The organism is Mesorhizobium sp. Primo-A (assembly GCF_003997175.1).
GTDB lineage: Bacteria > Pseudomonadota > Alphaproteobacteria > Rhizobiales > Rhizobiaceae > Mesorhizobium > Mesorhizobium ciceri.
The window spans coordinates 169350-223785 of record NZ_RZTG01000005.1; the positions used below are offsets into that span (position 1 = coordinate 169350).

Below are 54436 nucleotides of genomic sequence, written 5' to 3' on the forward strand. Positions count from 1 at the left end.
GCAAGGGTCACGTCCTGTCGCAGCTCCTGGTGCTCGGCGCGACACAGATCTCGATCAGCCTCAGCGTCAATGCCGTCATCGCGGTAACGGCCGGTTCAATCGCCACCTTTCTCGCCGGACGGCCCTTGTGGCTGGTCATCCAGCGCTGGATGATGGGAACCGTGCTGGCGGCTCTTGCGCTGAAGATGGCGACAGACGCGCAGCGCTGAGAGTGCAAACCGGCGGTCGCCGCTGTCAGCCGCCGAAGACTTCTTTCAGGAATGCATGAGAGGCAAGGATGGATTGCTCGGCAGCATTGTACTGACCATAGGCCTCGATGCCGGTCTTCAATCCTGCGGAGTCAAATCCGTGACGAGCACCCGGGTAGACGTCAAGCTGCACAGAGCTTCCCTTGCCGCTGCGCTGCGTCATCATCTCCTGGCAATTTTTGGCGGGGGTCCGATCGTCCAGCTCGCCGATCAGGATCAAGGTCGGGACCGCCATGTCGCCATTCGTTGCCGAACAATCCGGATAGTAGGCGATCGCAGCCTTGAATTTGCGCTCCATAAGCCGCTCGTCTCCACCAGACTGCAAGGCCTCGAGCGTTGCGTTCCCGCCAGCGGAGAACCCCATCAACGCAATGCGCCGCGGGTCGACAAAACTGTATTTTGATAGGTATTCCAGAGCGCCGTAGGCGTCATATACGCGATCAACAGGGTGGAGGCCATCACAGGTCTCCTTAATGCCGCGGGTGCTGAAGCTGTCGACGACGAGGACGACGTAACCCCAGGAAGACAGTCGCTCGGACCAGGTTTTCCTTACACTTCGGGGCAAACCTGAACATCCGTGCAGAACCACGACAGCCGGGAACGGCCCCTCACCCGGCGGACGCGTTAAATACCCCTGCAGCGGCGTGCCGGGAACGGCCCTCGGGACGTTGCCGCCCGCTTGCGCAATGCGCTTCTGAAATGGCGTTGGCTCCGAAGCCGCGCTTTCAAACTGCACCGGCTGGTCAGCGCGCGCTGGCGCGGCATGCAGATAGCTACCGATACAAAGGCAGGTCAGACAGACGACCTTGTTGGGCAGTCTCGGCAGGGTGAAGGCCATGGGTGCCTGCTTCGTTACATCGGCCGTCTTATCTGCTGTGCCCGCTCCGGCTCGACCACCTTGCGGTAGAGATGCCAGGTGGCATGGCCGAGCACCGGCATGACGACGGCGAGCCCGGCAAACAGCGGGATCGAACCGATCACCAGAAGCACGGCGACCAGCAAGCCCCACAGCGCCATTTGCAGCGGGTTGGCCATCACCGCCCGGGCCGAGGTCTCGATGGCTGAGACGGCGCCGACGTCGCGGTCGAGCAGCAGCGGGAAGGCAACCACAGTGGTGGCCAGCACGATTACGGCAAAGACAAAGCCCGCGGCATTACCGGCAAGGATCAGCGTCCAGCCCTTACTGGTGGTCAGCACGTCGCGGATGAAGCCGCCGATCGAGGCCGGCGGCTGGTCTCCGAACAGGCCAGTGTAGATCGATTGCGCGGTGTAGAGCCACAACAGGAACAGCGCCACCAGCATGACGCCGATGACGGCGATCGACGGGATCGCGGACGAGCGCCGGACATCAAACGCGTGCCGCCAGGAGGTGTTCATGCCGAGCTCGCGCCGGCGGCTGATCTCGTAAAGGCCGAGCGCCGCAAACGGCCCGACCAGAGCGAAACCCGACATCAGGGGATAGATGAGCTGGATGGCATTGGCGCCGGACGTCCACTGCGTCAGGATCAGGCCGACGATGGGATAGATCAGGCACAGGAACACGTAGTGCGATGGTTTTGCCCAGAAATCCTCGAACCCGAGACGCAACGCATCCCAAAGGTCCGACGTGGTGATGCGGCGCACCGTCGGCTGCACATGCATTCCACGTGCGTCCGCCATGACATGAAAGCCGGCCATAACCTTCCTCCCGTGTGTCGGGGCGGTCACCGCCTGGATGGCCGCCAGAGCTGCCACTTCAAGATCGAGAAGCATGATAGCAGAGTTGGCGGCGATTGTCGCCGGGTCAATGGCCTGGGGAGCAACTCCTCGTTGTGTTCAACTCTCCGTATGGCCTCTCATATGGCGTACCTTGGCAGACCTTCGTTTTGGCCAATCATTGTGCTGCATTTTAGCATTTACGCATTTTAGCATTTACTTAAATTACTCGTAGGGATCCCTGGCGTATCACCTGAGCTTTACGAGTTTCGGCGAGGGACTATGTTCGCATTGAAAGCCTTCTGGTCTTCGGAGCGCGGCAACTTTGCCATAACGACCGCCTTCGCTATGCTGCCAATAATGATTGGTTTGGCCGGCGCCGTCGATCTGATCGGCACGAGCCATGACGCCTCGCAACTCCAGAACTCGCTGGACGCGGCTGGGCTCGCCATCGGCACGAAGTTCTCTCCCGATATGGCGGCTGGCGATGTCCAGCAGCTTGGGCTGCAGTTCTTCGCCGCCAATATGAGCGCGGCCGACCAGCAGGAATATTTGGGCAGCGTCTCCGCTTTCGCGGCAACGGCAAGCGGCAGTCCAAGCGCCTACTTTATCTCGCTGTCGTCCAGCATAAGCCGCCCAAGCTTCATCAGCGCCTCGGCCCCCTGGCAGGCCTACCGCTCGGCCTCGGTCAAGATAAAACCTGGCGCGCAGGCCTGCGTGCTGGCGCTCGATCCGCATGCGTCCGCCGCCGTGAACCTGCAGGGCTCGACCAACGTCTCGATGGACAATTGCGTGATCGCGGCGAACTCGGACGCGTCGGATTCCGTCAACAGGGGTGGTTCCGCACTGGTTTCGGCCGGCTGTGTCTCAACCGTCGGTGGCACCAGCGGGCTGTTGCCACCCAGCGCCAGTCTCGCCTGCGGAACGCCGCACGAACATAGGTACGCATCCTTTGATCCATTGGCCGACGTCGTTCCTCCCCCTTACACATTGTGTTTGCCTGTCCCGAACGGCAAAACCTACACGCTGTCGCCCGGCACTTATTGCGACAAGACATTATCGGGGAACATCACGCTTAATCCGGGCGTCTACATCATGCGCGGCACCACCATAAAGCCAGGGGGAAACGGCAGCCTGACTGGCCAGGGCGTGACCATTTTCCTCATGGAAAGCGCTCAGATCTACATAAATGCCAATGAGAAGGTGAACCTTTCCCCGCCCACCAGCGGCCCTTATGCTGGCATCACCATTTTCCAGGATCACGGCAACACGTCTGCCCTGACATTGAATGGTGGCGCAAATTCCGTGCTCAGCGGTTTCATCTACGCGCCGGACGCGCCCATTTCCTACGCCGGCAATTCTGATATGAGCGCCCAGGGCGACTGTCTCAGGCTTGTCGGCAATACGATACAGATGACCGGGAACTCGTCCGTCAAGTCCGACTGCGCGGCGGCGCTTGGAAATCGCACAATGTATGCCGATCGGATGATCACTCTGGTGAAATGAGAGACAACCTGACGTGCGGCGGCGCCAGCGGTAGCGTTGAGAAAAATGGCGGTAACGCACGGCCGGATCGGTTTCGATGCGAGGCGCAATCCGGCCAGCCTGGGATAGGCAGCGCCGTCGATCGCCTGGTGAAATTCCGCCCAGCATGCCACGCCGATCAGCGTTGTACCGGCCAGCGTCAGTCTGTCGCCCCCTCTTCGATTTTCGCCGCCCTGCCCGGCAAAAGCCATGATCGCTATTATCTCAGAGGCATGACCATAGCGAAAATCGAAACCCACCCGATCCCGAAGCTGAACAGGCGCATGGTGCTGACCGGCCTCGCAGCCCTGGCGGGGCTCGCCGCCTGCAGCACCGTTTCACTGCCAACCGGCGAAGGCGCCGGGGTCTCCTCCTCCGCCACCAGCACGCTGGCCAGCATCCGCGCCTCGGCCGGGCTCGCGCCGCTGGTCCCCGACCGGCAGCTCGAACAGGCCGCCCTGCAGCAGGCAGGCTACATGGCGCAGCGCCGCCGCATGAGCCACACCACCGGCTGGGGCAAGGATTTCGCCTCGCGCGTCAGGGACAATAGAATTTCCGGTGCCGCGGCGGAGAACATCGCCGAGGGTCGTTTCGACCTCGATAAGCTGTTCGACATCTGGGTGCATTCACCAGGCCATCGCCGCAACATGCTCGACCCGCGCTTCACACGCTTCGGCCTTGCCTATGTGCGCGACGGCAGCGACAGCAAGCTCCGTTACTGGAGCCTCGTGCTCGGAAAATAGGAAAACGTGCCGGTTCGGTGCGCCACACCCAAGACGATTTGATGGAAAGCTAGTCCATATGCGCCGCCGGCGCGCCGCCGGCTGGCGCCTGCTTCGGCTTGCGCAGCAGGAAAACAAACGGGATGGCAAGCAGTGTCATCACCATGAGTATTTTGAAGTCGTTGACGTAGGAGATCATCATGGCCTGGAGATTGACCATGCGATCGACCTGCGAGAGCGCCGTTGGGTCGCCGCCTGCGGCCGCCGGCGAGACAGCCCACAGATTGGGGTTGAACGGATTGATGAAGGCCGAAAGCTCGGCATGGTTGATCTGCGTGTTGCGCACCATCAACACCGTCACGACCGACACGCCGATCGACGAGCCAAGATTGCGCACCAGGCTGAACAGAGCCGTGGCATCGGTGCGGAAGCGCACGTCAAGCGTGGCGAAGGCGACGGTCGACAACGGCACGAACACCATCCCCATGCCCAGGCCCTGGATGACGCCGGAGCTGATGATCAGCCAATTGTCCATCTGCGGGGTGAAGCTGGACATGGTGTAGAGCGACTGCGCGGTCAGCAGGAAGCCGATGACGACGAGGATCCTGGCGTCAATCCTGCTCATGAGCCGCCCGACGACGAGCATCGAGATCATGGTGCCGACGCCGCGTGGCCCCATGACGATGCCGATGGTGACGGTCGGATAGCCGAAGATGGTCGACAGCATCGGCGGCAGCAGCGACATGCTCGCCAGGATGAGCACACCCATGACGAAGATGAATGCGAGCCCGGTCACGAAATTGCGGTCGAGGAAGATCTTGGGATCGATGAAGGGGTGCTCGGCCGTCATGGTGTGAATGATGAACACCCAGAAGCCGGTGAGCGAAAGACCAAGTTCGATCCAGATCTCGACCGAGGAAAACCAGTCGACCTCGCCGCCGCGGTCGAGCAGCAGCTGAAGCGCGCCGACGCCGAGCGATATCATGGCGAAGCCGAAGAAATCGAAGCCGCGCACGCGCCGCGCGATAGCCGGCAAATAAGCGGCCATACCGAGAAAGGCGACGATGCCGACCGGCAGATTGATGAAGAACACCCAACGCCAGTTGAAATTCTCGGTCAGCCAGCCACCGAGTGTCGGGCCCAGAATCGGACCCAGCATGATACCGGCGCCCCAGATGGCCATCGCCTGGCCATGGCGTTCCCTGGGATTGATGTCGAGCAGGAAGGTCTGCGACAGAGGCACGATCGCGGCGCCGAACACGCCTTGCATCAGCCGGAAGAACACCATGGTCTCCAGGCTCCAGGCGATGCCGCACAGCATCGAAAACACGGTGAAGCCGACCACCGCCGTCAGGAACAGTTCCTTGCGGCCGAAGCGATCGGCCAGCCAGCCGGTGACCGGCGTCATGATGGCGGCGGCAACGATGTAGGAGGTCAGCACCCAATTGATGTTGTCAGGCGAGGCGCCGAGATCGCCGGTCATGGTCGGCAGCGCGACGTTGGCGATCGTCGTGTCGAGCGCCTGCATGATCGTCGCCAACATGAGCGCGACCGTGATCAGGCCGCGATGCGGCACTTCTTTGAAGGGTTCGGGCGTGCTCATGGCGTGGAACTTCCAGCAGGTAACAAAAACGTGTACAAGGGGTTTCCGGGCGGCAACGCCTTCCGTTGAGAGACCCTCGTCGCGGTGGGACGCGATTGTCGATGTGGGGGTTACATCGACTGAAAGTCTCTGATCAGCGGATGCCTGCCGCCCGGAAACATGAGGACCGACGGGTCCGCGTCGGAGATTTCAGACTTCGGCCAGGCCGCTATGCGGCGTGCCCAAACGCTGATCCTTCCAGCTCCTCCCATCAGACCAATCCTGCTATTCACCTCCGCCGCTGGTCCTGCGGCATTCTGTTGACGTTACTGCGCGGCCTCGCCGGCCGTGGCGTGACCGAAGATCGAAGGCAGGCCACGCGCCACGCCGGTGTCGACGGTAACGGTGGCGCTCATGCCGGTGCGCAACGCCATCTTGGCGTCCGCATCGGTCAGTTCGAGACGAACCGGGATGCGCTGTGTGACCTTGACCCAGTTGCCGGTGGCATTCTGGGCCGGCAGCAGCGAGAACTCGGCTCCCGTGCCGGCGCCGATCGCCTTGACCGTCGCCTCGAAGGTGCGCCCCGGATAGGTGTCGACCACGATCTCGGCCTTCTGGCCGGGCTTCATGTGGGTGAGCTGCGTTTCCTTGAAATTGGCATCGATCCAAGTGTCGCCGGTCTCGACCAGCGAAAACAGCGGCGTGCCGGAACCGACATACTGGCCGACCTTGAACGACGAGGCCTGGCTGACGATGCCGTCAGCCGGCGCCTTGACCGTGGTCTGCGCCAGGTCGTAGGCGGCCTTGTCGCGCGCGGCGAGCGCGGCCATCACGGTCGGATGCTTGTCGGTTTCGATGTCGGGATTGCCGCCAAGGGCTGCCTTGGCGCTGATGATGCCTTGCTCGGCAACGGCGAGCTGCTGCTTGGCCTTGTCGAGATCGTTCTTGGCTTCGTCCAGCGACGATTTGGCGTTGATGCCCTTCTGGGCAAGATCGGCGGCGCGGTCGAACTGCGACTGGGCGAAGGCGACCTGGCTGGCATCGGACTTCTGCTGAGCCATCGACTGGCCATAGGCGGCGCGCAACTGCTCGACATTGAGACGCGCGCCCGCCACCGCCGCGTCGGCCTGCGCCAACGCGATCCGGTAGGGCTCGGGGTCGATGGCAAACAGCTCGTCACCCTGCTTGACCAGCTGGTTATCGAAGATGTCGACCTTGACGATGCGGCCGGCCGTGTCGGAAGCGATCGACACCTTGGCCTGCTGCAGATTGGCGTTCTCGGTCTCCTGATAGCGGCCGCCGGTAACCCAGACATAGCCGCCGCCAACAGCCAATGCCGCAGGCAGCGCGACCATCAGCAGGAAGCGGCCCAGCCGGCGCTTTTTCTTCACCGGCGCCGGAGCCGGCTGCACCGGGGGAGCAACGGTCGCCGGGGCCGCGGCCGGCTGCGCCGGCGCTTCCATTTCCAGTTCGGTCACTTTCTCGTCTATCTTGGCTACCGCGTTCATGCTGCTGCGCCCTCTGTGTTCTTCACTTTTTCAATGGACGGCGTCTCGTCGTCGGTCAGGTTGCGGACCATCGCCTCAAGTCCCTCGACGAGGATGCGACGGGCTTCCGGTTTCACGTTGACAAGCGATTCCTCATAGACTTCCCCGGCAATGCTCTTGATCACGGCGTAGGCATCGCTTGCCTTGGGCGTCAGGAAGATCATGCGGACGCGGCGATCGGCAGCGTCGGAACGACGCTCGATCCAGCCTCCCTCCTCCATGCGGTCGACCAGGCGCGAAACGCTGATCGGCTCGATTTCGAGAAGTTCGGCCAGCCGCGCCTGCGCGACACCGTCTTCCTTGGCAACGCGGACCAGAAGCCGCCATTGCGCCGAAGAAAGCCCCAAGCCACTGGCCCTCGCCTCGAAGCGCTTGCGCATCAGGCGCTGCACGTCGTGGATCAAGAAGCCCAATCTGTCGATGCCATCGGAAACCATGAGCGGGATATATAATAAGCGTGCTCACTATTCAAGGTGCCGCAGTGCACACAAAGCCGACAAATGTGCATGACAGCTTTGCCGGGCCAATCATGGTTATCGATTTGCGAACGCATGATGGCCGCGCCGCCTCTCCGCTGGTCGCGTCTGGCATATTGATGTACAGCCGCTGAACAGGATCGGGGGATCAACGCAATGCCGACGCTTTACGCTCTCAAGCCGGCCTTCCAGGGCCGACTGCGGCCGCTGGTCAATCGGCTGGCGGCCATCGGGGTCACCGCAAACAGCATAACCATCCTGGCGGCCGCGATGTCGATAGCCGCCGGCGCGGCCATTGCGATCCGGCATGAATGGCGCTGGCTGCTGTTGCTTATCCCCGTGGTGATGTTCGTGCGCATGGCGCTGAATGCCGTGGACGGCATGCTGGCGCGCGAGCATGGCCAAGCCTCGACGCTCGGCATGTATCTTAACGAGTTGTGCGACGTCGTTTCGGACCTCGCGCTGATCTTGCCTTTTGCCGTCTTTCCGGAATTTGGCGCATGGGGCGTCGTCGCCTTCGCAATATCGGCGGTGCTGACCGAGTTTGCCGGCGTGCTCGGCATCGCCGCCAAGATCGGCCGCAACTATGCCGGGCCGTTCGGCAAGAGCGACAGGGCGCTGGCGCTTGGCGTCGTCGCCGTGCTGTGCGCCCCAGGGCTGTGGCCGGCATCGATCGCGCCATTTGTGTTTCCGGCCATGGCAACGCTTTCGCTGCTGACCGCCATAAACCGGATACGCGCCGGGCTTATTGGCAGCGCCAGCTGAGCATCGAGGCTCGCCATGCCGCCAGTGGGGCCGCCAGAGGGAAAGACCATGATGCACGAACCGGTCGCCGCCGCGGCCACGGAAAGCCTTGCGCGGCAAGCGCAGGAGCGGGTCTTCCGCAGCCATGACGGGACGGAGATCTTCTACCGATTCTGGCCGGCGGCTTCGGCCGATGCCAAAGGCGCGATGGTGCTCTTCCATCGCGGCCACGAGCATGGCGGCCGCATGGCCCATCTCGTCGATGAATTGCGGATGCCGGACCACGCCTTCTATGCCTGGGATGCCCGCGGCAATGGCCGTTCGTCCGGCGAGCGCGGCTATGCCCCGTCCTTCTCGGCGCTGGTGCGCGACATCGACTGCTTCATGCGCGAGATCGCTGAAAGGGATGGCTTCGCCACGCGCGATATCGCGCTGATCGCGCAGTCCTTCGGCGCCGTTCTGGCCGCCGCCTGGGTGCATGACTATGCGCCGAAGCTGCGCGCCATGGTGCTGGCCTCACCGGCCTTCTCGGTAAAACTCTACGTGCCCTTCGCCAAGGAGGGCATAGCGCTCTGGCAGAAGATCAAGGGCCGCTTCTTCGTCAATTCCTACGTCAAGGCGAAATTCCTGACCCATGATCCCGTGCGAATCGCCTCTTTCGAGAGCGATCCACTGATCACGCGGCCGATCGCTTCCAACATCCTGGTCGAACTCTATCAGCATGCAGCCCGCATCGTTGCGGACGCCCGCGCCATCACCGCGCCGACGCAGCTTCTGCTTTCGGGCAGCGATTGGGTCGTGCGCCACGGCCCGCAGCACGAGTTCTTCGTCAATCTCGGCAGCCGCATCAAGGAACGTCATGTGCTGCCGGGCTTCTTCCACGACACGCTGGGCGAACGCGACCGGGCAAAGGCCCTCGACCTGATCCGGCCGTTCCTGGCCAGGCAGTTCGCGGCACCGGATGCGCCGGTCGACCTGAAGCAGGCGGACATTGCCGGCTACACACGCGACGAGGCCGACCGGCTTGCTTCACCGCTCGCGTTGATGTCGCCAAAGGGCCTCTATTGGGCATTCAGCCGCGCCTCCATCCGCATGGGCGCCTGGGTCTCCCAAGGCATGAAGACCGGCATTGCCACCGGCTTCGATTCCGGCTCGACGCTGGATTATGTCTACGAAAACGACGCGCGCGGACTTACGCCCCTTGGCCGCGTCGTCGACCGTGTCTTCCTGGAAGCTATCGGCTGGCGCGGCATCCGCCAGCGCAAGCTGCATCTCGAAGAACTGATCGGCTCTTGCCTGGCAACGCTCAAGACCACTGGCCGGCCAGTGCATATTCTCGACATCGCCGCCGGCCACGGCCGCTATGTTCTCGATGCCATCGTGAAGAGCCCCGACCAGCCGGCGAGCGTGCGTCTGCAGGATTATTCCGACCTCAACGTGCAGCTTGGCCGCAAGCTGATCACGGAGCGGCAATTGCCGGCTGACGTCACGTTCCAGCGCGCCGACGCTTTCGATGCCGACGTGCTCGCCAACGCCGATCCGGCGCCGGACCTCGCCATCGTTTCCGGCCTCTACGAGCTATTCTCGGACAATGCGATGATCGCCCGGTCGCTCGGTGGATTGGCCAGCGCCATGCAGCCGGGCAGCCTGTTGCTCTACACCAACCAGCCTTGGCACCCGCAGCTCGAGATGATCGCCCGCAGCCTGACCTCGCATCGCGGCGGCGAGGCCTGGGTGATGCGCCGGCGCACGCAAGGCGAAATGGACCAGTTCGTCGAAGCCGCCGGTTTCGAAAAGCTCGACCAGCGCATCGACCAATGGGGCATCTTCACCGTCTCGCTCGCGCGGCGCCGCTGAGCAGCATGGTGTCATCGCCTGCATCCGTGGCGCGTGCCGAACCCTATAGCCGGGTGGTCGTCAGGGCAGCCCTGTGGCTGGCCTTCCTGGCGCCGTTCTTCTATCTCAGCTACGGCTTCGCCAACTGGCTGGCGTCGCGGCGCGACGATGTCGGCAGTATCGTGTTCTCGTGGGAGCACGGCATCCCGTTCGTCGCCTGGACCATCGTGCCCTATTGGTCGATCAACCTGTTCTACGGCCTGTCGCTGCTGCTCAACAACGACAGGCAAGGGGTCGACCGTCTGGCCGGACGCTATCTCACCGCGCAAATCGTCGCCGTTATCTGCTTCATCCTGTTCCCGCTGACCGCTACATTCGTGCGGCCGGCGACGACCGGCCTGCCCGGCTTCCTGTTTGCCGTGCTCGGCGGTTTCGACAAGCCGTTCAACCAGGCCCCCTCGCTGCACATCGCCCTTTTGGCGATCATCTGGGATCATTGGCGCCACCGGCTCGGCGGGTTGCTCCTGCCGCTCTGGCACGGCTGGTGCTTTCTGATCGGCGCCTCGGTGCTGACGACCTGGCAGCATCACTTCATCGACATCCCGACCGGCGCGCTGCTCGGGTTCTTTGCGCTGTGGCTGTTTCCGCGCAGCGGCGCATTGCCGTTTGCAGGCTTCCGGCTGACCAACGATGCGAAAGCGCGGCGGCTGGCGCGGTTCTACGCTATGGGCGCCGTCCTCGCGCTGGCCGGTGCCGCGCTCGGTGCCTACGTTTGCGCCGTCGCGCTCTTCCTGCTTTGGCCGGCGCTGGCGCTGGCCATCGTCACCCTCGCCTATGCAGGGGCAGGCGAAAAAGTGTTCCAGAAATCCGCCGATGGCAGCATGACGCTTGCAAGCCGTGTCCTGCTCTTGCCTTATCGCCTCGGCGCCAGGGCAAACATATGGGCCTGGACGCGCAATCTTGCCCCCCAGGTGGCGATTGCCGAAGGTGTCTTTCTCGGGCGCTTTCCCACGGCAAGCGAGGCCAACAGCTTCGGCACGGTCATCGACCTCGCCGCCGAACTCGAAAAGCCGGCGACAACCGATTGCCGCTGGATCAGCTTTCCGATGATCGACCTGTTGCCGCCGCCACTGGCGATACGGCAACAGGCAGCCGGCGCGCTGGAGAATGCACGCCGCGACGGCACCGTCCTGGTGTGCTGCGCGCTCGGCTTCCAGCGCAGCGCCGGCGTCGTCGCCGAATGGCTGGTGGCGACCGGCAGGGCCGGGACGCCGACGCTCGCCCGCGAGATGCTCGCGGCCGCCGGCCGGCCGGTCCACCTTGCAGAGGCCACTGGGCGGGCGGCGTCATGACAGGCAATACCTATCAGGACCGCACCGACCGCTTCGCCGGCATGCTGATGCGACAGGCCGCGTGGCCGGCCGCAATCGTGCTGACCGCAAATGTCCTTGCGCCTCTAGCCGCGTCGGCGCGCGGTGCCTTCGAGACCTTGCCCGCGGCCATCGCTTTGTCGATCGCCGCCGCGAGCGCGGTTGCTGTGCTGGCGCTGTCGGCATTGCTGGCATTCGACGCGCTGCTGTTCCGACTGATGGCGAGCCATGACGACGAAGCTTCCGGCGGTGCCGCGGTGGATGACATGTTGGCGCGCATGCGCCTGAAACCGGCTCCGTTCGCGACACGCTTGCTCGATGACCGCATGGCCGGCACAAGCCGCTTGCTGTTCAAGCAACGCGCTGCCCTGGCTCTGTTTGCCGCAGCGCTTCTGGCGGCAGGGTTTTGGGCGCCGCGATGAACAAGCTTTCGCTCAAGACCTTCACCTTGCTGCAGACGGTAACCTCCGTCGGCCTGTCGGCTCTGGCCCGGATGGTGACCGGGGTGCGGCCGATCTGGAACGGCAGCCTGCCCTCCGAGCGGCAGCGCATCTATTTCGCCAATCACACCAGCCATGGCGACTTCATCCTTTTGTCGGCCTGTCTCAGCGAAAGGGAGCGCGCGATCACCCATGCTGTTGCCGCAGGCGAATATTGGGGGAAGTCGCGGCTGCGCCGCTTTATCGCGCAGGACATCTTGTCGTCCGTGCTCATCAACCGGCAATGGACGAGACCTGAGGAAAACCCCATCGAGATCATGCTGTCGGTTCTCGACCAAGGGCACTCGCTTATCCTGTTTCCCGAAGGCACACGCAACATGACCGAAGAGCCGCTGCTGGCGTTCCGCTCCGGGCTCTACAATCTGTCGACGGCGCGGCCTGAGGTCGAGCTGATCCCGTGCTGGATCGAGAACATGTCGCGCGTGCTGCCCAAGGGCCAGTTCCTGCCGGTGCCGCTGCTGTGCCGCGTCGTTTTCGGCGCGCCTGTCGCGGTTGGCCCGGGCGAAGAACGCCGCGCCTTTCTCGAGCGCGCCCACGCCGCGCTTCTGGCGCTCAACCCGCGTCCCGAGCGAGACGATTGATGCGCCACGAGATCTCCATCCTGATCATCGGCCTGCTGGCGGTTTTGACCACCGCCAGCATCGTCGCCACCATCCTTTCGGCGCGAGCGCCGAAGCCGCTGAGCTCGACGCTTGTCAATCTCACGCAGCGCATCAACGCCTGGTGGGTGATGGTGGCGCTGATGACGGTCGCCTTCTTCTTCGGCCGTTACGGGATGACCATCCTGTTTGCGCTGATTTCCTTCGCCGCGCTGCGCGAATTCGTGACGCTGACGCATACGCGCCGCAGCGACCATTGGGTGCTGCTCGGCATGTTCGGCATCATCATCCCGTTTCAGTACTGGCTGGTGTGGACCGCCTGGTACGGGCTCTTCGTCATCTTCATTCCGGTCTACTGCTTCCTCTTGATGCCGGCCATCACGGCGCTGCATGGCGACACCGAACGCTTCCTCGAGCGGATCGCCGCGCAGCAATGGGCGGTGATGATCTCGGTCTATTGCGTCAGCCACGTCCCCGCCCTGCTGACACTCGACGTGCCAGGCTTCGAAGGCCGCACCTTGCTGCTGATCGCCTTCCTGATCATCGTCGTGCAAGGCAGCGACGTGCTGCAGTACATCTTCGGCAAGCTGTTTGGTAAACACCGGTTTTCGCCGAACGTCTCGCCGTCGAAAACCTGGGAAGGGCTGATCGGCGGATTGGTGTCGGCGAGCCTGCTCGGCGCGCTGTTGTCGTTCGTGACGCCCTTCTCGGCGCTGCAGGCGGCAGGCGTGGCCTTCGTCGCCTGCTCGATGGGATTCCTAGGCGGGCTGGTCGCCTCGGCCATCAAGCGCGACCAGGGCGTCAAGGACTGGGGCCATCTCATCGAAGGCCATGGCGGCATGATGGACCGCACCGACAGCCTGGTCTTCGCCGCCCCGGTGTTCTTCCACATCGTGCGCTATTTCTGGACTGTGTGATCCGGCGACCGGTTGCCAAAGGCGCTCAAAGCCGGTTGCGGATCAGCATGGTGACGACGAAGAACGCACCGACCGAGCTGGTGATGATGCCGATCGGCAGTTCCTGCGGCGGCAGCAGCGTTCGGGCCAGAAGATCGCTGGCCAGCAAAAGCACCGCGCCGAAGACGGCGCAGCTGGCAACCAGGCGCAGATGCAAGGGGCCTGCCAGCGGCCGCGACAGATGCGGGATCATCAGCCCGACGAAGCCGATGACCCCGGCGACAGAGACCAGGATCGCCGTCGAGAAGGCGGCGACGAGAAACGTCATTCGGCGCATGCGCGCCACTGGCACGCCAAGGCTTTCGGCGGCGTTTTCGCCGGCCAGGAAGGCATCGAGCCGGCGGTGGTTCCACAGCGCGTAAGCCAGAATGGTGCCCGCACCCAGCGCGCCGAGCCAGATATTGTCCCAGCGCGCCAGGCCAAGGCCGCCCATCGTCCAGAACAACACGGAGTGGGCGGCGCGCTGGTCGCCGGCAAAGACCAGGTAGTTGGTCAAGGCGGTGAACATGAAGGACACGGCAAGGCCGGCGAGGATCAGCCGCTCCGGCCCTTGGCCCCTCACCCGCGCGACCAGCAGCAGGACGACGCCGGCGGCCAATATGCCGCCGGTGAAGGCCGCGACCGGCAACGTCCAGATGCCAAAGCTGTCGCCGAAGACGGTGATGACGGAAACGGCACCGGCGGCGGCGCCCGACGACAGGCCGAACAGGAACGGATCGGCGAGATCGTTGCGGGTCACTGTCTGCAGCAGCGCGCCGACGACGCCGAGGCCCGCGCCGACGCAGATGGCCAGGATCGTGCGCGGCAGCCGCAGATCGACGACGATCTTGCCGACCGGCCCGGACACGTCGTGCCCGCCTAAGCCGATTGCGCGGCCAAGCGCTGCTACAACGTCGGCCAGCGGGATCAGCGTCGAGCCATAGGCGATCGACAGCAGAGCGAGAGCGGCGATCGCCGCCGCTCCCGCCAGCATGGCCAACGCAAATGCCGGATGGCGCAAGCTCAAAATGCTTCCGGGTGCATGGCCTTGGCGATCTTGTCGATCGCTTCGATGTTGGCGGGTCCAGGCGTCAGCTCGGCGTAGCGGAGGGCGACGAAGCGCTCGTTCTTGACCGCGTCTGTCTCCTTCATGGCCGGATGCGCTTTCAGGAAATCGAGCAGCTTCCTGTAGCCGCCACCGTCCTGGTAATCGAGCAGGATGAGGAATTGCGGATTGCGCGACGCCACCGTTTCCCAATCCGTGTTGCCCCAGCTGGTGTCCATGTCAGCCATGATGTTGTCGCCGCCGGCGGCAGTGATCATGGCGCTGGGGATGGCGAACTTGCCTGCGGTGAACGGCTTGTCCTCGCCGGAATCGTAGAGGAACACCCGCGTGCCCTTGGCGCTGCCGACCTTGGCGGTGATGTCGGCGAGCTGCGCCTTCCAGCCAGAGACAAGCTTTTCAGCCTCGGCCTCCTTGCCGAAGATCTTGCCCAGCTTTTCGACGTCGCCATAGAGCAGGTCCATCGAGGCGGCGGGGCGGCTCTTGTCGAGATGGACGCAGCTTTCCGTCAGAACCAGCGTCTTGATGCCGTGCGGGGCAAGCGTGTCGGGCGTCACCTCGCCACCCGGCTTCATGCCGTAGTACCAGCCGGCGAAGAAGAAATCCGGCTCCACGGCCACGAGGTTTTCGAGCGTCGGATATTTCGGCGCCAGCTCCGGGATCGAACCCTGCTCTGCCTTGAATTCGGAACCGACCTTGTACCATCCGGTGATGCCCGTCAGGCCGACCATTGACGGCTGCAATTTCAGCGCGAAAGCCATCTCAGCCATGTTCAGATCGTGGATGACAGCGCGCTTCGGCGGCGCGTCGAAGGTCAGCGGCTTGCCGCAGCTGTCGACGGTTACCGGGAAGGCGAAGGCGGTCGAGGTCAGCAGCGAGACGGCAAGCGAAAAAGCGAGGCGTTTCACGGGTATGCTCCTTGTGGGTGGGATCGGGTCGACTATGGAACGGCTTCAATCACGACGGCGGCGCGGCACGGTTCGGAACCTCGAACACCGTCAACTCTCGATCCTCGGTTGGATGGCGCAGGCGCAGCACATCGATGCCGAAAATCTCGCGGATCAGCTGTTGGGCCAGCGCTTCGCGCGGTGCGGCGAGCGCTTGCAGACGGGCATGGTTCATCACCGCCACCCTGGTGGCGAAGGGTGCTACCAGCGCCAGATCGTGCAGCACCGCGATCACCGTCATCTCAAAGCCTGCCACGAGGTCGAGCAGTTCGCCGCGGGCGCGCGGGTCCAGATGGTTGGTCGGTTCGTCGAGGAACAGGATTTTGGGCTGCTGGGCGATGGCGCGCGCCAGTTGGGCGCGCTGGCGCTCGCCGCCCGACAGCGAGCCGACGGTGCGGCCAAGCAGCGGCAGCAGGCCGGTCCGGCGCAGCGCCTCGACGGCGATATCGCGTTCCTCGCGCCTGCGCCGCAGCCCGGCGTGCGGGACCCGGCCAAGCTCGACATAATCGATCACCGCCAGCCGCGGATCGGGCTGGTCGGTCTGGCCGACAACGGCGATATGCAGCGCCCGCTCGGCGGCCGAAATCCTGTCCAGCCCGCGTCCGCCAAGCTTCACCTCGCCGGAACTTGGCCGCAGCATGCCCGACAGCATGCGCAGCAGCGTCGTCTTGCCGGCGCCGTTGGGACCGATGATGGCAAGGCGATCGCCAGCGGCCACCGAGAAGCTGACCGCCTGGACCAGATTCCGCCCATTCGCCATGGCACAGAGGTCATGGGCTTCGAGAAGCGCTGCGCTCATCGGCTGCAGCCCGCCGGATTGCGGGGACGGCAAAGTGTGAGCATGGTGATGCGATGATCGATGGAGCCGTCCAACTTTCCGTCACTTTCCAAAACTGGCGACGGAAGGAAGCTGGCGAACCGGCCGACAAGGCCGGGATTCGCGTTTCCTCCCGGCACACCCCGTCCGGTCAACTCAGTGATGGCAGGTCTCCTGGCTCGCGGGTCGTTGCGCCATCCTGCCTTCCCAGCCTTGCCGGCCAGTGGCATTCACGGATTTTGCTCGCCGCTTACAGTTGCGGGGGCAGCCACGGCCTCGACCTGAACAGGCCTCACCGTGTTCCCTTTTCACCCCTCGCCTTTCGGCTCGGGGACCATCACCACTTCAGCGTAGATTTCCACCAAACGCTTCGCAATGGATTTCTCGGACGAAGTGGTGGGCCAGCTAAGGGAAACAGGCATTGCACGCTCACTTTATGTAATAACATAACATTCTTAGGAGATGACGCGGCCCGCTGTCAAGCGAAAGCCCATGGGATCGGCGCAGATTGCACGGAATGCGCAATTTCGATCAAACTGGCCGCGCCAGGAAACGCCAAGATGATCCGGCCAATGCGAAAAGGAGCCCCATGAACCCGACCGAGAAAGCGCTGTGGTTCGTCGAGAGCCATCTGCCGGAGGCGATCTCGCTTGACGATGTCGCGCAAAGCAGCGGCGTGTCGCGTTTTCATGTGACGCGCGCCTTCGGCGCCGCAACCGGCCGCTCGGTGATGGGTTACATGCGCTCACGCCGGCTGACCGAGGCGGCGCGCAAGCTGGCCGGCGGAGCGCCCGACATCCTCGTCGTCGCGCTCGACGCCGGCTACAACTCGCATGAGGCGTTCACCCGTGCCTTCCGCGATCAGTTCGGCACCACGCCGGAACTGGTGCGCGCGCAAGGCTCGACCAACAACCTCGACCTCGTGGAGCCGATCCTGATGGACCAGTCCTTCCTCACCAATCTCGAACCACCGCGCTTCGAGACCAGCCGGCCGTTCCTGATCGCCGGCCTCGGCGAACGCTACAGCTGCGAAACCAGCGCCGGGATTCCGATGCAGTGGCAGCGTTTTGCACCCTATATCGGCAACATCCCCGGCGAGATCTCAGGCGTTTTCTACGGCGTCTGCCTTAACGGCGATGACGCGGGCAATTTCGACTATGTCGTCGGCGTCGAAGTGTCCGGCTTTGCGGATCTGCCGAAGGACTTCTATCGGGTGCGGGTGCCGGCGCAGAAATATGCGGTGTTCTCGCACCGCGAGCACATCTCATCCATCCGCCGGACGATCAACACGATCTGGAACAGTTGGCTGCCCGACTCCGGTCACGAAATCGCGGATGCACCGGAATTCGAGCGCTATGGACCGGAGTTCGATGCCCACAGCGGCAATGGCGGGCTGGAGATCTGGGTACCGGTGAAGGCGTAGCTCGATCACGCCATCGGCAGCGCCGGCCAGCGATCGATGACCTTTCCGCCGGAAAACACGGCGATCGACCCGAATTGCTGCAGCACGGCCTCGCTCTGCGTCGGCCTTAGAAACGCGTAGTCGCCTGGCCTTGCGGCCGCATCGGCGGGCAAGCCCATGAATTGCTGGTTGGAGGACAGGCCGAGCAGGCCGTTCGTCTTCATGCCTTGGGGGAAGACCGGCTCGGCCATCCACTTGCCGCCATAGAGATAGCAGCCCTTGCGCGGAAACCGGCCGAGCGCCTGCAGCAGGCGGGTGACGGCCGGCGGGCCAGGCAGCATCGGCTCGACCACTTTCAGGATCGGCGTGGCAATGAAGGCCGCCGGCTGGAAGCCTTCTAGGCCTGGCGTATCGAAGTCGCTGGGCAGCACGAAGGCCGAGCCCATCGACACTTCATTGGCCGCGCCGCCACGATGAAGCAGCGCGGTCTTGCTGCCGCCGATGTTGAGGATACGGCGCTGGTCGGCGCCGAGACAGGCGACGAACGCCGCAGCCTGCGCCGACGCCTCCGCCAATGCCTTTGCCGGTCCGCCGAAAAGGCCGGGAATGAGCGGCGCATGCGCCTCGTAGGCCATGACGCCTTCGCAATGCAGCCGGGCCGGCAACGCGCTCAACGCCTTCGACAAGGCCGCGGGATCAGCAAAGCCGCCGCGATGCAGCCCGACATCGATCTCGAAAGCGATGCGCAGGCCGATGCCGAGTTCGTCAGCGAGAGCACCGTATTCCGCCAGTCTCTCCTCGCTGTCGATCAGCCAGCAGACACGCGACCAGTCGGCATCACCCTTCACCAGCGCAGCCCTTGCCGCACCGATCGGCATCGGCTTGCCGTAGAGCAGATCGGCATCCGGAAACGCCTTCAGCACCGCCTCGCTGATCGGCGGGTGGAAGGTCATGAAGCGCTCATGGCGAAGCGCCTTGCCTATATGCGCAAGCAGCGGCAGGCAGGCGAGCGATTTGTCGACCAGCCGCACGGCCAGGCCGGGATCCAGCCTCCCTTTTACCAGGGCAATGTTTCCGTCCAGCCGATCGCGGTCGAGCAGCAGGCAGGGTCGGAAGATGCCGGCGGTCTTCAGCGCATCCGAGAGGGTGGAAAAATAGGTGCTCATCATTCGATGCCGAACAGGCCGGCCATGTAGGGCGACACGAAGCGGTTTTCCGGATCGATGTCGCGGCGCGCCGCCATGGCATCGTCCCAGCGCGGGTAGAGCTTTTTCAGCTCCGCCGCTTTCAGGCTGTGCATCTTGCCCCAATGCGGCCGGCCGCCATATCTGCGGAAGATCGGCTCTGCCGCCCGCATGAACGGCAAAGGATCGTTCGCGGCGTCATGGTGGATGGCGATGGAGCAGGTCAGCCTGTTGTAGAATGGCGAAAGCCAGAACTGGTCCGGCGCGACCGAGCGCACCTCCATCGGGAAATAGACCTCGGGAAAGCGCTTCTCGGTCAGCTCGATGATCTCGGCCAGCGCCTTCGGCCCTTCCTCGAACGGCAAATGATATTCCATCTCGTTGAACTTGGTCTGCCGGTCGCTGGCATAGACGTTGAGCCAGTCCTGCACGTAGTCCTCGGCGGGAAATTTGGCGGCCGCCGATCGGATCAGGCGGCCACGCAGCGATGGCAGCCAGGCAAGTGAAGTGCGCAGCCTGCGCAGTGTCCTCAAACCCGCCTCGTCCTCTTCCGGCGGCCGCGTGGTGGGTGCGGCATCGCTGAAATCGCTGGCGATGAACTGCGCATAGCCGGAAAACGGAATGTAGTAGAATTCGGCCGAGCGATGCGCGGCCATCATCGCCTCGAAATCACGCAGCATCTCGGTGATCGGCAGCACATATTTGCGGCGGCGCAACCGGTAGGTCGCGATGTTGTTCAGCGTCACTTCGGTGAGCACGCCGAAAGCGCCGAGCGCAACACCGATGGCGTGGATCATGTCCCGATCCCCTGCCCGCTTGAAGTCGCGGACCTTGCCAAGGCCGTCGACGATCTGCACCGTCTCCAGCTGCGTGTGATAGGCGCCGAGCGTCGGCCCAGAGCCGTGCGTGGCTGTGCCCAGCGCGCCGCCGATCGCCTGGCGGTCGATATCGCCCATGTTGGGCAGGCCCTGGCCAATTCCTTGCAGGATGTGCATGAGCGGGCCGAGCCGGGTCCCTGCCCGCACCCGCGCCTGATGTTTTTGCGCGTCGTGCGAGACCAGCCCTTCCAGTCTCTCCAGGGACAGGATCGTGCCCTGCGATTTCACCAGCGGTGTGAAGGAATGACCGGCGCCGGCAACGCGCACCGGGCCGGGCGCGGTCCGGACGAGATCACCGAGTTCACCGGCATCGCCGGGGCTGGCGATCAGCTTGGGCTCGGCACTTACGAAGCCCGACCAGTTGCTCCAAGTGTTCGACATGGCGCTCCCCGCTCAGGCAACCGCACGACGGCGACGTGACACAAGAACGAAGAGACCGAGCAGCGCCACGCTTGCCACCGCGCTGGCGGCGGCGAATTCCGGCACCGGCCGGAAATCCTTGCCATCGATGAGCAGCGACGCCGCAATCGGCCCGATCGCCAGGCCGAACAGCTGGGCTGCCGGCACCAGCAGCACAGCGGTGCGCGTCTCGTCGGCGGTGATCGCCAGACGGATCTGGTAGGGCACGATGAACAGCAGGATAAAGCCCATGGCCAGGGCAGCGACCCAGAACGTCGTCAGGCCGGGGCTGCTGGCAAGAACCAGGGAACTGACAAGCGCCACGACGCCGATCGCCGCGATGGCAAGGCGATAATCGATGCGCGCCTCGAACGCGGTCGCCGTCATCGCCCCCAGGACCTGCACCGCGAGGCTGGCCGAGACGATCAGGCCGACGGTGCGGCCATCGATGCCGTATTGCGCGCCTAGCGGCTCCAGAAAAGCCCAGACCGCGCCGAAGAACATGAAGTAGCAGAAGACCGACAGCAGCGCGGTCATCGAGGGAACCGTCAGCACATTGGCCAGATTCTCTTCCTTGGGCAGGTCGGCATAGTCACCGGGCACGGTGAAAGCGACCGCCAGCGACACGACGCAGACGACGGCAAGAACGATGAAGCCACCCGCCGACCCTGCGGCCGGGATGACATAGAGCGCCAGCAACAGGGCGAGCGCGCATTGCGCCAGCGTCTGCATGGTGACGAAATAGCCGCCGATGCGCTCGGCACGCCGCGAGCGGGCGATCAGTTCGGTGGCGATGGCGACCAGACCGCCCTCGGCGAGCCCGGCAAGGGCGCGGGCCGCAATCAGCATGTTGGCGCTCGCGGCATAGGCCGTCCACACATTGGCCAGCGCCAGCAGCAGCAGAAGGACGGCACTTTTCCAGCGCATATTGTGGGCCGAAAGCAGCATCGCCACGACGGCCGAACCGATGGCAATGGCGATCATCTCGGCGGTGGCGACCAGCGCCAGTTCGTCGCCGCTGACATGGCCTTCGGTGTAGAGAGCTCCGAGCAGCACCGGCTGCAGGCCGAGGATGAGCAGGCCGACCGAACCGATCCACAGGGCCGAGGCGAGCTGCCAGCCGGTCGGATTGCCGACCAGCCAGTCGCCACTGCCTGCGTGGCCGATATCTGTCGAAGCCAAAGGCGCCTCCCCAACGTCCTTGCCGCGCGGCAAAAAAGCTGACAACCTGTCAGTATTTCAGAAACTGATACTTGATCATATTTCTTGTCAACCGGAATCTAAAAACCGTGCGAAAGATCGGTGCATGACGGAATTGAAGAGAATGGCGACCGAGCCGAGGCGCAAGCCCAAGCAGGAACGCAGCCGCGAGCGCATCGACGCGATCCTGTCGACGACCATGCGGCTGATCGGGGAAAAGGGTATCGACGCCGTCACTATGAAGGAGGTCGGCATGCTGGCGGGCGGGCCAATCGCCACCGTCTACCACTACTTTCCCAACAAATCGGCGATCCTGGCGATGCTCTATGAGCGGTTTTCAGAGGTCAGCCGGGCACGGCTGACGACGATCATCGCCGAAATCCACGAGGCGAAAGATGTCATCGTGGCCGCTGACCGGCTGCTCGATGATTATCTCAGCCGTGTCGCCGGCGATCCGGCCATCCAGGATCTGCAGAACGCCATCCAGGCCGACAAGGCGCTCAAGAACCTCGACCTCGCCGAAACGCGGCACCAAGCCAAAATGTTCTGCGACCATGTCATCGCCTTGCTGGAGCCCGAGAGGCGCGAGCAGTTCGAACGCATGGTTCTGCTGATCTTCCAGCTCGCCGGCGGCGTGGTGCGCCTGGCGCTTGCCGAGGGCGAAGCGGAAAGCCGCCGGACCATCGAGGATTACCGGTCTATCATTCACACGCAGCTGCGGCTGTTCCTCTAGAGCCGCGCCTATTTCGCCCGATGGACGAGGCCTTCGAAGCCGTGTGTCAGATCCGAAGCGCCGGCCGCGAACATCTTGACGAGATTTTGCGGACGGCCGGGAGTCTTGTTCGCATCGAGGAGGATGGCCCTGCCCTCATGCATGACGAAATCGAATTTTCCATAGTCGAAGCCGAGTTCACGCCGGCGCTCACGCAGTTCGTCGGGCACCGGGACGGGCTCGCGCCGGATCGTCTCCGATGCCTTGACCAGGCCGTTCGGGGAGACGTAGCGGGTGCAGCGCTCTCGCTCTCCGCAAAACACCCAGAAACGAACAGCAAAACCGTCGGGTTCTCTCTCCGGAATGAACTTTTCCACGACGAGATCGTCGCAATCAAAGACGCCGTCTGGAACGTCGCCGAGAGATCCGTGGATCTCATAGGGGTGCAAGATTGGCAAATGCGGAAACGGCGGCTGTTTGCCCGCGCGCTCGGATCGCCGGTTGAGGAGCGTCTCCGGGATTCCCCGATTGTTGAGATTGCTTTTGACGATCACCTGACCTTGCCAGCTGTCGGTTTTGTCGATCAATGCACCACTGATCCGCCGTTTGGATATGTCGGCGGCGCCGATGTTGAGGCAGAATGCAAAACACCGGGCATAGTCGACATAGTCCGTTGGCGTCACCGTGGCATCGACATGCAATACCGCCATATCGGCGCTGACCGGCTTCGACAGGCCTTGCTGAACCCGAACCGAATGGCCGCGCCTTTTCAATTCCGCAAGAATGTCGAACAGCATGTATGGGCTGCTCCTGCGCAGCAGAATATCGCGCCTGCCCAGGAACCTGTCATGCTCATGCGTTATCACGGCGATACGCGCCACTATCCACCTCCTGGACTGTCTGTAGATGCCTTGAAATGTCTTGGCTTGTCCAACGACCTCTATTAAGCCCCGGTGATATCCAAAATCCAGGCGTGCAGGGGGCCAATGGAATTGCATGACAAATCATTGGGACGATTACCACCGCCATTGGAAACTTCTGGAAGCGCCGCTCCGGCCGACAGCGGAAACCGTCGCTATATTCGATCGCGAACTTGATCTCGGAAATGCCGATGTCCTTCTCTTGGGGGTTACCCCGGAATTGGCAGTTCTGGGCAAGTCGATGTTGGCGGTCGACCAGTCGGCGGCCATGATTTCCGGCGTATGGGCTGGCGACGACGGCTCGCGACGGGCAATCGCCGGCAACTGGCTTAACCTGCCCGTGGACCGCGCAAGCATCGACGCCGTCATCGGCGACGGATGCCTGTCGGCGGTCGCTTCCCAGGCGGCGCGCAGTTCGTTGTTTGGCGAGGTCGCCAGGGTGCTGAAGCCTGGCAGGCGCGCAGCGATCCGCGTCTTCGCACGACCGGAAACGGCGGACGATCTGTGCGGCATCGAAGCTCTGGTTCTGGCCGGCGGGATCGAGAATTTCCACGCGCTCAAATGGCGGATTGCGATGGCGTGTACGACCGACGACCGCGATTTTACCATCAAGGTGGCAACGATCCGCGATGCATTCGGCAGACTGTTTCCGGACCGCGAAGCTCTTGCCGCGCGAACAGGATGGAGCATGAGCTCGATCAACACGATCGACGTCTATGCAGGCTCGGACATAAGCTACAGCTTCGCGACGCTGGCCACGCTGACCAACGAGGCAGCCAACTGGTTCGGCGACGTGCGCGTCGTGCCGAGCGGAAGCTATCCGCTGGCGGAACGGTGCCCGCTTCTGGTGCTCGGTTCGGCCAGGCACCGGTAAGTTCATCATCATGCGCCAAGAGGCGCTCCGAGCGCCTTGACTCCGGCGCGCCGCCAGCCTATTTCAGCGCCACGTTAGCACTCGCCTTTGGTGAGTGCTAACCACATGTCCGGCGCCGCCGGATGGAGGAACTGTTTCTCACCGTTCTCATCGAGGAAGAAAAAATGGCAAAGTCGAAGTTCCGCCCGCTTCATGACCGCGTGGTCGTTCGCCGGGTCGAATCCGAATCCAAGACCGCTGGCGGGATCATCATCCCCGACACGGCAAAGGAAAAGCCGCAGGAAGGCGAGATCATCGCTGTCGGCTCCGGCGCTCGTGACGAAGCTGGCAAGCTGGTCCCGCTGGACGTCAAGGCCGGCGACCGCATCCTGTTCGGCAAGTGGTCGGGCACCGAAGTCAAGCTCAATGGCGAAGACCTTCTGATCATGAAGGAATCCGACATCATGGGCATCATCGGCTGATATCAGGCCTTTCCGTCAACTGAATTCCCGGGCTCGATCAAAGCCCCTGCCAGGAGCTAAAAATGGCTGCCAAAGACGTAAAATTCTCCCGTGATGCCCGCGAGCGCATGCTGCGCGGCGTCAACATCCTCGCCGACGCGGTGAAGGTCACGCTCGGCCCCAAGGGCCGCAACGTCGTCATCGACAAGTCGTTCGGCGCCCCGCGCATCACCAAGGACGGCGTCACCGTCGCCAAGGAAATCGAGCTTGAAGACAAGTTCGAGAACATGGGCGCGCAGATGGTCCGCGAAGTTGCTTCGAAGACCAACGACATCGCCGGCGACGGCACCACGACCGCGACCGTTCTGGCGCAGTCGATCGTCCAGGAAGGCCACAAGGCCGTTGCCGCCGGCATGAACCCGATGGACCTGAAGCGCGGCATCGATCTGGCCGTGACCGAAGTCGTCTCGGCGCTCGGCAAGGCTGCCAAGAAGATCAAGACCTCCGAGGAAGTTGCCCAGGTCGGCACGATCTCGGCCAATGGCGACGAGTCGGTCGGCAAGATGATCGCGGAAGCGATGCAGAAGGTCGGCAACGAAGGCGTCATCACGGTTGAAGAAGCCAAGACCGCCGAGACCGAACTCGAAGTCGTCGAAGGCATGCAGTTCGACCGCGGCTATCTCTCGCCCTACTTCGTCACCAACGCCGACAAGATGGTTGCCGAGCTCGAGGACGTCTACATCCTCCTGCACGAGAAGAAGCTGTCCAACCTCCAGGCCATGCTGCCGGTTCTCGAAGCCGTCGTGCAGACCTCGAAGCCGCTGCTCATCATCTCGGAAGACGTCGAAGGCGAGGCTCTGGCCACGCTGGTCGTCAACAAGCTGCGTGGCGGCCTGAAGATCGCTGCCGTCAAGGCGCCGGGCTTCGGTGATCGCCGCAAGGCCATGCTGGAAGACATCGCCATCCTCACCGGTGGCCAGGTCATCTCGGAAGACCTCGGCATCAAGCTCGAGAACGTCGGCCTCAACATGCTCGGCCGCGCCAAGAAGGTGTCGATCTCCAAGGAGAACACCACCATCGTCGACGGCGCCGGCAAGAAGGCCGAGATCCAGGGCCGCGTTGCCCAGATCAAGCAGCAGATCGAAGAGACCACTTCGGACTACGACAAGGAGAAGCTGCAGGAACGTCTGGCGAAGCTCGCCGGCGGCGTTGCGGTGATCCGCGTCGGCGGTGCGACGGAAGTCGAAGTCAAGGAAAAGAAGGACCGCGTCGATGACGCCCTCAACGCGACCCGCGCGGCCGTGGAAGAAGGCATCGTTGCTGGTGGTGGCGTCGCGCTGCTGCGCGCTTCGGCCAACATCAAGGCCACCGGCGTCAACGCCGACCAGGCCGCCGGCATCAACATCGTTCGTCGTGCGCTGCAGGCTCCGGCCCGCCAGATCGCGGCCAACGCCGGTGCGGAAGCATCGATCGTTGCCGGCAAGATCCTTGAGAACAAGGGCGCGACCTTCGGCTACAACGCCCAGACCGGCGACTATGGCGACATGATCGCCATGGGTATCGTCGATCCGGTCAAGGTCGTTCGCACCGCTCTCCAGGACGCGGCCTCGGTCGCCGGCCTGCTGGTCACCACCGAAGCCATGATCGCGGAGGCTCCGAAGAAGGAGTCGGCTGGCGGCGGCATGCCTGGCGGCATGGGCGGCGGCGGCATGGGCGGCATGGGCGGCATGGATTTCTAATCCAGCCAACCTGGCTAAGCTTACGGAAAGGGCGGCAGCGATGCCGCCCTTTTTCGTTCTTTTAGGACGCGTCAGAACGGGTGTTGGCTGTCGTCTACAGGTCGCGTTACAATTCCACATCCGCGTAAGGGATATACCGACAGGAACCGTCCGCTTTGTTGAAGCAGGCGGGCCTCCTGAACCAAAAGTGAGAAGCTTGCGTTACATTGCCTTCATCCACAAAGACCCGGACAGCATCTACGGTGTGAGCTTCCCCGACATGCCTGGCTGCATCTCGGCCGGAGTTACGATCGACGAAGCCGTACGCAACGGCGTAGAGGCGCTGTCGGGCCATGTCCGGATGCTGGAAGGGGATGGCGATCCAGTTCCGCCGCCGCGCGACTTCGATGCCATCATGAGCGATCCCGAACTGGCGGAGGATCGCGACGGCGCCATGACGACTGTCATTCCGTTGATCCGTGATCGCGGATCAACGACGCGGATCAACGTATCTTCCGATCTGGGCCTGCTCGAAGCTATCGATGCGACGGCGCGTGAACGTGGACAGACACGCTCGGCCTTCCTTGCTTCAGCTGCTCGCAAAGACATTGTGGATTAGCTGCGCAAAAAGCCCACTGCCTTCGGCTGCATGGCTGGAATACGCTGGGTCTTTGCCGCGTTGACCACATCAGGCGCGGTCGCAACGTTAGGTCCCCGGTGAGGATATCCCGACCGCGGAAATCGCCGCGTCGCGATTGCGGCCTGCTCCATCAAGCACCGCGGCTTCGATCAACGCCGCCACCTCATCGGCCACGGCCTGTACCGGGGCGCGGTCGCTTGTGGCGCGGGCGATCACCATCAGCCCTTCCAGTGACGATTCGACCAGCAGTGCCAATGCATGCGCGCGGCGCGCGGGCACCCCTGCCCTGACGAAGGCGTCCCGCAGCAGGCCTATCCACTGTTCGAAGGCCGAGCGGCACAACTCCGCCAGTTCCGGCACGTCGGTGGGCGAGTCCAGCACGACAGGCGCGATCGGACAGCCGAGTGAAAACTGGTTGTCTTCCAGCATGCGCCCCACCGACTGGTAGATATGATGGACGGCTACCGCCGGATCCTTTTCGGCGGCCAGCGCTTCGCCCAGCCTCTCCGTCACGTCGGCAACGCTGGCGCGCGTCACCTCGATGACCAATTGGTCCTTGCCGCCGGGAAAATGAAAATACAGCGAGCCCCGCGGTGCGCCGCTGGCGCTCAATATGTCGTTGAGCGAGGTGCCGTGATAGCCGCGCTGCCTGAGCAGCAGCCCAGTCGTCTCGAGTATGCGGGTGCGGGTGTCGTTGGCCATGTCAACCTCTGTCAGGAGAGATCATTATAGGCCTTGCGCAAAATATGACAATCGGTCTACATAATATGTAGATCAGTCTATATATTTGAGGTTCGAAATGCGCAGCTATCGCCTTGAAGGGACCGGCGGAATCGAAAGCCTGGTGCTGCGGGACGAGGCGCGACCGGAGCCGGGAGCGCACGAGATCGTGGTGCGCATTCGCGCCACCTCGCTCAACCGGCGCGACACGATGATCCTCAACGGCGCCTATCCGCTGACGCCGCGCCAGGGCGTCGTGCCGCTGAGCGACGGGGCTGGTGAGATTGTAGCCGTCGGCGCTGCCGTCACCCGCTTTGCCGTCGGCGACCGTGTCACCGGCAGCTATTTCGCGCGCTGGATCGACGGCCGCATCCATGCCGGGCTCGTCGACCAGCTCGGCTGCACGCTGGACGGCATGCTGGCGGAATATGCGGTTCTCGACGAACAATGGGCGGTGCGGCTGCCCGATCATCTCGACTGGCAAGAGGCCGCAACGCTGACCTGCGCCGGCCTGACCGCCTGGAATGCGGTGACGGGCGCCGGAATTCCGAAGCCCGGCCAATGGGTTCTGGTCATCGGCTCGGGCGGCGTCTCCCTCTTTGCATTGCAGTTCGGCAAGCTGCTCGGCTGCCATGTCGCCGCCGTCACCTCGCGCGGCGAGAAAGCCGACAGGCTGCGGGCGCTGGGCGCCGACCTGGTGATTTCGACATCGGATATGCCGCAATGGGGCGCGGCCGTCCGCGACCAGACCGGCGGCATCGATCTCGTCGTCGAGACCGGTGGCCCGGCGACCTTCACGCAGTCGCTGATCGCCAGCACGCTTTACGGGCACATCGTGCTCTTGACGCTGCAGGATGCGAAAGGCGGATCGATCCAGCTGCCGGCGGCACTCTACCAGCGCAGCCTCGCCACCATCAGCCGCCTGTTCGTCGGCAGCCGGACCAATCTCGAAGCCATGCTGCGCGCCGTCTCGCAGCACCGCCTGCGGCCCGTCATCGACAAGGTCTTCGCCTTTACCGAGGCCGGCGATGCCTATCGCTATTTCCAGCAGGGCGACGTCTTCGGGAAGGTGATCATCGACGGCGCCTGACCCATCGAGTCCTCAAACCCAAGGGAGAACGACCATGACAATTCGTGAAGCCTCGGCCAAATGGCAAGGGACGTTGAAGGAAGGTTCGGGCCGGTTGCGGCTCGGCAGCGGCGTCTTCGAAGGCGCCTATTCCTTCCCGTCGCGTTTCGAGAACGGGCCGGGCACCAACCCGGAAGAACTGATCGCCGCGGCGCATGCAGGCTGCTTCTCGATGGCGCTGAGCGCCATACTGGGCAACGCCAATTATGTCCCGACAAGCATCAGCACCGTCGCCAAGGTGCATCTTGGCGCAACCGCTGCCGGTCCGACGATCACCCGCATCGAACTCGAAACCGAGGCAGAGGTCGCGGGACTTGCCGAAGATGAATTCGAGCGCCTTACACAGTCCGCCAAGGCGGGCTGCCTCGTCTCGCGGGCCCTTGGCGGCGTGTCTCAGATCACCCTCAAGGCAACGCTCGTCGAAGCCACCAAAGGTCAATGAAGCCAGGAGAAAGAAGATGACACAGGAGATTGTCATGGACGCAAACGCGTACGATCTGTCCCAGAAGACCGCCGAGATCATGCGGCGCTACAACGACGTATTCCAACGCCATGATCCTTCGGCACTCGCCGAGCTGGTGGCCGAGGATTGCGTGATCGAGAACACCGTGCCGGCGCCGGACGGCGCTCGCCATGCCGGCAAGGAAGCGTGCGTCGGGCTTTGGACGGCGATCGCGACCCAGGCCGGCACGCGCTTCGATATCGAGGAAACCTTCGTTGCCGGTGACCGGGCAACGATCCGCTGGCGCTATTTCATGACCGACGGCAATTCGCTGCGCGGCGTCAACCTCATGCGTGTGGCCGATGGGCGGATCGTCGAAGCGATGGGCTATGTGAAGGGGTAGCGCGCCCCGAGCAATGCCCCGAAAGCGCATAACCGCTTTTCGCCCGGAATAGCGCAACAAAGGAGAGCGGATCAGCGAGACTGAACCGCTCCCCGCTACCGATCGGCCAGCGCCAGCTTTGCGCCGAGCATGACGAAGGCGCCGGCGAAGGTCCGGCGCATCCAGGTCAACACCATTGGCCGCGAGACGACATGGCTGCGGATCGAGGCTGCGAAGATGCCGTAGCCGACGAAAACCACGAATGTCAAAAGCATGAAGACGGAACTCAGTTCCAGCATTTTCGACAGCGCATTGGGCTCGGTGGTGCTGACGAACTGCGGCAGGAAGGCGAAGAAGAAGATCGACAGTTTCGGATTGAGCACGTTGACGAGGATACCGGTGGCAATCACCTTGCCGGCCGAGCGCGGCGTCACATCCTGCTCGACGCTGAGGCCGCCCTTTTCCTTCAGCGTGTTCCAGGCCATGTAGAGCAGGTAGGCGACGCCGAGATATTTCAGCGTCTCGAAGGCGAGCGCACTGGTGTGCAGCAGCGCCGCCAGGCCAGTGATGGCGGCGGCCATGTGCGGGATGATGCCGAGCGTGCAGCCGAAGGCGGCGATGACGCTGGCCCGCGCACCGCGCGAGAGGCCGGCGCTCAGCGTGTAGAGAACGCCGGTGCCGGGCGAAGCCACGACAATCAGGGACGTCAACAGAAATTCGATGCTCACGATGGTTCCTCCGCCACCCTACCAAGCCAGGAAGGTACCGGGCTGCGGGTCGGCGCACAAGCGGAGGCGACGGGAGATTGGCTACACCGGTAATCCGAGCGCCTGGCGTGCCATCAGACACTCCTCGTCGCCGGGCATGCAGGCGCGACAGACGTCCGGCCGCACGTCGTAGATGCCGCAAGCGGTCGACTTGCCGATCTCGCCGGACAGCGCCGAGCAGCGCACGCCCTCGCAACGCATGCCTGACAGGTCGGATGCGACATATTTTTCCGGGATACGGTCGAGCTGTGCGTCATCCTCGGTGGAAAAGCGCGGCCACTCGGCCGAATAGGAACAGCAGGCACCGCAGCTTTGGCAATCGAAGGTGCCCTGTTGCGACGACAAAACGCTTGCGGCGGCCACCAGGGCGGACAGCCCTGGCGCGGCGGGGTTGTGATCGGCGTCTTGCGGCAAGGCGCTATTTCTTCTTGGCCGTCTTGCCCTTCGGCGAATCCGCCGGCGACTTGAACAGGTCGGTCGCGGCCTCGGTGGCGTCGCCGGCTTTCGGCGCGGCAACCGGCTTCGCCGGTTTTGCCGCAGCACCCGAGGCTGCCGGCTGATCCTTGGAGGAGAATTTTATGGCCATGTCAGTCCTCGTCGGCGAAGCGCGATGATGGGGCGCGCGGATTGCGCAGGCGGCCGATCAGCGCCGAAACGGCCGTGATGTTCATTTCCTCGGGCGACCAGTTTTTCACCGCCTCGATGTGATGGGCTGCCAGCTCGCGATGCGTGCTGCCGCTGTAGGCGGCGTCCTGATACGTCACCCGCTCATGGGTCTTGGCGTCTTCGCGGACATACTCGATCAGGTAGTTCGGGCATTCGGCGCGGCCGCGCACGCCGACGCGAACCTGGGCATCACCGTGGGCACGCTTGCAGCGCTCGAGCTTTTCCAGCACACGCCGGACGAATTCGACCGGCTTGTCGAGGCCTTCGACCATATCGGCAATGGTTGCGTCGGCGGCGATCGGTGTTGGCGGTACGCGTTTGGTGGCCATCAGCGTCGTCCGGCCCGCTTCGGCAAAGCGGCTAGCGCGGCGGCGGCGGCCATCTCGTCGGCCTCCTTCTCCAGGCGCAATTCGCGCAGACGCGCGGTCTTGGCTTCGCGTGCCTCACTGACGGCGTCGCGCTCGGAATTGATGCGGTTGAGCGACATCGACTGGGTTTGCGTCTTGCTGAACAGGGACACGGCCTGATCGACGGTTGTCTTTGAACTGGTGGTCAAATCTTTCTCCTGTCAGGAGCCTGTGCCGATGGAGCGAGACCGGGTCTTCGGTCAGGATCACGCACAAAGCAATACGCGCGGCGAATTCAAATTGCTGGAGCGTCCCTTAGCACGTCCAGGCCGGCGCGCAGCGCACTTTCGGCGGCAAGGCGCGGAAAATGAAAAAGGCCAGGCACCGCCTGACCTTCCATGAGAGCGTCGCGCAACCAGATGACATCCAAAAGGATGCACCGCACGGGAACGCCCTGCTTATGCACATGATATGCCGTGGAAACTCAGGTCTCCGCGGCCATGCGCCCGAATTCGCCACTCACCGGTGCCAGTACATCCGTGGTCACCGGGAGAGCAGAATTCGTTTTTCAGGCCGCCTTCAACTGGTCGGCGGACATCTTGCCCGACTTGTTGTCGCGGACCATCTCGTAGCCGAGCTTCTGGCCCTCGACGATGTCACGCATGCCGGCGCGCTCTACGGCCGAGATGTGGACAAAAACGTCGGCCGAGCCGTCGTCAGGCTGAATAAAACCAAAACCTTTGGTGGCGTTGAACCATTTAACTGTGCCGGTGCTCATGACGAACCCTTTCCATGGCAAATATTCGTTCGACGCCATGCGGATGCACAACGTCGTTTGTCCCGATTTTTGATGTGGGAAGTTCGTCAAAGGCGCGCTCGAAAGCGCGGATAACAAAAGTCAGTCAAACAAATATCGACGATTTGCTTGTAGGCTTCTTTTGGCGCGCTGTCAAATTTGCATAAAGCCACAGATGCGGATTTCTCCCAAAACGCCAGGCCAAACCAGCTGGCATGACGGCAAACCGGGCGCCAAACAGCGCGCTTGCGCCAAGTTGAAAAAATTTTCTGGCATCCAGGAACCATCCGCGCAAAGGCGCATTTATGCCTTGTCGTCAGCAGTTCGTGAGAGCAATCGAAAGAACGGTTGATGGCAAAGACGCCCCCCGCACGATAAAAGGTGCGAGGGGCGTTTTCGTTGGATCCGGCTATTCGTCCGGGCCGGGTTCCGGCCACCTCTCCTTGGCCGCCTCGGCATACCAGTGCCGCATCGCCGGCGTTGCCAGCACGGCGTCGAGATAGGCGCGCGTATCCGGCGCCAGCGTGCCGCCATAGGTGTCGAAACGGGTGACGACAGGCGCATACATGGCGTCGGCCGCGGTGAAATGGCCAAACAGGAACGGGCCGCCCCTGCCGTATTTTTCCCGGCACTCGCGCCACAGCGCCTCGATACGGGCGCGTTGCGCCTCGCCCTCGGCGTCGAGCGGCTTGTGGCCCTTCGGCCGGCGCAAATTCATCGGCCAGCCATAGCGGACCTCGCGAAAGCCGGAATGCATCTCGCTCGCGGCCGAACGCGCCAGCGCGCGGGCGTCGATATCGGCCGGCCAGAGCTTTTTCTCGGGAAACAGGTCGGCGAGATATTCAAGGATAGCAAGGGTTTCCCAGACGATCTTGCCATTGTGATTCAGCACCGGCACCTGACCGGTCGGCGACACTTTCGCCAGATTGGCAAAGGTTTCAGGTGTGCGCAGCCGCACGAAACCTTCCTCGAACGGGATCTCCAGATGCCTCATCGCCAGCCATGGCCGCAACGACCATGAGGAGAAACACTTGTTGCCGATGTAGAGCGTGAATTCAGCCATTTTTCTCCCCGCATGCACGGCCATCCAAATTCCATGGTCGACGCGTGTTCGCAGCCTAGCCCACCAGCCTTGCCCCAGGGCGGCGGCCGCGCGACCTGATCTGCCGTCCGGGCGACGCCTGGAACCTAACCGACGCCGGCTCGTTAGCTACCGCAAATGAATTCCTCCGAATTCAGAACCCCAGGAGATGCGCAAAAAATGGTGAACAAGGATCAGGTTGCGGGCGTGGCCAAGCAGGTCAAGGGCTCGGTCAAGGAAGCCGCGGGCAAGGCAACCGGCAACAGGCAGACCCAGGCCGAAGGCACGGGAGACCGGACCGCCGGTAAGGCGCAGAAGGCCTATGGCGACGTCAAGGACAAGGTCAAGAAGGCGCTCTGATCCGACATCGGCAAACGCGCTTTATCGAGGGAAAGGCGGTCGCGAAGGCCGCCTTTTTCAGGTGCTCCAACCCTTGCTGAAAGCATTGGTGAAGGCGACCTCGCCGTGATCGCCGGTCGCCTCGCCCAGCACCACGTCCATGCCGTCGCTGGTCACCCTGGCCAGCGCGAAACCGCCCATATAGGCAGCCTTCGGCTTGAACAGGTCGATCCCGTCCCTGCGATAGATCAGCGGCGTTTCGTGCTGGTGGCCATGGAAAATGCCGACGATATTGTAGCCCTTCAGCGCCGCCAGCAACGCCTGCCGGTCGGCCTCGCTCCACCAATGCGGCGCACCACTGCCGTCATCATCGAAGTGCCGCTTGGCGGCATCCCAACGTTCCACCGAGAAGGTGTCCCAGCCATAATGCTGGAACAGGATGACCGGACGGCCGTCCGCCGCATAGGTCGCCAGATCCTGCTTCAGCCATGGCAGGCTGCTCTCGGCGCCGTGGCCGGTATCGCCGGCGAAACGATGCGTCTGGATCAGATGCAGGCCGCCCCAGTCCCAGGAGTAGCAGTCGGTGTCGACATCATAGTCGGTGGCCGGCACCGGCGGCTTGAAGAACACGCCGGCGCGATGGTTGACCTCGACATAGTCGCGCAGTTCGCGCCGATACCAGTCGACATGGTGCGGCGGGCCGTTCTGGTCGAGATCATGGTTGCCGAGCCCGATATAAACCGGCATGTGCACGCGATCGGGACCGACGCCCTGGCTGTAGCGTTGGCTGAACTGGAGCAGTTGGGTGCCCTCGCTCGGCTGCGTGATCTGGCCGCCGCCATCGTCGGTGATGTCGCCGCCGACGACAAGGCCGAGCGGCGTGCCTATCCTGCCGGCCGAACGCAGGCCGGTGGCGACGCCATTGATCTCAGTTGGCCAGTCCTTGTCGCCAAGCGCATTCAGCGCCGCCACGTTGCGCAGCAGCGCGGCGTCGGTCTTGCCTTCCTGCAGGCAGTTGGGGCTCAAGCCGCTCGCCATGCGGCAGGCATGGACATCGGCGATGAACAGGAAAGTGGCGTCGATCGACTGGACGCGTTGCCCGGTCTGGCTGAAGGCCGGGCGCGACAAGGCGCCGGCCGCGGCAAATCCTGCAGCCTGCGCCAGGAAGTTGCGTCGGGAAAGCGATGCAGTCGAACGGCGATTCATCATACGCTGATTCAGCATGGACAGCGGCCGGTCGTCCAGCGCCTCTGCGCCATCATCGACATGATGCCACGGGTCTGGCATGTCTCGCTTGCGCAAGCGGAGGAGGACGAAAAATGAAAGCCGCACCTATCTGCATGATCCTGGCCGCGATGTTGTGCGCGAGCACTGCGCATGCGGCCGGTTGCGTCGACGTCAAGTCCGCCAGAAAGGGTTTCGTTCTGGCGAGGCCCGGCATCCAGAGCGAATTTCGGCCCGTGGCCGGCGGGATGATGTCGGTTGCCAACACCTACGAATCGCAATCGCCGCAAACCCAGTATCTGTTTGCCGGCCTGATCGAGGTGTTTCGCGACAGCGACACCGGTCGCCTGGCGATGATCCCGCTTTCCGATCTGCGAAAGCTGTTTCCGCTGAAGGCGGGGACAAAGGCCGCGATAGAGTTCGTCGAGCTGTCGCCGAACAAGCCGCCGAAGGGCACCAAGACGCTGAGCCTGGTCGTCAAGGGCAAGGAGACATTCAGCCTGGGCGAGTGCAAATACAATGTCCTGGCGGTCAAGGAGACCTTCAAGAACGGTGCCGGCGAGACGCTGGATTCATTTACCGCCCTCTATGCGCCAGATCTGCAAGCCGCGCTCGCGCGGCGCTACGATGAAGGCACCAGTTCGGAATCCGTCAACGGCTACGAGACGATCAAGCCGCTGGCCGAGTAGCTGAACCAGAGCACGGCGAGTCAAGGGGTTCCCGGCCGTGGCAGTATCCTGTTGCGTCGCCTGGCCGCCAATGCGCCCTGCGATGGCGACGGCGCGCTTCGCTCAAGTCCCGCCAGACAATCCCGCAGCACACCGGCATCCTGCGTGGCCTTGGCCATCGACATCGCTCCGGAATAGGCGGCGACCGTCAGCGCGGCGAAGCGTTCGGGGTCCGTGCCCTCGTCCTTGCCCACCTGCTGGTCGGCATGCAGCTTGTCGGCAATCGCGCGCCGCCACCCGGCAAATATCCCGGCAAGGGCAATGCGGAAATCCGGGTCGGCAAGCGACAGTTCGTGCGCCAGATTGTTGAGCGGACAGCCGCGCACGAAACCCTGCTGCTCCAGTTGCGCCGCCACGGCCTCGAACACCGCGCGCACGCCTTCGCGGGCCGACGCCGCCGCCAGCACCGGCGCGATCCATGTCTCTTCGACCGCTGCCGCCACACGCTCGTCGATCACCGCCAGCGCGAGCGCCTTCTTGGTCGGGAAATGGTGATGCAGCGCACCGCCGCTGACACCCGCCGCCGCCATCAGGTCGCCGATGCTGGAGGCGTGATAGCCGCGCGCCTGGAACGCGTCCTCGGCGACATCGAGCACTTTCTTGCGCATGCCTTCAGGGTCGTTGATGCGTTTTCCCGGGCGCGGTTTTGGTTGAGCGATCATCTCTGCTGACATTGCCGGACATTAGCATATTGACAAAACAGGACAACCGGTCTGTTTTACAAACAGGACAATCACCCTGTTTTGGAGAATGCCGGATGAACCTGCCCCAGAACGTCGCGCCGAAACCCTCGGCGCTCGCCTCGCCTGTCGTCGAGTTGCGGCAATACACGCTGAAGCCAGGCCAACGCGACACGCTCATCGACATCTTCGACAGCAGGCTGATCGAGGGCCAGGAGGCCGCCGGCATGACCATCATCGGCCAGTTCCGGGATCTCGATCGGCCTGACATGTTCGTCTGGATGCGCGGCTTCGACAGCATGGATGCGCGGAAAAATGCTCTTGCCGCTTTCTATGGCGGGCCGGTCTGGGCGGCGCACCGCGATGCGGCCAACGCGACGATGATCGATTCCGACGATGTGCTGCTGCTCAAGCCGGCGTGGCCGGGCGCCGGCTTCGACCTTGCGGGGGCGCAGCGGCCAAGCCTGGCCGGCGACGAAAAGCCCATTCGAAACAGGCCGCTGACCGGCATCGTTGTCATCGAGATTCATCATTTGCAGCCCGGCACGGAGGCAGATTTCACCACCCGCTTCGAGATTGAGACGGCGTGCCTGATGACGGCCGACGCACGCCTGCTCGCCGCGTTCGTGACCGAGCCTGCCGAAAACAATTTTCCGCGCCTGCCGGTACGGGCTGACGAAAACGTCTTCATCAGCGTCATGGGTTTTGCCAGCACAGAAGCGCATGCCCGCCACAAGGCCGCGCTTGCCGCCTCGCCGGCATGGCAGGATTTTTGGCGGGCCGCGCAACCCGGCTTGACCAAACCCACGGAGACCTTGCGGCTGTCGCCGACATCGCAATCACTGGTCGGGATCTATTCCTAAAGCGCGTCGACGCGCTTAGGAATAGATCCTTTTTTGTGCATTTCGTTCTCCCAAAACCGGGGCCACTTTTGGGCGACATGCATCAGACTTCAAATGCCTCGACGATGGTCTTGGCGACAAGGGCCGGGTCTTCCCAATGCGGGTTGTGGCCACAGCGCTCGGCCCGGACGAAGACGGCTCCGGCAAGAGCGGATTGCAACGCCTGCTGGTGCGCCTCGCCGAACAGCGGGTCGCAGGCGCCGGCGATGATCAGCGTCCGGGCCTGCACGGCCCGCGCCGCATCGCTCAGATCGGCGCTGCGGATTTCCTCGAGAATCGCGCGCCAGCGCGGCGCCGGCAATGCCGACGCGTCTCTCGCCAAGCCGGCGAGAAAGGCTGGAGGCACGTCGGGACTGCAGGCATGCCACCAGGCGTAGAACGGATCGGCCGGCGATATCGGGTCGCGCAGCGCCTCGACGCCCGCGACCAGCGGATGATCCGGCGCGAAATCGGGCTTTAGCGTGCCGGCCAGCACCACCAGCCCGCCAATCAGCTCCCTGTGTCGCCCTGCCAATGCGATGGCCACCATGGCGCCCAGCGAATGGCCGACGACGAGCGGCCGGTCGAGCCGCAAGCGTAGGATCAGCCCGGCAATATCGTCGGCGAAATCGGCTATGCCGCAGCCTTTGCCGGCCTGCGAGGCGCCGTGGCCGCGCAGATCCGGCATGATCAGACGGCGGCCGGCCAGATAGGGCGCCAGAAGCGAAAAGCTGCGGCTGGTGTCGGTGAAGCCGTGCACCGACAGCAGTGCCGGCTCGGCGCCTGTTATCTCGACATAGGCGATGTCGAGATTGCCGACAGTGACGAACTGCTTGCGGCCGGCCCAGCCGTCCTGGTTCGCGCAGGCATTCAGCACCGCCGCCCTCACAGGCCGAGCTTTTCCTTGACCGCGGCAAGGCCGGGTTGGCCGTCGAAGGTGGTGACACCGGCGAGCCAGGCATCGAGACGGCTCTTGTTGGCCGTGATTGCCTTCAGCGCGCCGTCCTCCGGCTTCATGCCGTCATTGATCAGATAACCCATGCCGACATTCTCGAAATCGATGTCGAAGGCGAGGTTTTTCAAGAACTGTGCGACGTTCGGGCATTGCTGCAGATAGCCCTTGCGCACCTGCGTCGTCACCGTCGCGGCGCCGAAATTCGGGCCGAAGAACTTGTCGCCGCCGGTCAGATATTTGAAGTCGTACATCATGTTCATCGGGTGCGGCGCCCAGCCCTGGAAGACGATGAACTGCTTCTCCTTGATCTCGTAGCCGACCTCGGAAAGCATGCCGGCTTCGCTCGATTCGACCACCTGCCAGCCGTCCAGGCCAAAGGCGGGATCGGCGATAGCGTCCATCATCAACTGGTTTGAACCGGGCTCGATGCCGTACATTTTCTTGCCGAATTTGTCGGCGAATTTGTGCAGGTCGGAAATGTCCTTGACGCCGGCTTCCCAGACATAGGTCGGCACGGCGAATGTGTATTTGGCGCCTACGAGATTGACGCGCACATTCTCGACCGAGCCGTCCTTCTTGTAGGGCTCGTAATAGGTGACCATGGCCGGGTCCCAGTAGCCCAGGAACAGGTCGAGGTCCCTGTTTTTCATGCCCTCGTAGATGACGTTGATGCCGAGCACCTGGCTTTGCGGCTGATAGCCAAGCGCCTCCAACAGGACATTTGCGACTCCTGTGGTGAAGGCAAGGTCGTTCCAGCCGGGTTCGGCCATGCGGACCGTCTTGCACTCTTCGGCCTCGGCCGCCTGGGCCGCATGAGTGGCCAACATGAGGCCGGCAAGGCAGACGCCATTTGCAAGGATGCGCAACATTTCGGTTCTCCTCGTCCGTAAAATTGACCAATTGGTCTTTTTATTGTCCCATGGGTCAATTCTTGATCTGAACGGACGAAGATGTCAACGTGGATTCGAAATGCATGGACCGATCCCGTGAAACTCAAGCGTCTCAGTGAGATCCGCCGCAAGGAATTGCGGCAGGCGGCCTTCGCGGTGCTGGAGCGCGAGGGCATTGCCGGCGCGACACTGGAAAAGGTGGCGGCGCAGGCCGGTGCCTCCAAGGGCATCGTGCTGCACTATTTCCGCAACAAGCAGGAATTGTTCGAGCACGCGATGCGTGAGGCAAACGCCGTCCTGTGCCAGGCGGTGATCGCGCGGCTTCGCCGGGCGCAGACTCCGATGGAGCGCATGGATGCGGTGATCGAGGGCAATTTCGAGGAGCATCTGTTCCAGCCGCCTCTCTGCCATGCCTGGCTGTCGCTCTGCGCCGAGGTGCCGCGCGACGAGAAGATGGCTCGTATCCAGAGGGTGATCCATGCGCGCATGCGCTCGAACCTGTTGTCGGGCCTGCGCGGCCTCGCCTCGCCCGGAGATGCCGACGACATCGCGCTTGGCGTCACCGCGCTGATCGACGGGCTTTGGTTGCGGCTCGGCCTGCAGCCGGGCAGCGTGTCGCGCGAACAGGCTGTCCGCCAGGTCAAGAATTATGTCGCGGGACGGCTGGCTTTGGGGGAGCTTGCGACCGCCGGCGCTTAAACCAGCCTCGGCCGGCCTGCCGGGTGGCGGCGGTCGAAGTTCATACCGTGGGATTGGCTGACGGCTTGACCTTGGCCGCCACTATACGGTGCTCTCGACGACGCAGAAATCTCGGAGCATCCGATGAGACTTCACAAAAAGCGCGCGCTGGTTACCGGCGGGTCGGACGGTATCGGCCTGGCGATCGCCGAGGCCTTTTCGCGCGAGGGCGCCGACGTCCTGATCGTCGGCCGTGACACCAAAAAGCTCGACACTGCCGCCAAGCAGCTCGGCGGCACTATCGAGACGCTGTCGGCCGATCTTGCCACCTCGGCCGGCATCGCGGCCGTCGGCGAGCACGTCAAAGAATCCGGCAGGCCGCTCGACATTCTCGTCAACAATGCCGGGGTGGCTTTCCTGGTGCCGTTCGAGACCGTCAGCGAGGCGCAGTTCCAGCAATCCTTCGCGCTCAATGTGACGGCGGTGTTCTTCCTCACCCAGGGTCTGCTGCCGCATCTGGCGGCCGGCGCGTCGGTGATCAACGTCTCGTCCTATTTCGCCAACAAGATGATCCCGAAGCGGCCGTCGAGCCTCTATTCCCTGTCAAAGGGCGCGTTGAACTCGCTGACCAAATCGCTGGCCTTCGAACTCGGCCCGCGCGGCATCCGCGTCAACGCCATCGCGCCGGGCACTGTCGACACCGCCATGCGACGCAAGACCGTCGACAATTTGCCGGCCGAGGCAAAGGCCGAGCTGAAAGCCTATGTCGAGCGCAGCTATCCGCTTGGCAGAATCGGCCGCCCCGACGATCTGGCGGGCATCGCAGTGTACCTCGCTAGCGACGAGGCGGCCTGGACCAGCGGCGGGGTCTTCTCCGTCGACGGTGGTTATACTGCGGGCTGATCCGTCCGGGCGCCACGCCAAGCGCCGACATTTTCTGCGACGCCACTTTCTACAAATCCAAGTACGCCTACCGCCTCCAGGACCTGATCGCGAACCCAGCGATGGGGTGGCTCGTCGTCGTGGCGCGCGTGCCAGTACATCCTGATTTCCGGAACAGCAATGGGAAGCGGTGGTTCAAAGATGACGAGCGGCAGGGTCTCGGCCGCCCAAACCGCGAACTGCCTGGGCACCGCCGACAGGTGGTTTCCATTTGCCACGGCTAATGCGACAGCCTGAAAGTGCGGCAGGGTCAGGCTTACACGGCGCGTTCGCCCGATCTTGCGGAGCGCCTCGTCGGTGGAGCCCGACATCGAGCCGTCGATAGAACGAAGAATATGGGGCAGTTCGCAGAAGAGGTCGATCGGCAGAGTCTTGCCTTCCATGATTCCCGCCTGCCTGATCGCAGCGTTGTCGTGCGCGGCGATGATGGCGAATGGTGAATGGAACAGAGGCGTGCTTGAGACCCAGTCGGAGACCTCCAGCGGACGCTCGAGCGCTACGTCGATTTCATCCTCCTGGAGCAGCCGCGAGACATCGCCGCGCGCGCTATCGAGAAACCTTAGCGACGCGCGCGGCGCGGCGCCAGCGATGCGTGCCGCCAGCGCTGGCATCAGCATCATGGAAAAGAAATCCGCCCCCATGAACGTGAAGGTTCGCTCCAGTTCCGCCGGATCGAACGCCTTGGCCGAATGGAAGACGCGTTCGATCTCGCGAAGCGCCACGCGCAACGGCTCGGCCATGCTCTCGGCGCGCGGTGTCGGCATCATGTCATTGCCCCGTCGCACGAACAGCTGGTCGTTGAGGAGATGTCGCAAGCGATTGAGCGCAGCGCTGACGGCAGGCTGGCTGAGGCCGATCTGCTCGCCGGCACGCGTAACGCTTCTCTCCCGCAGAAGGGCGTCGAACACCTTGATGAGATTGAGGTCGAGCGCGTTCAAATTCATCGCATCAATTCGCCCCATACGATCATTCGATTTCCGTTGTCGGCGTATCCCTGGCTAGATCGTCATCGGCCCAGCAGGCACAGGCAACAGAAGGATCAGACACGCCATGACAATGACCCCCGGCACGATCACAGGCAAGGAACTCTTCTGGTTCAACAACACGCTCGTCGCGATCCACGTCTCGTCGATAGCAGGAGAGGACGGCACCTGCGTCGTCGAGCATCACATGCCCTATGGCGACTCGCCACCGCTGCATGCGCATCGCAGGGAAGACGAAGTGTTTCACATCCTGGAGGGGAGATTGCGCTTTCAGATCGACGGCCACGAACGCATTGCGGACGCCGGCGAAACCGTCATCGCACCGAAAGGCCTGCCGCACACCTACCGGGTCGAATCCCCGGAAGGTGCGCGCACCCTCACCATCACGCGCGGTTCGGATTTTGAGACGATGCTGCGTCAGGCGAGCCGTCCCGCCGAACAGCCCGAACTGCCGCCGCTGATGGAACCAACACCGGAAATCATCGCGGCACTGGTGCAGCTTTGCGCAAAAAACGGCATCGACATTGTCGGTCCGCCGCTGGGGTGAGAGGCCGAAACTGCGCAGTCCTTCCCTTCTCCCCTTTGTGGGAGAAGGAGAGACGCGCCGCGCCTTCAACCGATTTGCATCCTCGCCGCCCGCATTCTCCGCTTGAAGCCGTTTGTGCAACGCGATACGCCGTTGCCGACTTCGACAAGGAGAGACCCGTGACCGCTGCAAAGACCAGAACCGAAACCGACACGTTCGGTCCCATCGAAGTCGCCGCCGACCGGTATTGGGGCGCGCAGGCGCAGCGTTCGCTCGGCAATTTCAAGATCGGCTGGGAAAAGCAGCCGGCGTCGATCGTGCGCGCATTGGGCATCGTCAAGCGGGCGGCGGCCGAAGCCAACATGGAGCTCAAGCGGCTCGATCCGGCGATCGGCAAGACGATTGTCGAGGCAGCGCAAGAGGTCATCGACGGCAAGCTCGATGAGCATTTCCCGCTGGTGGTCTGGCAGACCGGTTCGGGCACCCAGTCCAACATGAACGCCAATGAGGTGATCTCCAACCGGGCGATTGAGATGCTGGGCGGTGTCATGGGCTCCAAGAAGCCGGTGCATCCCAACGATCACGTCAATATGAGCCAATCGTCGAACGACACCTATCCGACAGCCATGCACATCGCCTGCGCCGAACGCATCGTGCACGATCTGTTGCCGGCACTGAAGCACCTGCACAAGGCACTCGCCGCCAAGAGCAGAGAGTTCAATCACATCATCAAGATCGGCCGCACGCACACGCAGGATGCCACCCCCCTTACGCTTGGCCAGGAATTTTCGGGCTATGCCGCGCAGGTCGCTTCGTCGATCAAGCGCATCGAGCTGACGTTGCCCGGCTTGCAGGAACTGGCGCAGGGCGGCACCGCCGTCGGCACCGGCCTCAACGCGCCGGTCGGCTTCGCCGAAAGGGTCGCGGATCGCATCGCCTCCATCACCGGCATCGCCTTCGTCACCGCGCCGAACAAGTTCGAGGCGCTGGCGGCCCATGATTCCATGGTGTTTTCGCACGGCGCCATCAACGCGGCGGCCGCCGCGCTATTCAAGATCGCCAACGACATCCGCTTCCTCGGCTCAGGCCCGCGCTCGGGCCTCGGCGAACTGTCGCTGCCGGAAAACGAACCGGGCTCGTCGATCATGCCGGGCAAGGTCAACCCGACCCAGTGCGAGGCGCTGACGCAGGTCTGCGTACAGGTGTTCGGCAACAATGCGGCGCTCACCTTCGCCGGCAGCCAGGGTCATTTCGAGCTCAATGTCTACAATCCGCTGATGGCCTACAACTTCCTGCAGTCGGTGAAGTTGCTCTGCGACGCCTCGGTCTCCTTCACCGACAATTGCGTCGTCGGCATCGAGGCCCGCGAAGACAACATCAAGGCGGCACTCGACCGCTCGCTGATGCTGGTGACGGCGCTGGCGCCGACCATCGGCTACGACAATGCCGCCAAGATCGCCAAGACCGCGCACAAGAAGGGCACCACTTTGCGCGAGGAAGCGCTCGCCACCGGGCTGGTCAGCGAAGCCGATTACGACCGGCTGGTGCGGCCGGAGGATATGACGCATCCGGGGTAGGCAATTCCAGGAAAAGTGTCTGCGGTTTTCGGTCCGGAATTGCGTCAACCAAAAGCCCGGTATTTCGTGAGGGGAGAATTTACTCCCGTCACGACCTCACCCGAAGCGAATTTTGCGCAGGCCGCCCGATCACGGAAACGTAAGTACTGTGAACAATGTGTCGCCAGTCTGGTGGCTTTGGTGAACAGTCGGTTTGCTCTATCTCCCCGGCATCAACCCATCCCGGAGAGCCACCATGTCCACCAACATTTCAGTCGCCGGTTCCGGCGCATCCAATGCCTCGACCACCATCCTCCTCGGCCGCGTCCTGCTCGCGGTCATCTTCCTGCTTTCAGGTTTCGGCAAGCTCACCGCCATTAGCGGAACAGCGGGCTATTTCGGCAGCCTCGGCCTGCCCTTGCCGACCGTAACGGCCACCGTCGTCGGCCTGATCGAGCTTCTCGGCGGCCTCGCCATCCTCGTCGGCTTCAAGACCCGGATTGTCGCCTGGGTGCTGGCGGTCTTCACGGTCGCTACCGGTTTGGTCGCCCATACCGGTTGGGCCGACCAGATGCAGATGATCCAGTTTCTCAAGAACCTCGCCATTGCGGGCGGCTTCCTCGTGCTGGCTTCCTCGGGCGCCGGTGCCTATTCGATCGACGCCAAGCGCGGCTGAGCCAAGACCCGGCAATAGCCGAACAAGAAAGCGGCGCGGAATTTTCCGCGCCGCTTTTTCGTTGTTGGTGCATGACCGCCGATCTGTCGGCCGGAGTTTCTGATAGGATCGGGGCTATCGGGACGAGGCCGGCCGGCGGCCGACAACGGAGGTGAACATGCCCCGCAACGCGCTGCTCCTGCTCTCCCGGCTGCTGCTCGCCGCCCTGTTCGTGCCTTCCGGTTTCCATGCATTGAGCGACATCGCCGGCACCACAGGCTATTTCGCCGGCCTCGGCCTGCCGCTGCCGACACTTGCTGCCTGGGGCACGGGACTGTTCGAACTGATCGCCGGGCTGCTCATCCTGGTCGGTTTCCAGACCCGGATCATAGCGCTTCTGCTCGCTGCCTTCTGTATCGTCGCCGGCTTCATCGGCCATTATGGCCAGGGCGGCGGCGACGCGATGCTCGCCTTCCTGCACCAGCAGATGCTGATGAAGGACATTGCGATATCAGGTGGGTTTGTAGCGCTGGCGATGGCCGGCGCCGGCGCATGGTCGATCGACGGGCGCGGCGCGGTTTGATATTTTTGCGTAGATGGGCCCGAGCTGATCGACCCCACTCCGTCTCGGCTTCGTCGAGTCACCTCTCCCCTGATCGACGGGGTAGAGGAAGGCCGCGAGCCTATTGCCGCCAACGCTCTTCCAACGAGGCTCCCTTCCTTTCCCTCCGGAGGGGGGAAAGGTGGCGCTGCAAAGCAGCGACGGATTGGGGGAAGCCGGTCATCAAAGGCGAAGCCGCCGGCGAAGTACGACCGGCAGGTCTCCGCTTAAGTCAGATAAGACACGGGTCTGCTAGCAGCTAGCGCCTTATTTCACTGACATGCTGGGGCCACCCTCGACGGCCAGCACCAGCCGGCGGTTGGTGATCCTGGCCAGCTGCGCCAGGCGCCCGGCCGGCCGCTCGCCATAGAGATCGGCCAGCGATGCCGGCAAGACCAGCGCCAGCACGCCGTTGGCGCGCTGTTCCCATTTCAGCCTGGGCATGATGCCGGGCATCGACGCCGTCAGCAGGTAGACGACGCGCATCATCGCGGCGAGGACGCGGGCGCGCTCCAGATAACGCGGCGATGCCAGAGCCTTGATCTCGGGGGCGATGGCTTCGTTGAAGATGCCGTCGTGACGATAGGCGTTGGCCATCGCCAGGAAAGCACGGCCAGGATGGTCGACGCCGAAGAAGGACGCGTGCGCAATGATGTTGAGCGATTGCTTGCCGCGGTATTCGGGATGCGCGCGCCAGCCGATGTCCGCCAGCAATGCGGCCGCGTGGCGGTAGCGCGCCTCGTCCTCGGTCTCGTCGATGCCGAAGGCGGCAAAGGTCTTGGCGGTCCAGTCGACAAGTTCATGCGCATGGGTGACGGAGCGCGAGCGCAGGCGGGCGAGTTCCTCCGAGGCCGAAATCAGCGGATCGGCCTTCCGCTCGGCCTCGTCGAGCAGCGAATAGAGAAAGCCTTCGCGCACGCCAAGCGCCGAGACGATGATCTTCGACGGCTGCATCGCCGCCATGATCTCCTGCAGCACGATGGCGCCATAGGGCAGCAGCGAACGGCGGTTCTTCGAAACGCCTTCGATGCCCTTGACCTTCTCGATCTCGGCCTTGGCCACCTGCTTGAGGAAGTTCGCCGCGCTTTCGGCCGATATCTCGTAATGGTGCATGACGCCAAGCGGATAGTTGGTCATTTCCATGTGCAGCCGGGCAAGATTTCGCCAGGTGCCGCCGACGGCGTAGAAGGGCCTGCCCTGCCCGCCTTTCAACAGCTTGGCCTTCGCCAGTTCGTCACGCGCGATCCTGGCCGCCTGGGTCAGCGAGTTCTTCGCCATGTCCTGCAGGCGCAGGCCGCCCAGCGGCAGCGTGATGCCGTCGCCGATCGCCTCGCCGCTGACATCGACCAGTTCGAGGCTGCCGCCGCCCAGATCGCCGGCGATGCCATCGGCCGGATGGAAACCGGAAATGACGCCGAGCGCGGAATAGTACGCTTCCTGACGACCGCTGATCACTCGGATCTCGGTCTTCAGCACATCCTCGGCGCGGTGGATGAAATCGGGGCCGTTGACCGCCTCGCGGGCCGCCGCGGTCGCCAGCACATACATCTGCTCGGCGCCCGCCTGGTCGGAAAGCGCACGAAAGCGGCGGAACTCTTCCATCGAGCGCGTTACCGCCTCGGGGTCGAGCTTGCCCGTCGAAACGATGCCGCGGCCGAGACCGGCCAGCATCTTTTCGTTGAACAGCATGGTCGGCGAGCGCGCCAGCCCCTCATAGACGACGAGACGGATCGAGTTCGATCCGATGTCGATGATGGACAGCGGTCGGCGGTCCTGCAGCCGGCCCTGAGAATCAGACAGCATCAGCCGGACGCTGCAGCGTTCTTCTTGCGGCGCTTGAACTGCGCGATGCGCTTGGGCGCATGCGACTTCAGCGCGTCACCCCGTCCCGACAGGCTCGGATTGGTCATGAAATATTCCTGCGCGTTGAACGGTTCCTCGCCCTCCTCCAGCACGACGCGCCGGGAGGTTCCATCAGCCAATACGTCGAAACTTTGCTGATTGTCCATAATGTTGCCCAGCATGATCTGGCCAAGGATCTGTTCATGCACAGTTGGATTGGTGATCGGCACCATGGTTTCGACGCGGCGGTCGAGATTGCGCGGCATCAGGTCGGCCGAGGAGATGTAGACGATCGCCTCGTCCGACGGCAGGCCGAAACCATTGCCGAAACAATAGATGCGGCTGTGCTCGAGAAAACGGCCGACGATCGATTTTACGCGGATGTTTTCCGACAGGCCCGGAACCTGCGGCCGCAGGCAGCAGATGCCGCGCACGACAAGGTCGATCTCGACGCCGGCGCGGCTGGCATCGTAGAGCGCGTCGATGATGATCGGATCGACGAGGGCGTTCATCTTCATCCAGATGCGCGCCGGTTTGCCTTGCACCGCGTAGGCAATCTCGTCGGCAATGTGCTTCAGGATGCGGCTTCTCAGCGTGAACGGCGAGATCGCCAACCGCATTTCGTCCGTCGGCTCGGCATAGCCGGTGATGAAATTGAACAGCTGGGCGACATCGCGGGCAATCGTCGGATCTGTGGTGAAGAAGGACAGGTCGGTGTAGATGCGTGCGGTGACCGGATGGTAGTTGCCGGTGCCGAGGTGCACGTAATTGCGCAGCTTGCCGTCCTCGCGCCGCACCACCAGCGACATTTTCGCATGTGTCTTCAGTTCGAGAAATCCGAACACCACCTGCACGCCGGCCCGCTCCAGGTCGCGCGCCCAGCGGATGTTGGCTTCCTCGTCGAAACGCGCCTTGAGCTCGACCAGCGCGGTGACCGACTTGCCGGCCTCGGCCGCGTCGACCAGCGCGCGCACGATCGGGCTGTCGTTGGAGGTGCGGTAAAGCGTCTGCTTGATCGCCACCACCTCCGGATCGGCCATTGCCTGGCGCAGGAACTGCACCACCACATCGAAGGATTCGTAAGGGTGATGGACGACGATGTCCTTCTCGCGGATGGCGGCGAAACAATCGCCGCCATGCTCGCGGATGCGCTCGGGAAAACGCGGATTGTAGGGCGTGAATTTCAGGTCGTCGCGGGGAACGGCGACGATCTCGGAAATCTGGCTGAGCGCCAATGGACCGGTCAAGACGCTGATGCGGCTGGACGACACGCCAAGCTCGCCGGCGACGAAATCGCGCAATTCGCCAGGCATCAGCCTGTCGAATTCGATGCGGATCACCGATCCGCGCCGACGCCGCTTCAGCGCCGTTTCGAACAGGCGCACGAGGTCCTCGGACTCCTCCTCGACCTCGATATCGCTGTCACGGATGATGCGGAACGTGCCGGAGCCCTTGACCTCGTAGCCGGGGAAGAGCTTGCCGATATAGAGGCCGACAGCCTCTTCCAGCGGGATGAAGCGGACATGATGCTTGCGGTCCGGCAGACGGATGAAGCGCTTCAGCGCCACCGGCAGGCGCAGCAGCGCGCTCATCTCCTCGCCATTCTTGCGATGGCGCAATTGCAGCGCCATCGAGAAGCCGAGATTGGGGATGAACGGGAACGGATGCGCCGGGTCGATCGACAGCGGGGTCAGCACCGGGAAAACCTGTTCCTGGAAATGGTCTTCCAGCCAGATTTTCTCGTCCTTGGTCAGCGCATCGCGGGTGATGCTCTCGATGCCTTCCTTGTTGAGCAGCACGGTGAGCGCCGAAAGGCTCTTCTGCTGGTCTTCCTGCAGCCGCTCGACCTCACGCAGCAGCTGTTCGAGCTGCTGTTCGGGGGTGCGGCCGTCGGGGCTCTTCAGCGTGATGCCCTCGCGCACCTGGCCGGCAAGACCGGCGACTCGGACCATGAAGAACTCGTCGAGATTGGCGGCCGAGATCGACAGGAAGCGGACGCGCTCCAGCAGCGGATGATTGAGGTTCAGCGACTCCTCGAGAACGCGCCGGTTGAACTGCAGCCAGGAAAACTCGCGGTTGACAAACCGGTCCGGGTTGCCGCCTTCCGGGCGAGCCACCTCGACATCCACGAATTCGTTCTGCACCGGCTTCAGTTCGTTCATGATTCCCGCTCTTCCACACCCGCTCAAGCCGGCTAGCCAGTCACTCTAGCGACCCATGGTCCCTCCCGGAAACCGAAATCGGTTTTCGGGCCATGGGTTAACCGGCTTAACTTATCCTCTGACAGGCTTTTGCGACAGTTTGATTTCATCGAACTTGCAAAGAGGCCTGATATGATCCAGATGCAGACGAGACTGCGTTAAGGAGACGACGATGGCAGGCGGTTCCATTCCCCATTTTCAGAACGATGCGGGCTATCCGGCAATCGACATCGGCGTGAAGGAATTCATGTGCACGGGCGCCAATCCGCCTTTCGACCACCCGCATGTGTTTCTGGACATGGGCGACGACAATGAAAAAGTCTGTCCCTATTGCTCGACGCTCTACCGCTATTCGCCGAAGCTGAAGGCGACGGAAACGCTGCCGGCCGGATGCATCTACATCGAACAGGCCGCCTGAGACTTTCGCGACCAGCCCGATGAACGACACGCGTTCCCGGCAAATTGTCGTCGCCGGGGCCGGTGTCGCCGGATTGACCGCAGCCCTTGCATTCGCCTCGCGCGGCTACGCGGTTCGGGTGTTCGAACAGGCGCAGCGCCTGGAAGCTGCCGGCGCCGGCATCCAGCTCTCTCCAAACGCGACGCGCATCCTTCGCCAGCTTGGCGTGCTCGACCGGCTGCTGCCGGCAGCGGTGCGGCCGCAAGCCGTGGTGTTGAAGAAGGCCGCGACCTTGCGCGAACTGGCGCGCGTGCCGCTGGGGCAAGCCGCCGAAACCCGCTGGCAAGCACCCTATCTCGTCGCGCACAGGGCCGATCTGCAGAGCGCATTGACCGCGCGCGTTGCCGAGGTGCCGGATATCCATCTCACCACCGGCGCGCGCATCGGCGACGTTGCCTCCGGCCCGCATGGCATCACGGCGACGGCCGAGATCGACGGCAAGACCATCGAGGCGGAGGGCTTCCTGCTGGTCGGGGCCGATGGCGTCTGGTCATCGGTGCGCCCACTTGTCGACTCGGCCAAGGGGTCGGCTTCGCCAAGAAACCATTTCTCCGGCGAACTGGCCTGGCGCGCGACCATCGCAGCCGATAGCGCCGCGGGGCAGAGCTTTGCCGCCATCGGCGCCAGGGACTGCGTCACCACCTTCCTGCATCCCGGCTTCCATATGGTGGCCTATCCCGTCAGCAAGGGTGCGGCCTTCAATCTCGCGGCCTTCACCAGGGGCGACCGCATTGCCGAGGGCTGGTCCGGCAACGCCGACGCCGGGATCCTGACCCGAGCTCTTGCCGGCACTGCGGCAGAACTTGCCCGTCTGGTCGAGCAGGCCGGCCCGTGGACCGCGTGGCCGATCCACACTGTCGACCCGCAACAGCCCTGGACAACACCGAACGGCATGGCGCTGATCGGCGACGCCGCGCATGCGATGACCCCATTCGCGGCGCAAGGTGCGGCCATGGCGATCGAGGATGCAGCGACGCTTGCCGACGCCGTCTACGCCTCCCCTACGAACCCGCTGGCCGCGCTTGCGGTTTGGGAACAGTCACGGCGGCCGCGTGTCGCGCAGGTCGCCCGACGCGGCGCTGTCAACCGGCTGGCCTGGCATGCCGCAGGGCCGGTGGCGATTGCGCGCAACGTGTTCCTGAAAATGCGCTCGTCGGAAAAACTCGCGGCGGATTTGGACTGGCTCTATGGCTGGCGGGCACCGGAGGCTGACGAAAGCTGAAACCTGCGAAAGGTTGGCGGGACAGAGGGGGGTGTGAAGGAACGCGACACTCGCCAATTCGCGGAATGCCCACGCTAATTATACAGCCGCATCGATAGCCCGAGCGATACAGGCAGCGGGTTCCACCAGCCGGTGCGCAGGCCTGCGGTGCGCAAGGCGGCCGCCGTCCAGGTGTTGCAGCCGATCAGTGCGTTGAAATGGCCGTTGGCTTCGTAGAAGCCGTCGAACCTGGAATAGGCCGCGTCCGGAACGAGGATCGGGCCTTCCGGTCCGCGCTGGAAACTCGCATCGATGAAATCGAGCAACGCCGCGAACCGGTCCTCTGTGATGTCGAACCCCGCGATGTCAGGGGGCGGTTCGAGGATGTCACCGGCGACATCGACATGCATGACCGACGCGTCGAGGGTCAGTGCCTTCATCACCGGTACCGCCTTCAGCTCGGACCATGTCGGCGTCTCCAGGTAGAAGGCGCGACCGCCCCAGCCGAAGACGATGTAGCGGACCTCCGGCCTGTCGGCCGGTATGCCGGCGTCGACCAGGAAGTGGAAACGCTGGCGCACGGCATCGTCGACCGGGATGGCGATATCGGTGTGGATCGGATTGTTCAGCACCAGGATGTGGCGCGTCGCGGCGGGCATGGCGGCGGCCGCCGGCCACAGCGGCCGCGGCACGAGGGTGCCCGTCGTCACGGCGAGAGCGACGACAATCAACAGAAGGCCTAGAAAACGTCCCAGTCTCTTCATGAAAAGCGGCTCTGCAAAAGCGCTCCAGCGCGACAGGAACGGTCGCCTGTTATGCCATACGCAAAAGAGCCCGGCAGTGTTTCAGCCGGGCTCCTCGCAAACATCGAAAGCCTAGTGCAGGATCTGCGACAGGAACAGCTTCGTGCGCTCATGGCGCGGGTGGTCGAAGAACTCGGCCGGCGTGTTCTGCTCGACGATCTGGCCCTGGTCCATGAAGATCACCCGGTTGGCGACCTTGCGGGCAAAACCCATCTCGTGGGTGACGCACAGCATGGTCATGCCTTCTTCGGCAAGGCCAACCATGGTCTCCAGCACTTCCTTGATCATCTCCGGATCAAGCGCCGAGGTCGGCTCGTCGAACAGCATGATGCGCGGGTTCATGCACAGCGAGCGGGCAATCGCCACACGCTGCTGCTGGCCGCCGGAAAGCTGGCCGGGATATTTGTTGGCCTGTTCCGGGATCTTGACGCGCTTGAGGAAATGCATGGCGATTTCCTCGGCCTGCTTCTTCGGCGTCTTGCGCACCCAGATCGGCGCCAGCGTGCAGTTCTCCAGGATGGTCAGATGCGGGAACAGGTTGAAGTGCTGGAACACCATGCCGACCTCGCGGCGCACCTCGTCGATCTTCTTGAGATCGTTGGTCAATTCCTTACCGTCGACGATGATCTTGCCCTTCTGGTGCTCCTCCAGGCGGTTGATGCAGCGGATCATGGTCGATTTGCCGGAGCCGGAGGGGCCGCAGATGACGATGCGCTCGCCGCGCATCACTTTCAGGTTGATGTCCTTCAGCACATGGAACTCGCCATACCATTTGTGCATGGCGATGATGTCGATGGCGACATCGGTCGTCGAAATCTGCATCTTGGCGGCGTTGACCTTGATCTCTTCGGCGCTGACGGCATTTTCGGTGGCCATGAGAGGGATCCCCTTGTTCTTTTGTTTATGTTTAGCGTTTGTGGCCGGTGTCGAGCCGGCGTTCGGTGTACATTGAATAGCGCGACATGCCGAAGCAGAACAGCCAGAAGACGAAGGCGGCGAAGATCAGGCCGGACCTCGCCGTCTGCGCGGTTGCCCAGTTTGCATCGGAAAAATTCTGTTTGACGATGCCGAGCAGGTCGAACATCGAGATGATGATGACCAGGCTGGTGTCCTTGAACATGCCGATGAAGGTGTTGACGATGCCCGGGATGACCAATTTGAGCGCCTGCGGCATGACGATGAAATACATCTTCTGCCAATAGCCGAGGCCGAGCGAATCGGCACCTTCATATTGGCCCTTGGGGATCGCCTGCAGGCCGCCGCGCACCACTTCGGCCATATAGGCGGCGGCAAACAGCGACACGCCGATCAAAGCGCGCAGGAACTTGTCGAACGAAACGCCCTCCGGCAGGAACAGCGGCAGCATGACGCTGGCGAAGAACAGCACGGTGATCAGCGGGATGCCGCGCACCGTCTCGATGAAGACGACGCACAGCGTCTTGATGATCGGCATCTTGGAACGGCGGCCGAGCGCCAGCACGATGCCGAGCGGCAGCGACACGGCAATGCCGACGAAGGACAGGCTGAGCGTTACCAAGAGCCCGCCCCAAAGCGAGGTCTCGACATGCGGCAGGCCGAACATGCCGCCGACCAGCAGGACGAAGGCGACGATCGGCAGCACGAAGAACAGCAGAACCGCATTCAGCCCTTTGCGTGGCACCTTCGGCATCAGCATCGGCACCAGCAGCGCCACGAACAGGATGGCGACCAGGATCGGCCGCCAGCGCTCCTCGATGGGATAGCGGCCGAGCATGAACTGGCCGAACTTGGCATTGACGAAAGCCCAGCAGGCGCCGGTCCAGCCATCCGGCTGGATGCCGCCTTGCGCCACCGTGGCGCATACGGTCCGGTCCGGCCCCGTCCACACGGCGTTGATGAACGCCCAATTGATGATTTGCGGCAGGATCATCGCCACCAGGGCGATGCCGACGATTGTCAAAATGGTGTCGCCGGTAGACGCGATCAGGTTCTTGCGCACCCATGCGCCGAGGCCGGTGACGCTGGCGGGCGCCGGCTGCGCCAGCACCATTTCGGTGCGCACCCAGGACATATCATGTTCTTGCATGTCCTTACCTCACCTCTCCACCAGCGCCATCTTGGCGTTGAACCAGTTCATCACAAGCGAGGTCAGAAGGCTGATGGCGAGATAGATCACCATCATGATCACCACGCCCTCGACGGCCTGGCCGGTCTGGTTCAGCACTGTCCCGGCGGTCGCCGTCAGGTCCGGATAGCCGATGGCGATGGCCAGCGACGAGTTCTTGGTCAGGTTGAGATACTGGCTGGTCAGCGGCGGAATGACGATGCGCATGGCCTGCGGCACGACGACCAGCCGCAGGATCGATCCGGAACGCAATCCCAACGCTCCGGCGGCTTCCGTCTGGCCCGCGCTGACACCCCTGATGCCGGCACGCACGATCTCGGCGATGAAGGCGGCGGTATAGCAGGACAGCGCCAGATAAAGCGACAGGAACTCCGGCCGGACCTGAAAGCCGCCGGTCAGGTTGAAAGTCGACTGCTTGGGGTAATCGAAGCTCAGGGGAAAGCCGCTCAGCGCATAGGCGAGCAGCGGCAGCCCGACGATCAGCGCCGCGGATGTCCAAAACACCGGAAATTGCTGGCCGGTCGCCATCTGCCGTTGCCGCGCCTTGCGCGCGACGAACCACGCCATGGCGATGCCGACGAGCAGGGCGACGAAAATCAGCCATGAACCGTCGCCCCATACGGCGCGTGGAAAATAGAAACCGCGCTGGTTGAGAAAGGAGCCGAACGGCAAATTGATGCTGTCGCGTGGCGCCGGCAGCACGGCCAGCACGCCGGAATACCAGAAGAAGATGACCAGCAGCGGCGGGATGTTGCGGAAGACCTCGACATAGACGGTGCAGATCTTCCTGATCAGCCAGTTCTTCGAGAGCCGGCCGATGCCGATGACGAAGCCGATGATTGTCGCGGTGATGATGCCGACGATGGCGACGATGACCGTGTTGAGGAG

General features: G+C 63.2%; 60 protein-coding genes and 1 riboswitch (2 of these 61 only partly in view). Of the genes, 29 read left to right on the plus strand and 31 right to left on the minus strand.

Annotated elements, in window-relative coordinates:
• Positions 1-209: the final stretch of a LysE family translocator gene (locus EOC83_RS11435; protein WP_024504845.1), read on the plus strand. Its footprint begins 424 nt before the window's first position; 209 of the gene's 633 nt are visible here — the last part of the coding sequence; the start codon falls outside the window, past its left edge; the stop codon is at positions 207-209.
• 25 nt (positions 210-234) lie between these two features.
• Here EOC83_RS11435 and EOC83_RS11440 read toward each other — a convergent pair whose 3' ends face one another.
• Positions 235-1086: a dienelactone hydrolase family protein gene (locus EOC83_RS11440; RefSeq protein ID WP_063167719.1), complete on the minus strand. Its 852-nt coding sequence runs from the start codon at positions 1084-1086 to the stop codon at positions 235-237.
• Between the two features lie 14 nt (positions 1087-1100).
• Positions 1101-1925: a DUF2189 domain-containing protein gene (locus EOC83_RS11445; RefSeq protein ID WP_013532367.1), complete on the minus strand. Its 825-nt coding sequence runs from the start codon at positions 1923-1925 to the stop codon at positions 1101-1103.
• Positions 1926-2225: 300 nt separating this feature from the next.
• Between EOC83_RS11445 and EOC83_RS11450 the strand changes: the two genes are divergently transcribed.
• Together EOC83_RS11450 and EOC83_RS11455 are read left to right on the plus strand one after the other, a co-directional pair.
• A complete protein-coding gene (locus EOC83_RS11450) occupies positions 2226-3449 on the plus strand; it encodes a TadE/TadG family type IV pilus assembly protein (protein ID WP_027163217.1) in 1224 nt (407 codons plus the stop codon).
• A gap of 251 nt (positions 3450-3700) precedes the next feature.
• The gene (locus EOC83_RS11455) at positions 3701-4210 is read left to right on the plus strand and encodes a CAP domain-containing protein (RefSeq protein ID WP_063167718.1); all 510 of its coding nucleotides are present in this window, start codon (positions 3701-3703) and stop codon (positions 4208-4210) included.
• Positions 4211-4259: 49 nt separating this feature from the next.
• On the opposite strand, the gene EOC83_RS11460 is transcribed toward EOC83_RS11455, so the two are convergent.
• From EOC83_RS11460 to EOC83_RS11470, 3 genes are all read right to left on the minus strand, one after another.
• Positions 4260-5792 (minus strand): DHA2 family efflux MFS transporter permease subunit, encoded by a 1533-nt coding sequence (locus EOC83_RS11460; RefSeq protein WP_013532370.1) that lies wholly within the window; start codon positions 5790-5792, stop codon positions 4260-4262.
• A 305-nt stretch (positions 5793-6097) separates the two neighbouring features.
• Positions 6098-7279: an HlyD family secretion protein gene (locus tag EOC83_RS11465; protein ID WP_013532371.1), complete on the minus strand. Its 1182-nt coding sequence runs from the start codon at positions 7277-7279 to the stop codon at positions 6098-6100.
• A complete protein-coding gene (locus EOC83_RS11470) occupies positions 7276-7755 on the minus strand; it encodes a MarR family transcriptional regulator (protein WP_063167717.1) in 480 nt (159 codons plus the stop codon). Before EOC83_RS11470 ends, EOC83_RS11465 begins: the two co-directional genes overlap by 4 nt.
• A 195-nt stretch (positions 7756-7950) precedes the next feature.
• On the opposite strand from EOC83_RS11470, the gene EOC83_RS11475 reads away from it, so the two are divergent.
• The 6 genes from EOC83_RS11475 to EOC83_RS11500 are packed head-to-tail and all read left to right on the plus strand — an operon-like array spanning position 7951 to position 13760.
• Positions 7951-8559, plus strand: coding sequence for a CDP-alcohol phosphatidyltransferase family protein (locus EOC83_RS11475; RefSeq protein WP_063167716.1), 609 nt, complete (start codon positions 7951-7953; stop codon positions 8557-8559).
• A gap of 48 nt (positions 8560-8607) precedes the next feature.
• Positions 8608-10395, plus strand: coding sequence for a bifunctional alpha/beta hydrolase/class I SAM-dependent methyltransferase (locus EOC83_RS11480; protein WP_181172674.1), 1788 nt, complete (start codon positions 8608-8610; stop codon positions 10393-10395).
• 5 nt (positions 10396-10400) lie between these two features.
• On the plus strand, positions 10401-11726 hold the full coding sequence (locus tag EOC83_RS11485) for a phosphatase PAP2/dual specificity phosphatase family protein (protein WP_024504851.1): 1326 nt from the start codon (positions 10401-10403) through the stop codon (positions 11724-11726).
• Positions 11723-12166: a hypothetical protein gene (locus tag EOC83_RS11490; RefSeq protein ID WP_024504852.1), complete on the plus strand. Its 444-nt coding sequence runs from the start codon at positions 11723-11725 to the stop codon at positions 12164-12166. The genes EOC83_RS11485 and EOC83_RS11490 overlap by 4 nt, the downstream gene beginning before the upstream one ends.
• Entirely contained in the window at positions 12163-12825 is a 663-nt protein-coding gene (locus EOC83_RS11495) for a lysophospholipid acyltransferase family protein (RefSeq protein ID WP_024504853.1), read from the plus strand. The genes EOC83_RS11490 and EOC83_RS11495 overlap by 4 nt, the downstream gene beginning before the upstream one ends.
• Positions 12825-13760, plus strand: coding sequence for a phosphatidate cytidylyltransferase (locus EOC83_RS11500; protein WP_063167715.1), 936 nt, complete (start codon positions 12825-12827; stop codon positions 13758-13760). Before EOC83_RS11495 ends, EOC83_RS11500 begins: the two co-directional genes overlap by 1 nt.
• Positions 13761-13785: 25 nt before the next feature.
• Here the strand turns inward: EOC83_RS11500 and EOC83_RS11505 are convergent, their stop codons facing one another.
• From EOC83_RS11505 to EOC83_RS11515, 3 genes are read right to left on the minus strand one after another with little or no spacing between them, the layout of a single operon-like run.
• Complete coding sequence (locus EOC83_RS11505) at positions 13786-14772, minus strand: iron ABC transporter permease (RefSeq protein ID WP_081714386.1); 987 nt, start codon at positions 14770-14772, stop codon at positions 13786-13788.
• Positions 14773-14801: 29 nt separating this feature from the next.
• Positions 14802-15749: an ABC transporter substrate-binding protein gene (locus EOC83_RS11510; protein WP_063167714.1), complete on the minus strand. Its 948-nt coding sequence runs from the start codon at positions 15747-15749 to the stop codon at positions 14802-14804.
• A gap of 49 nt (positions 15750-15798) precedes the next feature.
• A complete protein-coding gene (locus tag EOC83_RS11515) occupies positions 15799-16587 on the minus strand; it encodes an ABC transporter ATP-binding protein (RefSeq protein ID WP_013532381.1) in 789 nt (262 codons plus the stop codon).
• Positions 16588-16751: 164 nt separating this feature from the next.
• Positions 16752-16959, minus strand: a riboswitch (cobalamin riboswitch).
• Between the two features lie 235 nt (positions 16960-17194).
• Here EOC83_RS11515 and EOC83_RS11520 point away from each other — a divergent pair.
• Entirely contained in the window at positions 17195-18028 is an 834-nt protein-coding gene (locus tag EOC83_RS11520) for an AraC family transcriptional regulator (RefSeq protein ID WP_063170197.1), read from the plus strand.
• 5 nt (positions 18029-18033) lie between these two features.
• Here the strand turns inward: EOC83_RS11520 and EOC83_RS11525 are convergent, their stop codons facing one another.
• From EOC83_RS11525 to EOC83_RS11535, 3 genes are read right to left on the minus strand one after another with little or no spacing between them, the layout of a single operon-like run.
• Entirely contained in the window at positions 18034-19173 is a 1140-nt protein-coding gene (locus tag EOC83_RS11525; RefSeq protein WP_063167713.1) for an alanine racemase, read from the minus strand.
• Positions 19173-20450 carry a D-arabinono-1,4-lactone oxidase gene (locus EOC83_RS11530; RefSeq protein ID WP_024504859.1) on the minus strand — a complete coding sequence of 426 codons (1278 nt, stop codon included), beginning with the start codon at positions 20448-20450 and terminating at the stop codon, positions 19173-19175. The genes EOC83_RS11525 and EOC83_RS11530 overlap by 1 nt, the downstream gene beginning before the upstream one ends.
• Positions 20451-20462: 12 nt before the next feature.
• Positions 20463-21650 (minus strand): MFS transporter, encoded by a 1188-nt coding sequence (locus tag EOC83_RS11535; protein WP_063170196.1) that lies wholly within the window; start codon positions 21648-21650, stop codon positions 20463-20465.
• A 124-nt stretch (positions 21651-21774) separates the two neighbouring features.
• On the opposite strand from EOC83_RS11535, the gene EOC83_RS11540 reads away from it, so the two are divergent.
• Positions 21775-22401, plus strand: coding sequence for a TetR/AcrR family transcriptional regulator (locus EOC83_RS11540; RefSeq protein ID WP_027163205.1), 627 nt, complete (start codon positions 21775-21777; stop codon positions 22399-22401).
• Between the two features lie 8 nt (positions 22402-22409).
• Here EOC83_RS11540 and EOC83_RS11545 read toward each other — a convergent pair whose 3' ends face one another.
• A complete protein-coding gene (locus tag EOC83_RS11545) occupies positions 22410-23378 on the minus strand; it encodes a hypothetical protein (RefSeq protein WP_244514288.1) in 969 nt (322 codons plus the stop codon).
• On the opposite strand from EOC83_RS11545, the gene EOC83_RS11550 reads away from it, so the two are divergent.
• From EOC83_RS11550 to EOC83_RS11565, 4 genes are all read left to right on the plus strand, one after another.
• Positions 23377-24174, plus strand: a complete 798-nt coding sequence (locus tag EOC83_RS11550; RefSeq protein ID WP_013532388.1) for a class I SAM-dependent methyltransferase — start codon at positions 23377-23379, stop codon at positions 24172-24174. The two genes, EOC83_RS11545 and EOC83_RS11550, sit on opposite strands and share 2 nt — an antisense overlap.
• A 164-nt stretch (positions 24175-24338) precedes the next feature.
• Entirely contained in the window at positions 24339-24635 is a 297-nt protein-coding gene (groES, locus tag EOC83_RS11555) for a co-chaperone GroES (RefSeq protein WP_006203049.1), read from the plus strand.
• A 62-nt stretch (positions 24636-24697) separates the two neighbouring features.
• On the plus strand, positions 24698-26353 hold the full coding sequence (groL, locus tag EOC83_RS11560) for a chaperonin GroEL (protein ID WP_013532389.1): 1656 nt from the start codon (positions 24698-24700) through the stop codon (positions 26351-26353).
• A 196-nt stretch (positions 26354-26549) separates the two neighbouring features.
• Positions 26550-26951, plus strand: a complete 402-nt coding sequence (locus EOC83_RS11565) for a type II toxin-antitoxin system HicB family antitoxin (RefSeq protein WP_063167711.1) — start codon at positions 26550-26552, stop codon at positions 26949-26951.
• A gap of 87 nt (positions 26952-27038) precedes the next feature.
• Here the strand turns inward: EOC83_RS11565 and EOC83_RS11570 are convergent, their stop codons facing one another.
• Positions 27039-27674, minus strand: coding sequence for a TetR/AcrR family transcriptional regulator (locus EOC83_RS11570; protein WP_013532391.1), 636 nt, complete (start codon positions 27672-27674; stop codon positions 27039-27041).
• A 97-nt stretch (positions 27675-27771) separates the two neighbouring features.
• On the opposite strand from EOC83_RS11570, the gene EOC83_RS11575 reads away from it, so the two are divergent.
• From EOC83_RS11575 to EOC83_RS11585, 3 genes are read left to right on the plus strand one after another with little or no spacing between them, the layout of a single operon-like run.
• Positions 27772-28782 carry an NAD(P)-dependent alcohol dehydrogenase gene (locus EOC83_RS11575; RefSeq protein ID WP_063167710.1) on the plus strand — a complete coding sequence of 337 codons (1011 nt, stop codon included), beginning with the start codon at positions 27772-27774 and terminating at the stop codon, positions 28780-28782.
• A gap of 34 nt (positions 28783-28816) precedes the next feature.
• Positions 28817-29263: an OsmC family protein gene (locus EOC83_RS11580; protein WP_013532393.1), complete on the plus strand. Its 447-nt coding sequence runs from the start codon at positions 28817-28819 to the stop codon at positions 29261-29263.
• 16 nt (positions 29264-29279) lie between these two features.
• Positions 29280-29666, plus strand: a complete 387-nt coding sequence (locus EOC83_RS11585) for a nuclear transport factor 2 family protein (RefSeq protein ID WP_013532394.1) — start codon at positions 29280-29282, stop codon at positions 29664-29666.
• Between the two features lie 95 nt (positions 29667-29761).
• Here the strand turns inward: EOC83_RS11585 and EOC83_RS11590 are convergent, their stop codons facing one another.
• The 7 genes from EOC83_RS11590 to EOC83_RS11620 all read right to left on the minus strand — a co-directional run bounded on the left by EOC83_RS11590 (position 29762) and on the right by EOC83_RS11620 (position 33284).
• Positions 29762-30373: a LysE family translocator gene (locus EOC83_RS11590; RefSeq protein WP_013532395.1), complete on the minus strand. Its 612-nt coding sequence runs from the start codon at positions 30371-30373 to the stop codon at positions 29762-29764.
• A gap of 81 nt (positions 30374-30454) precedes the next feature.
• Entirely contained in the window at positions 30455-30775 is a 321-nt protein-coding gene (locus tag EOC83_RS11595) for a YkgJ family cysteine cluster protein (protein ID WP_032809400.1), read from the minus strand.
• Between the two features lie 55 nt (positions 30776-30830).
• On the minus strand, positions 30831-30998 hold the full coding sequence (locus tag EOC83_RS11600) for a hypothetical protein (RefSeq protein WP_013532397.1): 168 nt from the start codon (positions 30996-30998) through the stop codon (positions 30831-30833).
• Between the two features lies 1 nt (position 30999).
• Positions 31000-31407, minus strand: coding sequence for a hypothetical protein (locus tag EOC83_RS11605; RefSeq protein WP_013532398.1), 408 nt, complete (start codon positions 31405-31407; stop codon positions 31000-31002).
• On the minus strand, positions 31407-31634 hold the full coding sequence (locus EOC83_RS11610) for a hypothetical protein (protein WP_013532399.1): 228 nt from the start codon (positions 31632-31634) through the stop codon (positions 31407-31409). The genes EOC83_RS11605 and EOC83_RS11610 overlap by 1 nt, the downstream gene beginning before the upstream one ends.
• Before the next feature lie 359 nt (positions 31635-31993).
• Entirely contained in the window at positions 31994-32203 is a 210-nt protein-coding gene (locus tag EOC83_RS11615; RefSeq protein WP_010915421.1) for a cold-shock protein, read from the minus strand.
• A 427-nt stretch (positions 32204-32630) separates the two neighbouring features.
• Positions 32631-33284 (minus strand): glutathione S-transferase family protein, encoded by a 654-nt coding sequence (locus EOC83_RS11620; protein WP_063167709.1) that lies wholly within the window; start codon positions 33282-33284, stop codon positions 32631-32633.
• A 198-nt stretch (positions 33285-33482) separates the two neighbouring features.
• On the opposite strand from EOC83_RS11620, the gene EOC83_RS11625 reads away from it, so the two are divergent.
• Positions 33483-33662, plus strand: coding sequence for a CsbD family protein (locus tag EOC83_RS11625; RefSeq protein WP_013532401.1), 180 nt, complete (start codon positions 33483-33485; stop codon positions 33660-33662).
• A gap of 57 nt (positions 33663-33719) precedes the next feature.
• Here EOC83_RS11625 and EOC83_RS11630 read toward each other — a convergent pair whose 3' ends face one another.
• Entirely contained in the window at positions 33720-34850 is a 1131-nt protein-coding gene (locus EOC83_RS11630; RefSeq protein WP_063170195.1) for a metallophosphoesterase, read from the minus strand.
• A gap of 110 nt (positions 34851-34960) precedes the next feature.
• On the opposite strand from EOC83_RS11630, the gene EOC83_RS11635 reads away from it, so the two are divergent.
• Positions 34961-35554: a hypothetical protein gene (locus EOC83_RS11635; protein WP_013532403.1), complete on the plus strand. Its 594-nt coding sequence runs from the start codon at positions 34961-34963 to the stop codon at positions 35552-35554.
• A 20-nt stretch (positions 35555-35574) separates the two neighbouring features.
• Here EOC83_RS11635 and EOC83_RS11640 read toward each other — a convergent pair whose 3' ends face one another.
• The gene (locus EOC83_RS11640; RefSeq protein ID WP_013532404.1) at positions 35575-36255 is read right to left on the minus strand and encodes a TetR/AcrR family transcriptional regulator; all 681 of its coding nucleotides are present in this window, start codon (positions 36253-36255) and stop codon (positions 35575-35577) included.
• Positions 36256-36350: 95 nt separating this feature from the next.
• Between EOC83_RS11640 and EOC83_RS11645 the strand changes: the two genes are divergently transcribed.
• Entirely contained in the window at positions 36351-37136 is a 786-nt protein-coding gene (locus EOC83_RS11645) for an NIPSNAP family protein (RefSeq protein WP_013532405.1), read from the plus strand.
• 82 nt (positions 37137-37218) lie between these two features.
• Here EOC83_RS11645 and EOC83_RS11650 read toward each other — a convergent pair whose 3' ends face one another.
• Together EOC83_RS11650 and choX are read right to left on the minus strand one after the other, a co-directional pair.
• Complete coding sequence (locus EOC83_RS11650; RefSeq protein WP_013532406.1) at positions 37219-38031, minus strand: alpha/beta hydrolase; 813 nt, start codon at positions 38029-38031, stop codon at positions 37219-37221.
• A gap of 8 nt (positions 38032-38039) precedes the next feature.
• Complete coding sequence (choX, locus tag EOC83_RS11655; RefSeq protein ID WP_013532407.1) at positions 38040-38978, minus strand: choline ABC transporter substrate-binding protein; 939 nt, start codon at positions 38976-38978, stop codon at positions 38040-38042.
• Positions 38979-39059: 81 nt separating this feature from the next.
• Between choX and betI the strand changes: the two genes are divergently transcribed.
• Entirely contained in the window at positions 39060-39698 is a 639-nt protein-coding gene (gene betI / locus EOC83_RS11660) for a transcriptional regulator BetI (protein WP_013532408.1), read from the plus strand.
• A 123-nt stretch (positions 39699-39821) separates the two neighbouring features.
• Entirely contained in the window at positions 39822-40580 is a 759-nt protein-coding gene (locus tag EOC83_RS11665) for an SDR family oxidoreductase (RefSeq protein ID WP_013532409.1), read from the plus strand.
• Here the strand turns inward: EOC83_RS11665 and EOC83_RS11670 are convergent.
• Complete coding sequence (locus EOC83_RS11670; RefSeq protein ID WP_013532410.1) at positions 40565-41563, minus strand: LysR family transcriptional regulator; 999 nt, start codon at positions 41561-41563, stop codon at positions 40565-40567. The genes EOC83_RS11665 and EOC83_RS11670 overlap by 16 nt on opposite strands.
• A 106-nt stretch (positions 41564-41669) precedes the next feature.
• On the opposite strand from EOC83_RS11670, the gene EOC83_RS11675 reads away from it, so the two are divergent.
• The 4 genes from EOC83_RS11675 (at position 41670) to EOC83_RS11690 (ending at position 44922) form a co-directional block, all read left to right on the plus strand.
• A complete protein-coding gene (locus EOC83_RS11675) occupies positions 41670-42149 on the plus strand; it encodes a cupin domain-containing protein (protein ID WP_013532411.1) in 480 nt (159 codons plus the stop codon).
• Between the two features lie 158 nt (positions 42150-42307).
• Positions 42308-43705 (plus strand): class II fumarate hydratase, encoded by a 1398-nt coding sequence (gene fumC, locus EOC83_RS11680; RefSeq protein ID WP_013532412.1) that lies wholly within the window; start codon positions 42308-42310, stop codon positions 43703-43705.
• A 235-nt stretch (positions 43706-43940) separates the two neighbouring features.
• Complete coding sequence (locus EOC83_RS11685; protein WP_013532413.1) at positions 43941-44360, plus strand: DoxX family protein; 420 nt, start codon at positions 43941-43943, stop codon at positions 44358-44360.
• A gap of 157 nt (positions 44361-44517) precedes the next feature.
• Complete coding sequence (locus EOC83_RS11690; protein ID WP_013532414.1) at positions 44518-44922, plus strand: DoxX family protein; 405 nt, start codon at positions 44518-44520, stop codon at positions 44920-44922.
• 285 nt (positions 44923-45207) lie between these two features.
• On the opposite strand, the gene ppx is transcribed toward EOC83_RS11690, so the two are convergent.
• Entirely contained in the window at positions 45208-46743 is a 1536-nt protein-coding gene (ppx, locus tag EOC83_RS11695) for an exopolyphosphatase (RefSeq protein ID WP_013532415.1), read from the minus strand.
• Positions 46743-48944 carry an RNA degradosome polyphosphate kinase gene (locus tag EOC83_RS11700; RefSeq protein ID WP_013532416.1) on the minus strand — a complete coding sequence of 734 codons (2202 nt, stop codon included), beginning with the start codon at positions 48942-48944 and terminating at the stop codon, positions 46743-46745. Before EOC83_RS11700 ends, ppx begins: the two co-directional genes overlap by 1 nt.
• A 211-nt stretch (positions 48945-49155) precedes the next feature.
• Here EOC83_RS11700 and EOC83_RS11705 point away from each other — a divergent pair, with 211 nt between their 5' ends.
• A complete protein-coding gene (locus tag EOC83_RS11705) occupies positions 49156-49401 on the plus strand; it encodes a zinc-finger domain-containing protein (protein WP_013532417.1) in 246 nt (81 codons plus the stop codon).
• Between the two features lie 19 nt (positions 49402-49420).
• Complete coding sequence (locus EOC83_RS11710; protein ID WP_013532418.1) at positions 49421-50662, plus strand: FAD-dependent monooxygenase; 1242 nt, start codon at positions 49421-49423, stop codon at positions 50660-50662.
• A gap of 74 nt (positions 50663-50736) precedes the next feature.
• Here the strand turns inward: EOC83_RS11710 and EOC83_RS11715 are convergent, their stop codons facing one another.
• The 4 genes from EOC83_RS11715 to EOC83_RS11730 all read right to left on the minus strand — a co-directional run.
• Complete coding sequence (locus tag EOC83_RS11715; RefSeq protein ID WP_013532419.1) at positions 50737-51405, minus strand: TIGR02117 family protein; 669 nt, start codon at positions 51403-51405, stop codon at positions 50737-50739.
• A 111-nt stretch (positions 51406-51516) separates the two neighbouring features.
• Positions 51517-52320, minus strand: a complete 804-nt coding sequence (locus EOC83_RS11720) for an amino acid ABC transporter ATP-binding protein (RefSeq protein WP_013532420.1) — start codon at positions 52318-52320, stop codon at positions 51517-51519.
• 31 nt (positions 52321-52351) lie between these two features.
• On the minus strand, positions 52352-53509 hold the full coding sequence (locus tag EOC83_RS11725; protein WP_013532421.1) for an amino acid ABC transporter permease: 1158 nt from the start codon (positions 53507-53509) through the stop codon (positions 52352-52354).
• A 9-nt stretch (positions 53510-53518) separates the two neighbouring features.
• On the minus strand, positions 53519-54436 hold the 3' portion of the coding sequence (locus tag EOC83_RS11730; RefSeq protein WP_013532422.1) for an amino acid ABC transporter permease. The gene runs 270 nt beyond the window's last position; 918 of the gene's 1188 nt are visible here — the last part of the coding sequence; its start codon lies off the right edge, out of view — the gene reads right to left on this strand; the stop codon is at positions 53519-53521.

Coding starts and splice junctions, on each gene's coding strand:
- EOC83_RS11440 (WP_063167719.1), bottom strand. CDS start 1,086: ATGGCCTTCACCCTGCCGAGACTGCCCAACAAGGTCGTCTGTCTGACC.
- EOC83_RS11445 (WP_013532367.1), bottom strand. CDS start 1,925: ATGGCCGGCTTTCATGTCATGGCGGACGCACGTGGAATGCATGTGCAG.
- EOC83_RS11450 (WP_027163217.1), top strand. CDS start 2,226: ATGTTCGCATTGAAAGCCTTCTGGTCTTCGGAGCGCGGCAACTTTGCC.
- EOC83_RS11455 (WP_063167718.1), top strand. CDS start 3,701: ATGACCATAGCGAAAATCGAAACCCACCCGATCCCGAAGCTGAACAGG.
- EOC83_RS11460 (WP_013532370.1), bottom strand. CDS start 5,792: ATGAGCACGCCCGAACCCTTCAAAGAAGTGCCGCATCGCGGCCTGATC.
- EOC83_RS11465 (WP_013532371.1), bottom strand. CDS start 7,279: ATGAACGCGGTAGCCAAGATAGACGAGAAAGTGACCGAACTGGAAATG.
- EOC83_RS11470 (WP_063167717.1), bottom strand. CDS start 7,755: ATGGTTTCCGATGGCATCGACAGATTGGGCTTCTTGATCCACGACGTG.
- EOC83_RS11475 (WP_063167716.1), top strand. CDS start 7,951: ATGCCGACGCTTTACGCTCTCAAGCCGGCCTTCCAGGGCCGACTGCGG.
- EOC83_RS11480 (WP_181172674.1), top strand. CDS start 8,608: ATGATGCACGAACCGGTCGCCGCCGCGGCCACGGAAAGCCTTGCGCGG.
- EOC83_RS11485 (WP_024504851.1), top strand. CDS start 10,401: ATGGTGTCATCGCCTGCATCCGTGGCGCGTGCCGAACCCTATAGCCGG.
- EOC83_RS11490 (WP_024504852.1), top strand. CDS start 11,723: ATGACAGGCAATACCTATCAGGACCGCACCGACCGCTTCGCCGGCATG.
- EOC83_RS11495 (WP_024504853.1), top strand. CDS start 12,163: ATGAACAAGCTTTCGCTCAAGACCTTCACCTTGCTGCAGACGGTAACC.
- EOC83_RS11500 (WP_063167715.1), top strand. CDS start 12,825: ATGCGCCACGAGATCTCCATCCTGATCATCGGCCTGCTGGCGGTTTTG.
- EOC83_RS11505 (WP_081714386.1), bottom strand. CDS start 14,772: ATGCTGGCGGGAGCGGCGGCGATCGCCGCTCTCGCTCTGCTGTCGATC.
- EOC83_RS11515 (WP_013532381.1), bottom strand. CDS start 16,587: ATGAGCGCAGCGCTTCTCGAAGCCCATGACCTCTGTGCCATGGCGAAT.
- EOC83_RS11520 (WP_063170197.1), top strand. CDS start 17,195: ATGAACCCGACCGAGAAAGCGCTGTGGTTCGTCGAGAGCCATCTGCCG.
- EOC83_RS11525 (WP_063167713.1), bottom strand. CDS start 19,173: ATGAGCACCTATTTTTCCACCCTCTCGGATGCGCTGAAGACCGCCGGC.
- EOC83_RS11530 (WP_024504859.1), bottom strand. CDS start 20,450: ATGTCGAACACTTGGAGCAACTGGTCGGGCTTCGTAAGTGCCGAGCCC.
- EOC83_RS11540 (WP_027163205.1), top strand. CDS start 21,775: ATGACGGAATTGAAGAGAATGGCGACCGAGCCGAGGCGCAAGCCCAAG.
- EOC83_RS11550 (WP_013532388.1), top strand. CDS start 23,377: ATGACAAATCATTGGGACGATTACCACCGCCATTGGAAACTTCTGGAA.
- EOC83_RS11545 (WP_244514288.1), bottom strand. CDS start 23,378: ATGCAATTCCATTGGCCCCCTGCACGCCTGGATTTTGGATATCACCGG.
- groES (WP_006203049.1), top strand. CDS start 24,339: ATGGCAAAGTCGAAGTTCCGCCCGCTTCATGACCGCGTGGTCGTTCGC.
- groL (WP_013532389.1), top strand. CDS start 24,698: ATGGCTGCCAAAGACGTAAAATTCTCCCGTGATGCCCGCGAGCGCATG.
- EOC83_RS11570 (WP_013532391.1), bottom strand. CDS start 27,674: ATGGCCAACGACACCCGCACCCGCATACTCGAGACGACTGGGCTGCTG.
- EOC83_RS11575 (WP_063167710.1), top strand. CDS start 27,772: ATGCGCAGCTATCGCCTTGAAGGGACCGGCGGAATCGAAAGCCTGGTG.
- EOC83_RS11580 (WP_013532393.1), top strand. CDS start 28,817: ATGACAATTCGTGAAGCCTCGGCCAAATGGCAAGGGACGTTGAAGGAA.
- EOC83_RS11585 (WP_013532394.1), top strand. CDS start 29,280: ATGACACAGGAGATTGTCATGGACGCAAACGCGTACGATCTGTCCCAG.
- EOC83_RS11600 (WP_013532397.1), bottom strand. CDS start 30,998: ATGGCCATAAAATTCTCCTCCAAGGATCAGCCGGCAGCCTCGGGTGCT.
- EOC83_RS11605 (WP_013532398.1), bottom strand. CDS start 31,407: ATGGCCACCAAACGCGTACCGCCAACACCGATCGCCGCCGACGCAACC.
- EOC83_RS11615 (WP_010915421.1), bottom strand. CDS start 32,203: ATGAGCACCGGCACAGTTAAATGGTTCAACGCCACCAAAGGTTTTGGT.
- EOC83_RS11620 (WP_063167709.1), bottom strand. CDS start 33,284: ATGGCTGAATTCACGCTCTACATCGGCAACAAGTGTTTCTCCTCATGG.
- EOC83_RS11625 (WP_013532401.1), top strand. CDS start 33,483: ATGGTGAACAAGGATCAGGTTGCGGGCGTGGCCAAGCAGGTCAAGGGC.
- EOC83_RS11630 (WP_063170195.1), bottom strand. CDS start 34,850: ATGATGAATCGCCGTTCGACTGCATCGCTTTCCCGACGCAACTTCCTG.
- EOC83_RS11635 (WP_013532403.1), top strand. CDS start 34,961: ATGAAAGCCGCACCTATCTGCATGATCCTGGCCGCGATGTTGTGCGCG.
- EOC83_RS11640 (WP_013532404.1), bottom strand. CDS start 36,255: ATGATCGCTCAACCAAAACCGCGCCCGGGAAAACGCATCAACGACCCT.
- EOC83_RS11645 (WP_013532405.1), top strand. CDS start 36,351: ATGAACCTGCCCCAGAACGTCGCGCCGAAACCCTCGGCGCTCGCCTCG.
- choX (WP_013532407.1), bottom strand. CDS start 38,978: ATGTTGCGCATCCTTGCAAATGGCGTCTGCCTTGCCGGCCTCATGTTG.
- betI (WP_013532408.1), top strand. CDS start 39,060: ATGTCAACGTGGATTCGAAATGCATGGACCGATCCCGTGAAACTCAAG.
- EOC83_RS11665 (WP_013532409.1), top strand. CDS start 39,822: ATGAGACTTCACAAAAAGCGCGCGCTGGTTACCGGCGGGTCGGACGGT.
- EOC83_RS11670 (WP_013532410.1), bottom strand. CDS start 41,563: ATGAATTTGAACGCGCTCGACCTCAATCTCATCAAGGTGTTCGACGCC.
- EOC83_RS11675 (WP_013532411.1), top strand. CDS start 41,670: ATGACAATGACCCCCGGCACGATCACAGGCAAGGAACTCTTCTGGTTC.
- EOC83_RS11685 (WP_013532413.1), top strand. CDS start 43,941: ATGTCCACCAACATTTCAGTCGCCGGTTCCGGCGCATCCAATGCCTCG.
- EOC83_RS11690 (WP_013532414.1), top strand. CDS start 44,518: ATGCCCCGCAACGCGCTGCTCCTGCTCTCCCGGCTGCTGCTCGCCGCC.
- ppx (WP_013532415.1), bottom strand. CDS start 46,743: ATGCTGTCTGATTCTCAGGGCCGGCTGCAGGACCGCCGACCGCTGTCC.
- EOC83_RS11700 (WP_013532416.1), bottom strand. CDS start 48,944: ATGAACGAACTGAAGCCGGTGCAGAACGAATTCGTGGATGTCGAGGTG.
- EOC83_RS11705 (WP_013532417.1), top strand. CDS start 49,156: ATGGCAGGCGGTTCCATTCCCCATTTTCAGAACGATGCGGGCTATCCG.
- EOC83_RS11710 (WP_013532418.1), top strand. CDS start 49,421: ATGAACGACACGCGTTCCCGGCAAATTGTCGTCGCCGGGGCCGGTGTC.
- EOC83_RS11715 (WP_013532419.1), bottom strand. CDS start 51,405: ATGAAGAGACTGGGACGTTTTCTAGGCCTTCTGTTGATTGTCGTCGCT.
- EOC83_RS11720 (WP_013532420.1), bottom strand. CDS start 52,320: ATGGCCACCGAAAATGCCGTCAGCGCCGAAGAGATCAAGGTCAACGCC.
- EOC83_RS11725 (WP_013532421.1), bottom strand. CDS start 53,509: ATGCAAGAACATGATATGTCCTGGGTGCGCACCGAAATGGTGCTGGCG.